Below are 57,671 nucleotides of genomic sequence, written 5' to 3'. Positions count from 1 at the left end.
CGAACACGTAATGGATGGTATAGGGACCGCACGCTTCGTTGGTGAGGCGGATCGAGCCCGGGCCGTTGAACATGATGATCTTGTTACGTGCTTTTGCGATCTCGCCGGCGGCAAGCGCGGTGGCGGAGGCCGCGACGTCGTAGATCATTTCGACGCCCTGATTGTCGAGCATGTCGCGGGCGATGTTGGCGGAGAGGTCCGCCTTGTTCTGATGGTCGGCCGCGAGCACCTGGATCTTGCGTCCCAGCACCTCGCCGCCAAAGTCTTCCACGGCCATCTTCGCCGCGGTCTCGCTGCCGGGGCCGGTGATGTCGGCATAAAGGCTCGACATGTCGAGGATGCCGCCGATCTTCAGCGGCGGCTTGTCCTGGGCCTGCGCGGCGGCACTCGCACTCAGGGCAAACGCTGCGGCAAAGATACCCGACAAGATGTGCTTCATCGAAAAAAACCTCCCTCGATCGCCTGTCTCTGATGGCGGCTTGGTTATTGGTGTTGCCGCAATCATGCCGCATGCGCGAGAGCGCAGCAAGCGTGGGTGCGTGACAGACATACGATTGCCGCGCATGTTTTCCGCAAAGCGGAATGGTGAGAAGACGAAAGACCTTCCGCGTCGTCATTGCGAGCGCAGCGAAGCAGTCCAGAATGCATCCGCGGAAAGATTCTGGATTGCTTCGTCGCAAGGGCTGCTCGCAATGACGGAGTATGACGAAACTTATTCGCGACCCACTACGCATGAGGTATAGTTGCTGCGTAATGCAACCTGTCCGGGTCACGTGACGCGACTGCTTCCCCTCATCGCCGCATTTCTTCTCGTCGCGAGTCACGCCGCGCTCGCGACACCGTGCCAATTCGAGTCCCAAGGCGAGGGCCGCGTTGCCGCAATCGTCGATGCACGCAGCGTACGTCTCGACGACGGGCGCGAGGTGCGCCTCACCGGCATCGAGACAACGTCAACGACGAAGCAGGCGTTGACCTCGCTGCTCGTCGGCCGCGACGTCATCCTGCGCGGCACCGACGACACGCCCGATCGCTATGGTCGCCAGGGCGCCCTGCTGTTCATCGGCGAAGGCGAAACCTCGGTGCAGGCCGTGCTGCTCGCCCAAGGTGATGCCCGGGTCTCCGCCGAAATCACCGACAAGGACTGCGCGGCAGCCCTGATGGCGGCGGAGGCCGTGGCGCGGCGCCAAAAAAAGGGCAACTGGGCTGACCCGTCGGCCATAAAAAACGCGGAAAGTCCGGACGATATTTTGGCGGGGATCGGGCGCTTTATGGTGGTCGAGGGCAAAGTCCTGTCGGTCCGGCAAGCTGGGGCAATGACCTACCTCAACTTCGGCCGGAACTGGACACGCGGCTTTGCCGTGACTATTTCAAAGCGCGCGCAAGCGGCGTTCGAAAGCGCCGGGATGGCCCTTAAGTCCTTGGAAAGTCGGCGTATTCGAGTTCGGGGCTGGGTCGAGGGGAGTACGGGGCCGCGGATCGATGTGCGCCTCGTGGGACAGGTCGAGTTGCTGGGCGCAAACGAGCCGACAGGGGTAAGGCCCTAAAATGGGGCCGGGCACAGGTTAAGCGACGTGAATGGGGTGCTAGAACAGCACTGGACGGGAGAAGGCCGCCGCCTTCGGGCTGCGCCGGCTGCGCTATGCCTGTTGCTGGGCGGGCTGCTGGCCGGCTGCGGCGACATGAACCGGTTCCAGACCGCGGCCGTTCCGCCGACCGTCGCGCTGCCGAAGCCCAAGCCGGCCGTCGCGCAGACCCCCGCCACCGAGAAGGAGCACGAGCGCATCCTGGCGAGCTATGGCGGCACCTACGACGACCCCCGCCTCGAATCGCTGGTCAGCAAGACTGTCGACCGGCTGGTTGCCGCCTCCGACCGCCCCGACCAGGGCTACAAGGTCACCATCCTCAATTCCGGCGCGGTGAACGCCTTCGCGCTGCCGAACGGCCAGCTCTATGTCACCCGCGGATTGCTGGCGCTCGCCAGCGACACCTCGGAATTGTCCTCCGTGCTGAGCCACGAGATGGCGCATGTGCTGTCCAAGCACGCCGCGATGCGCGAGGACCAGGCGCGCCAGGCCGCGATCGTCACCCGTGTCGTCACCGACATGAGCAACGATCCTGACCTCACCGCGCTGGCGCTCGCCAAGACCAAGCTCACCATGGCGAGTTTTTCGCGCAACCAGGAGTTCGAGGCTGACGGCATCGGCGTCGGCATCTCCGCCAAGGCGCATTTCGATCCCTATGGTGCGGCGCGCTTCCTCTCGGCGATGGAGCGCAATGCCGAGCTGAAAGCCGGCAAGAGCTCGCTCGATCCGCGCGCGCAGGATTTCACCTCGTCGCATCCGGCAACGCCCGAGCGCGTGCAGAACGCGCAAAACATCGCTCGGCAATATGCGGCCCCCGAAGGTGCCGAGCGCGACCGCGAGAGCTATCTCGCCGCGATCGACAACCTCGTCTACGGGGAAGACCCCAGCGAAGGTTTTGTCCGCGGCCGCCGATTCCTGCATCCGAAGCTCGGCTTCACCTTCCAGGCGCCAGATAATTTCACGCTCGACAACACCGCGCAGGCGGTGATCGGCGTGCGCGACGGCGGTTCGCAGGCGATGCGCTTCGACGTCGTGCGCGTGCCGGCCGAGCAGTCGCTCGGCGACTACCTCAATTCCGGCTGGATGGAGGGAGTCGAGAAGGCCTCGACCGAGGACATCACCATCAACGGCTTTCCGGCCGCGTCCGCCACCGCCAAGGGCGACCAGTGGCAGTTCAAGGTCTATGCGCTGCGCTTCGGCAGCGACGTCTATCGCTTCATCTTCGCCGCCCGGCAGAAGTCGACCGAGAGCGAGCGCAATGCGCGCGAGACCGTCAACTCGTTCCGCCGCCTGACGCTCGACGAGATCCAGGCCGCGCGGCCGCTCCGCATCAAGGTCATCACCGTGCAGCCCGGCGACACCGTGGAATCGCTCTCGCACCGCATGGCCGGCGTCGATCATCCCGCCGAACGCTTTCGCGTGCTGAACGGCCTCGACCGCACCGCGCAGGTGAAGGTGCGGGATCGCGTGAAGATCGTGGCGGATTGAGGCTGCCGCAGCCCAGTAAACTTCGCTGTCGTCCCGGACAAGTGCCGTAGGGTGGGCAAAGCGAAGCGTGCCCACGCATCTTTTGCGATCGAGAGAGGCGGTGGGCACGGCGCGTTGCGCCTTTGCCCACCCTACGACACCTGCGATGCGGCGACTGATCGAGCCTAACCGCCCGCGTCCATGTCGCCGGCTTCCCGCTGGCCACTGAGCCAGAGCGCGAGCAGGGTCCAGAACGCGCCGGAGAGCAGATAGGCACCCGACGCGATGACGCCGAGATTGGTCGCGAGCAGCAGCGCGACTAGCGGCGCAAAGCCCGCGCCGAACAGCCAGGCCATGTCGGAGGTCAAAGCCGAAGCCGTATAGCGATAGGCCTGCCGGAAGTTCGAGGCGATCGCGCCCGAGGACTGGCCGAACGAGAGGCCGAGCAGGATGAAACCGATCACCATGTAGATGGTCTCGCCGAACGCGCCGGCGTCAAGCAGCTGCGGAGCAAAACCGCTGTAGATCGCGATCGCGATGGCCGATCCCATCAGCAGCGACTTGCGGCCGACGCGGTCGGCGATGATGCCGGAGGCCACGATCGCGGCGACGCCGAACACGGCGGCGACGATCTCGATGACGAGGAAGCGCACCGGGCTCTCGCGGGTGAACAGGAACACCCAGGACAGCGGAAACACGGTGACCATGTGGAACAGCGCGAAGCTTGCCAGCGGCGCGAACGCGCCCAGCATGATGTTCTGGCCTTCGCGCGCGACGGTCTCGGAGATGCGCGCCGGCTGCAATTCGCGGGTCTCGAACAGCGTGGCATATTCCTCCGTCGTCACCATGCGCAGCCGGGCGAACAGCGCCACGACGTTGATGGCGAACGCCACGAAGAACGGGTAGCGCCAGCCCCAGTCGAAGAAATCGTCGGCCGAGAGGTTACCGGCGAAATAGGCGAACAGCGCGCTTGCCACGATCAGCCCGAGCGGAGCGCCGAGCTGCGGCACCATCGCGTACCAGCCGCGCTGCGAGGCCGGCGCGTTCAGCGCCAACAGCGAGGCCATGCCGTCCCACGCGCCGCCCCAGGCCAGACCCTGCGCAATACGCGCCAGCGCCAGGAGCCAGATCGCGGCGCTGCCGATCTCGGAATAGCCGGGCAGGAACGCCAGCGCCACCGTAGCGGTGCCGAGCAGGAACAGCGCCGAGACCAGCTTGGCCGTCTTGCCGTATTCCCGATCGACCGTCATGAAAATGACGGTTCCGATCGGCCGGGCCATGAAGGCCAGCGCGAAGATCATGAAGGAATAGAGGGTGCCGGTGAGCTCGCTGGTGAACGGGAACACCAGGCGCGGGAACACGATCACCGAGGCGATCGCGTAGACGAAAAAGTCGAAGAATTCCGAGGTACGGCCGATGATGACGCCGATGGCGATTTCGCCGGGGCTGGCCTGATCATGGCCGTGCTCGCCCGAGTGGAGGTCTGCCATTGCGGGGGTCTGTGCCGTCGCCATGCGTTGCGCCCTTAACGTCTTGTAAACCAAAGCCGACCGCCCGGCGGAGGGCCGGGCAATCCGGCCCTGTCTGGCGCAACATTCCGCAGTGCAACATTGGACAAATTGTCCAATGTCCGGATTGCTGCGCCGCAGCTACCCGTTGCCCCCGCAAAGGAAACTCATTCTCATAAGGCTCGGCCCGTGTCCCGTCTCAAGATCCTGGCGCTGCTACCCCTGGCAGTTGCGCTCAGCGGCTGCAACTATGTCGTGCTGGCACCCGCCGGCGATATCGCGGCGCAACAGCGCGACCTCGTCATCATCTCCACCGTCCTGATGCTCCTGATCGTCCTCCCCGTGATGGCGCTGACGGTGGTGTTCGCCTGGCGCTACCGCCAGTCCAACACCTCGGCCCGCTACGAGCCGGAATGGGATCACTCGACCAAGCTCGAGCTGGTGATCTGGTCGGCGCCGCTGCTGATCATCATTTGCCTGGGCGCGCTGACCTGGATGGGCACACATCTGCTCGACCCCTATCGCACGCTTGGCCGCATCAAGGCCGAGCAGGCCCTGGACCATTCCAAGGCCCCGCTCGAGGTCGACGTCGTCGCGCTCGACTGGAAGTGGCTCTTCATCTATCCGGATTACGGCATCGCCACGGTCAACGATCTGGCAGCGCCGGTCGATCGTCCGATCAACTTCCGCATCACCGCCTCCTCGGTGATGAACTCGTTCTACATCCCCGCGCTTGCCGGCCAGATCTACGCGATGCCGGGCATGGAGACGAAGCTCCACGCGGTGGTGAACCATCCCGGCATCTACAAGGGCTTCTCGGCGAACTACAGCGGCGCCGGGTTCTCCGGCATGCACTTCAACTTCCAGGGCCTCGACGACAAGGGCTTTGACGCCTGGATCGCGCAGGCCAAGTCCACCGGCGGCTCGCTCGGCCGCGCCGAATATCTCCAGCTCGAAAAGCCCAGCCAGAACGAGCCGGTTCGCCGCTGGGGCACGATCGATTCCGATCTCTACCGCCTGATCCTCAACATGTGCGTCGAGACCGGCAAGATGTGCCAGAGCGAGATGATGGCGATCGACGCCAAGGGGGGTCGCGGTCATGAGGGCGCGAACAACACCCTGCCGCTCTCCTACGACAAGTACGCCCGCCGCGGCACCGTGCTCGGGCCGGAGCCGACCTTCGTTGCCGGCACCTGCACGCCCGATGCACCGCAGGGCAAGACCACCGCCTCGATCACGGCACCCGTCGACACCGCGCCGCTTCTCGGCGCCGGCCTGAAGCGGCCGACCTTCACGCCGCTGAAGTCCTCGTCCTTCTTCCTGGGACAGCGTCCCAAGTCCGATTCCTGAAGTCAGACTCCTAAAGAGATCCCGCAATGTCTCCTGATCTTCTCAAGCTCATCTTCGGCCGGCTCGACTTCGAGTCGCTGCCCCTGCACGAGCCGATCGTCGTCGGCACCTTCGTGGTGGTGGCGCTCGGCGGCGCCACGCTGCTCGCGGGCCTCACCTATTTCCGCCTCTGGGGCTACCTCTGGCGTGAATGGTTCACCACGGTGGACCACAAGCGCATCGGCATCATGTACATGATCCTCGGCATCGTGATGCTGCTGCGTGGCTTCGCGGACGCGCTGATGATGCGCGGCCAGCAGATGCTCGCCTTTGGCGGCTCCGAAGGCTATCTCAACGCCCATCACTACGACCAGGTCTTCACCGCCCACGGCGTGATCATGATCTTCTTCGTGGCGATGCCGCTGGTCACCGGCCTGATGAACTACGTCGTGCCGCTGCAGATCGGCGCCCGCGACGTGTCTTTTCCCTTCCTGAACAATTTCAGCTTCTGGATGACGGTCGGCGGCGCGGTGCTGGTGATGGCTTCGCTGTTCATCGGCGAATTCGCCCGCACCGGCTGGCTGGCCTATCCGCCGCTCTCGAACATCGGCTACAGTCCCGATGTCGGCGTCGACTATTACATCTGGGCGCTGCAGGTCGCAGGCGTCGGAACGACCCTGTCCGGCATCAACCTGATCTGCACCATCGTCAAGCTGCGCTGCCCCGGCATGACCATGATGAGGATGCCGGTGTTCACCTGGACCTCGCTCTGCACCAACATCCTGATCGTCGCCTCGTTCCCCGTCTTGACCGTCGTGCTCGCGCTGCTTTCGCTCGACCGCTACGTCGGCACCAACTTCTTCACGAACGATTTCGGCGGCAGCCCGATGATGTACGTGAACCTGATCTGGATCTGGGGCCACCCCGAAGTCTACATCCTGGTTCTCCCGGCCTTCGGCATCTTCTCGGAAGTCACCTCGACCTTCTCCGGCAAGCGCCTGTTCGGCTACACCTCGATGGTCTATGCCACGGTGGTCATCACCATCCTGTCGTACCTGGTCTGGCTGCACCACTTCTTCACGATGGGCTCGGGCGCCAGCGTCAACTCGTTCTTCGGCATCACCACGATGATCATCTCGATCCCGACGGGCGCGAAGATGTTCAACTGGCTGTTCACGATGTATCGCGGCCGCATCCGCTACGAGCTGCCGATGATGTGGACGATCGCCTTCATGCTGACCTTCGTGATCGGCGGCATGACCGGCGTGCTGCTCGCAGTGCCGCCGGCCGACTTCGTGCTGCACAACAGCCTGTTCCTGATCGCGCACTTCCATAACGTGATCATCGGCGGCGTGGTGTTCGGCGCGTTCGCCGGCATCAACTACTGGTTCCCGAAGGCATTCGGCTTCAAGCTCGATGTGTTCTGGGGCAAGATGTCGTTCTGGTTCTGGGTGGTCGGCTTCTACCTCGCCTTCATGCCGCTCTATGTGCTCGGCCTGATGGGCGTGACCCGCCGCCTGCGCGTGTTCGACGATCCGTCCCTGCAGATCTGGTTCATCATCGCCGCGATCGGTGCCCTCTTCGTCTTCATCGGCATCCTGTCCATGCTGATGCAGTTCGCGGTCAGCCTGCTCAAGCGCGAGCAGCTCAAGGACGTCACGGGCGATCCCTGGAACGCGCGCACGCTGGAATGGGCGACGTCCTCGCCGCCGCCGGACTACAACTTCGCCTTCACCCCCGTCGTGCACGACAATGACGCGTGGTGGGACATGAAGAAGCGCGGCTACCAGCGTCCGCTCACCGGGTTCAAGCCGATCCACATGCCCAGCAGCACCGGCACCGGTGTCATTCTCGCGGGCTTCGCGACCGCGATGGGTTTCGGCCTGATCTGGTACATCTGGTGGCTGGCGGCTGCGAGCTTCATCGCGATGCTCGTCGTCGGGATCGGCCACACCTTCAACTATCACCGCGACTTCGACATTCCGGCTGAAGACGTTATCCGGACCGAGGACGCGCGCACCAAACTGCTCGCCGGAGCCAAGTAAATGACTGTCGCTGTCAATCCCTCGACGACCGGCGAGCCGGTCTTCTACGTCGCCGACGAACATCCGCATCCGGAAGGCTACAGCACCTCGCTCGGCTTCTGGATCTACCTGATGAGCGACTGCCTCATCTTCGCGATGCTGTTCGCCGCCTTCGGCGTGCTCGGCGCCAACTACGCCGCAGGGCCCGCGCCAAAGGATCTGTTCGACCTCGACCTCGTCGCGGTGAACACCTCGATGCTGCTGCTGTCCTCGATCACCTACGGTTTTGCGATGCTGACGATGCAGCAGAACAAGGTCGGACAGACGCAGATGTGGCTGGCGATCACCGGCCTGTTCGGTCTCGCCTTCATCAGCATCGAGCTCACCGAGTTCGCCCACATGATCCATGAGGGCGCGACGCCCCAGCGCAGCGCCTTCCTGTCGGCCTTCTTCACCCTGGTCGGCACCCACGGCCTGCACGTCTCCTGCGGCCTGATCTGGCTGGTGACACTGATGGTGCAGGTCGGCAAGTTCGGCCTGATCGAAGCCAACCGCCGCCGCCTGATGTGCCTGTCGATGTTCTGGCATTTCCTCGACGTGGTCTGGATCGGTGTCTTCACCTTCGTCTATCTCCTGGGAGTTCTGCGATGAACACCGATACCCACGCCGCGCACGCGGGCGACCATCACCACGACGACGGCCACGCCCACAGCACGTTCTCGGGCTACATGCTCGGCTTCGTGCTCTCGGTCGTGCTCACCGCGATCCCGTTCTGGCTGGTGATGGGCGGCGCACTGCCGAGCAAGCAGATCACCGCGCTCGTCATCATGGCCTTCGCGGTCGTGCAGATCGTGGTGCACATGATCTACTTCCTGCACATGAGTCCCAAGTCCGAGAACGGCTGGACCATGATGGCGCTGATCTTCACCATCGTCATGGTGGTGATCGCGCTGTCCGGTTCGCTGTGGGTGATGAACCACCTCAACAGCAACATGATGCCGATGCACGAGATGACGGGAATGAAGTGAGCGATATCCGGACCGTGACAAGCGAGGCAAAGGACCCGAGCCGCACGGCTCCGCGCCCACGCCTGTGGCTCACGGTCCTCTCGCTTACCGCCTTTGCTGTTCTGATGGCGCTCGGAATCTGGCAGGTCGAGCGCCGGACCTGGAAGCTGGCGCTGATCGATCGCGTCGAGCAGCGCGTCCATGCGCCAGCCCAGCCGATCCCCTCGCCCGCTTCATGGGCCGCGGTCTCTGCCGCGAATGACGAATACAGGCACGTCACCGTCAGCGGGCGCTTCCTGCATGACCGCGAGACGCTGGTTCAGGCCGTCACCGAGGAAGGCCCCGGCTATTGGGTGCTGACGCCACTTCAGCGCGACGACGGCACGCAGGTCCTGATCAACCGCGGCTTCGTGCCGTCCGAGCGGCGCGACGCATCGACGCGCCAGGGCGGTAATCCCGACGGCAAGGTCGAGATATCAGGCCTTTTGCGCATCACCGAGCCGAAGGGCGGGTTCCTTCGCAACAACGTCCCCCAGCACAACCGCTGGTACTCGCGCGATGTCGCTGCGATCGCCGCAGCGCGCGGCCTCGACCTTGTCGCGCCGTTTTTCGTCGATGCGGACGCCGGATCACAAAGCGCCGGCGGTCCCATCGGCGGATTGACCGTGATCCGCTTTCCCAATAACCACCTGATTTACGCGCTGACGTGGTTTGCCCTGGCTTTCATGCTGGCCGGCAGGCTTTTCGTCACATTCGGCGGCGGGCTGTTCCGCCGCAAGCGCTTCGTCCACGAACCGGCCGGCGATGCCGCCCGCAGGACGGGATCAGATGCTGGAACGATCGTCGAACAGGCCTGACGACGGAAGAACGCCGCCCCGACCGCTCGGCGAGCTGGCCGTCACGCTGCAATCGCAGGCGGACGCGCGCAGCGAGCTGATCGGCGCTGCGCCGACGGACGACGAGACCAACCGCAAGAACATGGCGCTGTTGATCCAGCTGCGCTGGACCGCCGTGGTCGGCCAGATCGTGACCATCGGCGGCGTGCATTTCTGGCTCGGCATCCCGCTGCCGCTGGAGCGGATGGGCGCCGTGATCGGCGCGCTGGTGCTGCTCAACGTCTCGAGCCTGGTCTGGGTGCGCCATCGCGCCGCCGTCTCGAGCAATGAGCTGCTGGTCGCCCTGATGCTCGATGTCGCCGCGCTGACCGCGCAGCTCTACCTCAGCGGCGGCGCCACCAATCCCTTCACCTCGCTGTTCCTGCTCCAGGTCACGCTGGCGGCCGTGCTGCTCGACGCCCGCTCGACCTGGTCGCTGGTGGCGCTGACCTGCGCATGCTTCGTCTGGCTGACGCTGGCCTATCGGCCGCTCGACCTGCCGCCGAATCCGCTCAGCGAGACCTATACGCTCACCGTCGCCGGCATGCTGCTCGGCTTCGCCCTCAACGCCGTGCTGCTGGTCGTGTTCGTCACCCGCATCAACAGGAATTTGCGCGAACGCGATGCGCACCTCGCAGCACTGCGCCAGCATGCCGCCGAGCAGGACCACATCGTCCGCATGGGCCTGCTCGCCTCCGGTGCCGCCCATGAGCTCGGCACGCCGCTGGCCTCGCTCTCGGTGATCCTCAGCGACTGGCGCCGCATGCCGGATCTTGCGGCCGACCAGGAGCTTGCCGAGGATCTGTCGGAGATGGAGACCTCGCTGCAACGCTGCAAATCGATCGTGACGGGAATCCTGGTGTCGGCAGGCGAAGCGCGCGGCGAAGGTTCCTCGCCGACGACGGTGACGGCCTTCGTCACAGACCTGGTCGACGAATGGCGCAACGCCCGCTCGGCGCGCACGCTCTACTTCGTCAACACCTTTGGCGAGGACGTCGCGATCGTCTCCGACATCGCGCTGAAGCAGGTCATCTTCAACGTGCTCGACAACGCCTATGAGGTCTCGCGCGACTGGGTCGAGCTTCTGGCCGAACGCGAGGGCGACAATCTCGTGCTGTCCATCAGCGACCGCGGCCCGGGCTTTGCGCCGGAGATGCTGACACAGCTCGGAAAACCCTATCAGTCGAGCAAGGGCCGCGCCGGCGGCGGGCTCGGCCTGTTCCTGGTGGTCAACGTCGTGCGCAAGCTCGGGGGCAGCGTCACGGCCGAGAACCACAGGAAGCGCGGCGCCACGGTGCGCCTGACGCTGCCGCTCGCAACGCTCGCGATCGGAGGCAGCTTTGACGCCTGACCGTTCGCTCATCGTCGTCGAGGACGACGAGGGTTTTGCGCGCACGCTGAAACGCTCGTTCGAGCGCCGTGGCTACGAGGTCGTGCTCGCCGCCTCGATCGAGGAGGTGCGGAAGGTGCTGGAGGAGCGCTCCTTCGGCCATGCCGTGGTCGACCTCAAGCTCGGCGGCGCCTCGGGGCTCGCCTGCGTCGAGCTGCTGCACACCCACGACGAAGACATGCTGATCGTGGTGCTGACCGGCTTTGCCAGCATCTCCACCGCCGTCGAAGCGATCAAGCTGGGCGCCTGCCACTACCTCGCAAAGCCGTCGAACACCGATGACATCGAGGCCGCCTTCCACAAGGCCGAAGGCAACGCCGACGTCGCGCTCGACGCACGACCGACCTCGATCAAGACGCTGGAATGGGAACGCATCCACCAGACGCTGATCGAGACCGATTTCAACATCTCGGAAGCGGCGCGGCGGCTCGGCATGCACCGGCGCACGCTGGCGCGGAAGCTCGAGAAGCGGCCGGTGAAGTAGGCCGCCGCGCGGCACGTTCAGTAGCTCGGATCAGCAAGGCGGCATTGGGACCTCCGCATCGGCGGGTGGACCGCTCCCGGTATTGCTTCGCTCATCCGAGCGAGCTGGCCTACTTCTTCATCTCGCCCCAAGACGTGATCGTGACGTCAACACCCTGCTGATCGAAGCGCGCATTGACGTCGAAGCGACAGAGCATATCGCCCCTGCACGCCGTCCGCCAATTCGTCAGGTCGCTGTAACTGTCGGCGATGGCGAAGATGTCGTTCGGCTTCGAGAGCAGCGTCGCATCGAGATAGTAGGACACGCGCGCCGGAAGGGACGCGGCCATGTCGAGGCTCAGGCGACTGGCGCCGTCGGGATAATCCTGGGTCCAGCGCCGCTTCCAGCTGATGCTGCATGCACCGTCGGGAAGCTTTGCGCTCGGAAGCATGAAGTCGATGATGGGATAGCCCCCGGCGACATCGCCGTCCTCATCGCCGGTCTTCGACAGGATGGCGGTATCCGGAAACGATCCGTCCTCCTTGCCCCACATGTGGACGGCACGGGTGACGATCCGGTAGCCATCGGGGACCAGCCGGGCCGGCAGGCCCGACGTCACGGGCTCGGCGAGGCACGCGGCGCGGAAGGCCGTCAGCACATTGACGAGGCCGCGCAGATCGGCGGCGTTTTCGTATTTGAACACGATACGTTCGGCCGAGGCGCCAGGAGCCGCTATGCAACACAGAAGAAGGGAAGACTGAAGGACGCGGGAGATCGACCTGGCCATATCTGTGAAAGCTGCCATGTCTGCGAAGCTACCTGGTCTGCGCACCGGTCTCCATCAGTGCCCGCAAACCCGCTCCCGGTTCACTCGATCACAAATCGCGACCCCGCATGAAAAAGCCCGGCCGAACGGCCGGGCTTCTGATCTGTTGCAATCGATGCGAGAGGCGCTTACGCGGCCTCGTCGGCGACCGTGGTGTCGTCGCCATCGGTATCGTCGGTATCGCCCTCGGCATCAGCCTCGCCCTCGGCGGCTTCCGCCTTGGCGTTGCGGCGCGGGCTCTTGGCGAGCTGGGCCTCGATTTCCTTGACCGCTTCGGTCTCGGTCGAGTGCTGCACCACCGCGATCTCGCGGGAGAGACGATCGAGCGCCGCTTCATAGAGCTGGCGTTCAGAGTAGGACTGCTCCGGCTGCGACTCCGAGCGATAGAGGTCGCGCACGACTTCCGCGATCGCGACGATGTCGCCCGAATTGATCTTCGCTTCGTATTCCTGGGCGCGGCGCGACCACATGGTGCGCTTGACGCGAGCGCGGCCCTTCAGCGTCTCGAGCGCCTTCTTGACGAGGGCGGGCTCGGACAGCTTGCGCATGCCGACATTGGCGACCTTGGCGGTCGGCACGCGCAGCGTCATCTTGTCCTTGATGAAGTTGATGACGAACAGTTCGAGCTTCGCACCGGCGATCTCCTGCTCTTCGATGGCCAGGATCTGGCCGACGCCGTGAGCGGGATAGACGACGAATTCGTTGGCCTTGAAGCCCTGACGCTGGGTCACGACCTTCTTTTCCTCGACCTTCGGCGCAGCAGCCGCCGGCTTCACAGCGGGCTTGGCGGCAGCGACAGGAGCCTTGGCAGGAGCAGCAGCAACGGGGGCCTTCGGCGCGGCGGGCTTGGCAGCAGGAGCTTTGGCGGCAGCAGGCTTGGCAACGGTCGCTTTCGCGGCCGGTTTGGCAGTCTTGTTAGGCATTGCGCTTCTTTTGTTCTTCGAGGACTTTGCAGCCGGCGCCTTCGTCGCGGTCCGACCCTTGGATGCGCTACGGCTGGCCGCGGCGACTTTTTTGGCCTCCTTATGGGAAGCCCTCGCTGAAGTACTCTTTTTACGCGTTTTCTGTGACACAGCCTGCGCGCGGAAACTGCCACGCCCCTGTTCGACATTTGGTTTCACGGGAACCCAACGGGGCCAACTGGGCTGACGGGGGTTCGGCTTAATGTGCCCAATATAGCACATTTCCCGCAAAAATCAATGATTTAGGGGTCGTAAGGGCTGGTTTTCCGCGCCGACGAAGGTATTAGGGTTAAGTTTGCGCCGGAATTTAGTCACCTGAGCCGGGATTCGGGGAGAAATATTTCTCGAACTTGCCTTCCTGACCGTCGAATTCCTTCGCGTCGGGGGGTGATTCTTTCTTCTGGGTGATGTTCGGCCAGCTCTTGGCGTAGTCGGCGTTGACCTGGAGCCACTTTTCGAGGCCCGGCTCGGTATCCGGCTTGATGGCGTCGGCGGGGCATTCCGGCTCGCACACGCCGCAATCGATGCACTCGTCAGGATGGATGACGAGCATGTTGTCGCCCTCGTAGAAACAGTCGACCGGGCAGACCTCGACGCAGTCGGTGTACTTGCACTTGATGCAGTTTTCAGTGACGACGTAAGTCATCCAACGCTCCGAAAAGCTCTTTTAAAAGTCGCGGCTTGCCTAGCGCGGATGGACCTGCGCTGCAAGGTCGGGAAGCCCCGATCATGACGGCTTTGTGTGATTGATCGACCAAGAAATGAATTCAAAGCGCAATTAATTGCGATTTGCTTCATTCAGCTCCTCGTAGAGCACGCGCGCCGAGGCTGCATCGCCGCGGCGCTCGTTGAAGCCGATGACTTTCAGCACGCGCACGGTGCGATCGAGCGCGACGGTGATGACGTCGCCGAGCTTGATCGCATGGCCCGGCGACTTTTCGCGCGCGCCGTTGACGCGAACGTGCCCGGACTCGACAAGCTCCGCGGCAGAGGTGCGCGCCTTCACGACCCGCGCGTGCCACAGCCATTTGTCGATGCGCTGCCGCTCCGTCGTTGGATTACTCCTTGCGACCGGCGAGCTGCTCCTTCAGCGCGGCGAGCTTTGCGAAGGGCGAGTTGGGATCGGCGGGCCGATCGCGCTCGCGCGAGTTCGCGCTCGAGGCGTAGGGGCGGAGCGAGGGGCCACCCTGACGATCGCGGCTCTTGTCGCGGTCGCGGCCGCGATTGTCGCGGCCCTTGTCGCGATCACCGCCGAACTTCTTGTTGTCGCGGTTGCGATCGCGATCCTTGTCGCGGTCCTTGCCTTGCTCTCTACCTTGGAAGCTGCGATTGCGGTCGTCGCGACGCTCACTGCCCTCGCCGCCTTCGCGCGGCTTGCGAAAGCCTCGGCCGCCATCACGTCCGCCATCGCGGCGATGACCACCGTGGCGATGACGCTCACCCGGCTTCGCGCCTTCGGCAGCTTCGCCCTCGGCGGGCGCGCTGCCAGCCTCAGCACCGGCCTGCGGGCGCTGGTTGTTGTGACGCTGGTGACGGTGGCGCTCGTGGCGCGGCTTGCGATCCTCGTGACGGCCGCCAGGACGCCAGACTTCGACCAACTCGGGCTCGGCGGGCGCAGCCGCAGCGGCTTCGACCGGCGCAGCAGCGTCGGGCGATGCGGCGGCTTCCGTTGCGGCGGTCTCGGCGGGAGCGGTCTCGGCAGCAGCGTCAGCGGGCGCGGCAGCTTCTTCAGCGGGCGGCGCGATGCCGGGGGCATCTTCCGGCGTGACGGGGGCTTCAGGCGACGCTTCCTGCACAGGCTCTTCCTGCGCGGGCTCGTCGTGCTGCTCCATCGCGGGCGCGTCTTCGACGGTGACCGGCTCTGCGGCGGCTTCGGTCGCAGTCTCTGCGGAGGCCGCGGCCTCTTCGGCCGCAGGCGTCTCGGTGGGAGCTTCAGCAGCCGCTTCAGCGGCAGCAGGCGCCGCGGGCTTCACCGGCAGCGGCGGGCGCTTCTCCATGCGATAGCCGAGTGCGCGCAGCACGGACGCAAAATCCTCGCCGGCGGAGCCCGTGAGCGAGGTCATCGCCTGCGTCACCACGAAGCTGCGGCCGTCGAATGCGCCGGCGGGCTTTTCGCCGGGCGAATTGTCGCGCCAGGCCAGCGCCGGGCGGATCAGGTCGGCAAGGCGCTCCAGGATGTCGACGCGCACGGCGCGCTCGCCGGCCTGCTTGTAGCCGAGCACGCGATAGGCATCGCGCGGCAGCGCCTTGTCGACCGGGAATGAGGTGCGCCCCGAGGAGGCCAGATGCTGCGCGCCCGAGAGCGAGGACAGATCGACATTGTCCTGCTTCAGCGCCCAGAGCAGCGCGGCGAGTGCACGCGCGGCGGGCTTGAGCAGGCCGGGGAAATAGATGTGATAGGCGCCGAAGCGGACGCCGTACTTGCGCAGCGTCGCGCGCGAGGGCTGATCGAGATCCTTCAGCTCATTGGCGATCTTCGGGCGCTCGAGCACTCCGAGCGCCTCGACCAGCTGATAGGCGATGCCGCGGGCGATGCCCGTGACGTCCTCGGCCTTCGACAGCTCGAACATCGGCCCGAGCAGCTTTTCGATATGCGTCTTGAGCCAGAGGTCGAGCCGGGCCTGCACCTTCTCGCGGGGGGCGCCGGTGAGGCGCTCATCGGAGATGATGCGGATGCGCGGATGCAGCGCCTCCTCTGCGGCGGTCAGTCGCGCCACGGCATCGCCGGTCCAGCGGATGATGCCTTCGGACGTCAGCACGAACTGATCGTCCGGCGCATTGCCCAGTTTTTCGGCGCGCGTGTTGATCTCGCCGGCGAGCACCGCTTGCGCGGCAGCCTGCAAGGCTTTCGCATCGGAGCCGGCTTCCGCCGCATCCGGTGCAAAGGTGAAGCCGTCGAGGCGGCCGATGACATGGCCTTCGACGATGACTTCGCCGGTCTTGCCGATTTCCGTATTCAAGCTCGTGTTCTCCCGCAGGCGGCGCATCAATACACTGGTCCGGCGATCAACGAAACGCTCAGTCAAGCGTTCATGGAGCGCATCCGATAATTTATTTTCGACCTCCCGCGTAATCCCCTGCCAGCGTTCGGGGCCTTTCAGCCAGTCCGGGCGGTTGGCGACGAAGGTCCAGGTACGGATCTGCGCGATCCGGGCCGACAGCGTGTCAATGTCGCCATCGATGCGGTCGGCCTGGTCGACCTGGGCCGCGAACCAGGAATCGGGGATGCAGCCCTTCTGCATCAGGAAGCCGTACAGCGTCGTCACGAGCTCGGCATGGGCGGCCGGCGACAGTTTCCGGTAGTCGGGGACCTGGCAGGCCTCCCAGAGCCGCTCGACGGCCTCCTTGCCATGCGCGATATCGCGCACCTCGCCATCGCGGGCGGCGTGGTCGAGCACGCGCATGTCCTCGGCGACAGGCGCGCGCGTCAGCGCCTCATGGCCGGGCGACTGGTTCAGCGACACCTGGAGCGCGCCGAGCGAGGAGAAATCCAGCTTCGCATTGCGCCATTGCAGCATCTTAACATTGTCGAAGGTGTGGTTCTGCAGCGCGTTGACGAGCTCGGGCTCGAACGGCGCGCAGCGGCCCGTGGTGCCGAAGGTGCCGTTGCGGGTGGCACGGCCGGCGCGGCCGGCGATCTGCGCGAATTCGGCCGGGGTGAGCCTGCGGAACTGGTAGCCGTCGAACTTGCGGTCAGAGGCGAAGGCGACGTGGTCGACGTCGAGATTGAGGCCCATGCCGACGGCGTCGGTCGCGACGAGATAGTCGACATCGCCGTTCTGGAACATCTCCACCTGCGCATTGCGCGTGCGCGGCGAGAGCGAGCCCAGCACCACGGCGGCGCCGCCATGCTGGCGCTTGATCAGCTCGGCGATGGCGTAGACCTCGTCGGCGGAGAAGGCGACGATGGCGGTGCGCCGCGGCTGGCGGGTGATCTTGCGGTCGCCGGCGAATTCCAGCTGCGACAAGCGCGGCCGCGTGATCATGGACACGCCGGGCAACAGCCGCTCGATGATGGGCCGCATGGTCGCAGCGCCGAGCAGCAGCGTCTCGTCGCGGCCGCGGCGGTTGAGGATGCGGTCGGTGAAGACGTGGCCGCGTTCGAGATCGGAGGCGATCTGGACCTCGTCGACGGCGAGGAACGACAGGTCGAGGTCGCGCGGCATCGCCTCGACGGTGGAGACCCAGTAGCGCGGATTTCGCGGCTTGATCTTCTCTTCGCCCGTCACCAGCGCGACGGCCTCGCTGCCGACCCGGGCAGTGATCTTGTTGTAGACCTCGCGCGCGAGCAGGCGCAGCGGCAGGCCGATCATGCCGGAGGGATGCGCGAGCATCCGCTCGATGGCGAGATGGGTCTTGCCGGTGTTGGTCGGCCCGAGCACCGCAGTGACGCCGGCGCCGGGAAGCCGCTCGGAAGCGAAGGGGGAGGAGGAGAAGGGCATCTGGGTGATTAGGTAGTGCCGATTTGGGCGAATGTCAGTGCTGACAGGGGCGCGAGGGGGGCTGCGATGTGTCGGCTATGTCTCCGAACGCCGTGCGCCAGCCAAGCACACCGCCGTCATGCCCCGGCTTGACCGGGGCATCCAGTACGCAGCGGCCTGTCCGCTCAACCCCAGCCGCCGCGGCGTACTGGATCGCCCGGTCAAGCGGGGCGATGACACTGAGTTTGTAGGAGCGCCCTCTCCAAAGATCCCGCGCAACTGTCTCACTTTGCGACGCTTTTCCCGTTGGCCTTAAGCTTCGGAACGACTCCGGAACGAATCGCGGCCGAATCGCTGACTCCCTGGTGAGTCCTGTTCCGTTCACGCAACATGTCGCGGGACTCTTGTTCGGTGCGACTAGATGGAGTTTTGCGCGGCCGCACAAGCGGCGATTTGGTGACGGAAAGCCTTAAGTTGGGGACGGCGTCGAGTCGAATCAGAATCGGGGAGGAGTCAAATGGATTCCCGGATCGGGGGCGCTCAAGACGAAATTTCGAAACAACCCCATGCACAGTAGGCAAGTCATTGAAATCACTTGCACCGTCATCCTGAGGTGCGAGTGGCGCGATGCGACAGCATCGTGCCGGGAGCCTCGAAGGATGGACGGCCCGGATCGGGCGGCAAATGCTGGTATCCCCGAGGGAACAGCCGGGCCGTCGCCCTTCGAGGGCTGCCGAAGAGGCGGCCACCTCAGGCTGACGGTTGCAGAGAAGGCGATGCGGAAACAGCCCTACTGCGTCTTCGCCACGCGCGGGGGCTGGGCCGAGGTGATGAAGCTGGTCGCTTCCAGCATCGCAGGCCCCAGTGGGGTCGGAACCTTCAGCCAGAACGGGACCAGGATGCGCGTGCCGGCCACCGGCGCGAACGCGATCTCGATGTTGCGCTGGGCGGCGAGGTATTTGATCACGGGGCGGTCGGGGATGTAGCCGGCGACGGGCACGAAATAGAGTGCGCAGACCACGACCGGGCCTTTGTACCCCTTCTCCGCCTTCACTGTCTCCATGCGCTTGAAATCGAGCTTGAGGTCGTAGCGCATGCGGCCGTCGAACACGGGCGCGGCGTTGTGGCAGGCCTCGGGCGTGACGGGATCGCCACTGCCGGGCACGCGGAGCAGCGAGGCCGTCATCGGATCCCACACGCCGCGGCGATGCGCGTCGGTGACGACGATGCGATCAGGGTCGACCGGCGGCTCCGGCACGATGCCGAATTCCTTCACATTGCCCTTGTCGAGGGTGATGTGGATCTCTTCGGTCTTCTTCGAGGTGGTGGTGGAGGCCTGGTAGCCGGTCGCCACCAGCGCGCCGTTGACGACGCGGCCCTGCGAGGCGCCGGTGCCGGACCCGCCCGCGAAGGATTTTAAAAGCCCCGTTGTGCCGCCACTGGCCGCGGCCGCGAACACGTCATCGCCGATGTCGATGTTCCAGGCGCCCTTGCCGACGGGAATGCCGGCCAGCGAAGCTTCATACTGCGCCTCGAGCTTGCCCTGCGCCGCCGCCGGTCTTGCGCCCCACGCCAAGGCGAGCCCGCAAAGGACCACGAAGGCCAGCCGGCCGGCGTTCAGCCGGGGCCAAATTTGAGGGCGTGTGAGCACGAAACAGTCCAATCGGGGCGCGAACGGTTGTTACTTAAGCCAAAACCCGCGGCAGACAATGTGTCCGGGCATGCTTTGCCGGGAACTCCACCTGTATTTCGGCGGTGAATACGCCCTTTATGTGATGGTAAGGCGCGACAAACATTGCCGTTTTGGTGATCGAGGGTAGCCAGGGGCGCGCACCTCGCCCCCACCCATTCCGCTGTCATGCCCCGGCTTGACCGGGGCATCCAGTACGCCGCGGCCCCTCTGGTCAGCCGCACCGCCTCGGCGTACTGGATCGCCCGGTCAAGCCGGGCGATGACACCTGGTGTGGGGCATGACGCGCGCATGAAACCCCGCCCAAAACCTTGACGTCCCGCCCCTTCCCCCCTATACGTCCGCCCGCTCCCTGCAAGGACACAGAATTTGCCCCCGTGGCGCCCCGAATGGCGGCCGCAACTCATTGGGGGTTTTAGAGCGAAGGATTATGCCATGTCTCGCCGCTGCGAACTGACGGCCAAGGGCCCCCTCGTCGGCCACAAGGTCAGCCACTCCAACATCAAGACCAAGCGCCGCTTCCTGCCGAACCTCGTCAACGTGACGTTCCAGTCGGAAGCCCTGGAGCGCAACGTGCGCCTGCGCGTCTCGACCAACGCGGTGAAGAGCGTCGACCACAATGGCGGCCTCGACGCCTTCCTGCTCAAGGCCAATTCCGACGCCCTGTCGCCGCGCGCCCTCGAGCTGAAGCGCGCCATCCAGAAGAAGGTCGGCGACGCGCCGGCCAAGAAGGCCAGCTAAGATTTTCGAATCGGGCGGGGGCTAGGTTGCGTCGCGTGGCGTAGGCTTAGCCGAGTAGAGTTTGCGTTGCGGCCGGATCGGAAGATCCGGCCGTTTTTGTATTCAAATCGCTCGTCTTATTGGAAACGCCACCGTAAGCTCACCGTGGTTGCTCAGGCTCGTTAAGGAACCCTTTCCCGGCATGTGTCACTTATAAGGTGGACTCCGCTGGAAGTAGCATGCTTCAAATACTCAATCCCCACGATCTGACCACGAGGCGCAATATCGGCGCCTATTACACCTCAGGCAGCATTGCTTCCGTCTTGGCGAATTGGGCAATCCGCACCTCCGGCTCCCGCGTGTTGGAACCAAGTTTTGGGGGAGGTTCGCTCGTAGTGGCCGCGCTGTTAAGGCTCTCCGAGCTCGGCGCCACGACCAACCCTGATCAAGTCGTAGGATACGACATCGATCGAAAGGCAAGCGCACTCCTGCGCAGCGCCTTATCGACTTCTCTCCAATCAGAACTGATCACGTCTGATTTTCTCGCCGTATCGCCGCCCTCTCCTGAGCGCAAATTTCATTGTATTATCGCCAACCCTCCCTTCATACGGCATCACCGCAACAAGGATGATCTCTTCAAAGCCCGATGTGAGCAGCTTGGTCTGCCGAAGAACTCTGACCTATCCTGCTTGTTCGTCATGCACGCCCTCACCTTCCTGCGTAAAGGCGGACGGATGGCCTTCGTGCTTCCAGCATCATTCTTGTTTGCCGACTACGCAAGACCTGTTCGCGATGCCCTGCGGCGCAACTTCGAAAAAGTCAAAGTCATTCGTTTGGCGTTCCGAGCTTTCGCCGAGGACGGAGCCGAGGAGAAGGGGATTTTGGTTCTCGCCGATTGTTTTGGCTCGTCTTGTCCCGGCTCTTGGGCTCAGACAGTTGCGTTGACTGAAGAGACCCTCCCTAAACTCGTCGACGATGCACATCTAACAAACAGCTCACCCACGGAAGATTTTGCAAGGATTCTGCACACCGCCGATGTTGTTCGATTTGACGAACTGGCTCAACTCCAGATCGGAGTAGTAACCGGAGCCAACAAGTACTTTGTCATCGACGAAAGTATGAGAGCCAAGCACCGCCTCTCCAAGGACACCCTGATCCCAATTGCTGCTCGGAGCGCGCAGATCACCGGGTTAAAATTCGGAATGGCGGAACATACCATCCAGGCTGCAACCAACAAACGGGTCTGGCTTCTTTCGCCAAGCAAGCTGGGCCGAAAAAACAGCTCTGTTCGCAAATACCTTGAATCGATACCCCAGAAGATTCGGGAGGAAACCCTCTGGTTTAAAAAAAGACCTGACTGGTTCAGACCAGAGCCGATTTTTGCAGACGCAATCCTTACGTATATGAATCATCGCGCGCCAAGACTCGCTCTCCTTTCACCCCAAATTACAGCCACGAATACCTTCCACCTAGTCACATTTAAGAACCGGAAGGACCTCGTTGGGAAACAACGAGTCGCGCTTGCTTTGCTCACGTCCCTCGCTCAGGCCTCCGCCGAAATGGAAGGACGCGCATATGGGGGCGGCCTACTTAAGCTCGAGCCAGCCGGCGCACGAAGGATTCTCCTACCGAAATTCAGCCCTGCGCCGGAGATTATTCGCTCCGCATTTTCCGAGGCAGACGCCAACCTTCGAGCAGGAGACGAGGCTGCCGCTAGAGACATTGCAGATCGCACACTCCTCTTTCCTTCAATTCGGACCGATCCGGAATCTGTGACTACTGCTCTGCGCCGCAGCATCGAATACAGCCGACGAATCCGAACGAGCGTCTCAAATCATACTTCTGTATGAGCAAGTGAAAGCTGAGCTCCTATGGCACGAGCTACATTTACGGTAGACACACAGCTATTTCGCGAGTTGGGAGAGCTTCTCGTCGGCGAGGATGCCACAGCTCTAACAGAGCTCGTTAAGAATTCCTATGATGCTGATTCTCGGGTCGTTTCTATAGCAGGCCGATCGCTGGGAAAGCCTGAGAATTCATTGATAACCATCGCCGACGACGGCGTCGGAATGAACGGGGAGCAATTCAATCACGGGTTCCTAACTGTCGCGGGTAGAGAGAAGACTACCGGCGACAGAAGGAGCAAAATCTACCGGCGCATCTATACGGGCGAAAAAGGCGTTGGGAGATTGGCAGCACGAAAACTTGCCAAGCGACTAGAAGTCGAATCATGGCCTTGGTCTGGCAAACTCGACGTCCAAGGCCGCTTGATCTCGCAGCCCACCGGTATACGTGCAACGATCGATTGGGACAAAATCGATCGTTGCCGAACGTTTGATGATATTCCGAAGTCCGGCGCCGTTAGGGTCGAAACGATACCAGCAAACGGGTTTCGACTGGCTGGAACAACTCTTACCTTGCGCCGTCTCCGGAAATCATGGACCAAAAAGGACATCGAGAAATTCCAAAGAAGGGCCCTCACCTTTCGCCCACCGCAGGTGTTTACTGGCCAGATTCCCGAGACATTCGTAGCTCGTCCATTGCTCCTAAAGAGCTTGTTCAGCCAACCAGCCGCCTCCAATAGTGAGGAACCGTTCCGTATCGATATGCTCGGTGCATTCGACATCGTGGAACCTCCGGGTGTGTCAGATGCGGCAGCGGCACAGTGGGTTCTGGAAATCCTAAGCGAACCCAAGCGCGGCCAAGTTACTTACACAATGGCACCGTCGCAGAAATTTCAACGCAAGTATCCGAAAGCGCAGGTCGAGCGAGCCGTTATCAAAGTGAAGCGCGCTCAAAATCCGATCCCCTTTCGGGGCCGGATCTATAACTTGCTCAATCGGTCATGGGATGGATCGATTGCTGGTGTCCGGGTCTACATGAACGGGTTTAGAGTTTTGCCCTATGGCGAAGCAAAGAACGATTGGCTCGGTCTAGATGATGACACTACCAGCCGGGCAAGAGACCTGCTTCGCAATCTGAAAGGGCTGGCCGGGGATATTCCACGTTCTGCCGACTCTGAAGAAGAAACTAAGATGCAGAGGAATTCTGCCTATTGGGGGCTATCGCGCTGAACCGAGAAGAGGCCCCACAGCTTGAAATGCTCGTTAATCGAGAGGGGTTCGCACCCGGGCCGCAGCTAGATTTCCTATCGAAGTATGTTCGTATCGGAGTTGATCTGCTGACACGCGTTCGCGTTTCGGCTTCTATTGAACTCAAGCGAGCTCGCATCGGACTTACCCGTCAGCAGCGGAGAGCAGCGGAAGAGGACATTGAAACTCCTGCAACCGTCCTGACCATGAGGAACGACTCCAACAAGGTCGTAGAGGCTGCACGAGATGCTAGAGCAGCGATCGCCCGCGGCGACGTCGTGAAAGCATCCGAGGTCATCAGCACAACCATCGAGCCTCTGGCTCAGTCCATTGAAGCGATTTCGCGTGAAATGGGGACTGAACAAGCGATTTTTCGCGTCTTAGCGTCAATTGGCGCTCAGCAAGTTGCTTTTAGCCACGAAATAAATGGACTCGTATCGATCTCTGCGGCCATTTTGGCCGCAATGGACAAAATCTTCGAGTTGGATTTGACAGACCAAGTGCGACGACGCTTGGCTCCTTTGCGAAAGAATATGCGTGATCTCCATGCCAGCCTGGAACGGCAAGCATTTTTCCTTACAGACATTGCTGGGCTCGAGTCTCGCCGAAGACGGTCGCGGCAAATATTGGCAGACCGGTTCGATGCGGCAAAGCGGCTGCTCGAGCGGTCGATCGAAGACCGTCAAATTGGCTTGTCGGTGGAATTGGGCGAGGATCTGAAATCGCCGCCCATGTTTCCAGCCGAAGTGGTCGCCCTCTTCACAAATTTGCTCTCGAATGCCGTCAAATTCGCCGGCAAAGGGGGCAAGATTCGCGTGCGCGGGAAATCTAGTGACAAACAACTCAAGGTTATAATAGAAAATACGGGGACTGCTGTCGACCTCAAAGCTGCTGAGCGTTGGTTCGAACCATTTCAAAGTACGACGACGGATGTCGATGCCACTCTGGGACAGGGGATGGGGCTGGGCCTAACCATCACCCGCAGCTTACTTGATGAATATGGAGCTTCGATCGAATTCGTTCGCCCGTCGAACGGCTACGCCACTGCGATTGAAGTCGCATTTCCTCGATAGACGAGAAGCAAATGAGATTTGTCTATATTGACGACGAACCTGATCCAGCGGTGGCGGAAGCACTAGGGCGAAATAATGTCAGCGTATTCCAATTTGCCGGTAACTTAGACGACCAAATGGATGACCTAATCGCAAAGATTCGCGATTGTTCAGTTGTAATCGTTGACTTGAAGTTGGCGGAGCACAGAGTTGATGATGAATTTCCTAGTGCTCTATATCCTCAAGATGGACTTGCCCTGAAAGAAATTCTCACTTCGATTCTCACAGAGCGCGCAAGTCAATTGGAAAGCGGTGTCGATGCAACCGCTATTGATGTGGAACCCAAAACCACCGCGTTCGTGCTCTATTCCGGCGAGTTAGACTTGTTGGGCGATGGTGTACCCGCACGGGGACGGGAGCACGTTATAGCGAGAAAGGTACGTGGCGAATGGGCCATGTCTAAAAATCCGAGAGCTCGTCCGACAAGTCAGATAGACCTTCGAGTTTTGCAGGAGCTGGCGGACGGCGTTGATGCTGTGTCTCAAAAGCCGTGGGGGGAGGCTTTAGAACGCGAGGATGCCTTAAAGGCAATTACCGAATTGCTGGATTTGGATCGCAAATCGGATTGGGCAGCTACTGCGGAACGACAGATCTTTGAGAACAGGCCACCACTTCAGAGCCTTGCCAACAGAGACGGAATATCTTTGCTGCGGTGGATGCTTCATATTGCTCTGCCTTACCCTTCTTTTCTTCTCGACTCTGTGGAAGTCTCATTACTTTGCAGACTTCAACCAGAGTGGGGCGTCAACGCTCTCGAATCAAAAGGCTTTCTTGCAGACCTATTCAGTGATTCTCTCTATCGTGGCTTGTTATCTAACTTCCTTGGAGCTCGCTGGTGGCGCGCGGGCGTGGTCGCGAAATTGAGACAGATAACTGGCGGAGTACCGCATAGTATCGATCGCCTGCGAAGTTATTTTGATCAGATGCACGGCAAAGCCGTACCAATGTTAAACGTTGCCACTCCCGTACGTACTGTCGATGAGGAATTTCGCCTCACAAACGAAATCGTTGACGTAGATGAAGCAGTCCGCTTGGAGCCGGAGGAATGGCCTCTCGAGCTTGCACCCCCCTGGATTGCTCTGAGCAAAGTTGCCAAGAGCCCTCGCCTACGTCGCTACGTTCTCGAACGTGACATTGATCGAGTACAATCATTTTTGACGGCAACGCGTGATGACCAGAAGTGACTACGTAGCTCCTCATCTATCTTTCGAGGCCGTATGCGAACAATTGGAAGGCATCGTTCGCTTAGGCGGAAGCTATTTCGAACCAGACGCTGAATCGATCGTCGCGCAGGCATGCGACGATCTTCGCGCCATCAAGGACGGACAAAACGAAGGGCAAATCATTTGGAGCGTGCCTCAAGACAGGCCAATAAGGACAATAGCAACTAACTCATATCAGCGAGGCAACAAGGGGGGCCTTGCCGCGCAGGCATGCCTATCTTTTATTTGGGAGGTCAAGAAGGTCGCCAGAAAGCGCGATGAGTTTGCTATTGTTGGCCTGTGCTCAACAAAGATCACTTTGCACGATACTTCAGATAGGCTGAATGGCGTGGTCAACCCACTCACATGGACATTTGAGATGGGCAGCCACGATTCGCCAGGCTGTCATTTCCATTCGCAGATTGATTGGAAGGCACCGATCAAAGCTGTTTACAAAGAAGAGGAGATGCAAGCGTGGCCATCGCTCGACGTTCCCCGCTTGCCAAGCCTCTTAGTAACTCCTGGAGATTGTCTTGACTACATCCTAGGAGAACTCTTTCAGGAAGCTTGGCCTAAAAAATACGAGGAAACGGAAATTGCCCATATCGGTAGATGGCTAAGCACGTCGAGGCAACGAATCGCAGCAGTCCTACGGAGTTCATTGCAAGCGGCTGAGGAGGGCACATCGACCTCTCCGTGGATCGCTATTAAGCAATGGTATCCGCGAAGTGAGAAAATGCTACTGACATAGGCGCCCTAAGCTCATCTATTTTTAGGTTGCGCTTCGCTTCTCCGCTATACTCGCCTTGGTAGCATCACCCGGAGGGGCATACCGTGGAGCAGGCGCACAATACCGAGCACAGACCCGAACCCAAAAACCTCGTCATCTGCTGTGACGGCACCGGCAACGAGATCTCGGAAAACATCTCCAACGTCCTGAAGCTGTATCGCTGCCTGCGCAAGACCGACAGGACACAGCCGCGGCAGATGGTGTTCTACGATCCCGGCGTCGGCACGGTGACGGAGCCGACGACGTGGCACCGCATCAAGGCCGACGTCAATCTGGTGCTGGGGCTCGCCACCGGCTACGGGCTCGATGACAACGTGCTCTCGGCCTATTGCTTCCTGGTCGAGCATTATGCGCCCGGCGACAGGATCTTCCTGTTCGGGTTTTCGCGCGGGGCCTACACGGTGCGGGTGCTGGCGGGGCTGATTCACAAGATCGGCCTGATCTCGCCGGAGCAGGCGAACCTCGCAGGCTCCGGCATGGTCGCCTACAAGCAATATTCCGGCACCGGGCGCGGCAACGACATCGACGACCTCAGGGATGTCGCGGTGGACGAGCAGGGGCCGCTGCCGCAAGGCAAGTTCGACCTCGCCGCGCAGTTCGCGCGCATCACCTCGACGCGCTGGGTGACCATCCACTTCATCGGCGTGTGGGACACGGTGGCGAGCGTGATCGTGCCGCGGCGCGACAATTTCTTCTTCGTGTTCAGCCTGGAGGAGCTCGCCTTCACGCGGCGCAACCCCAGCGTCGCCATCTTCCGGCAGGCGATCGCGATCGACGAGCGGCGGCGCATGTTCCGCCTCAACAGATACTCCGAGCCGCAGGACTTCTGGAGCCACCGCTACGTGCCCGACGAGAAGAAGGTACCGCAGGACATCATGCAGGTGTGGTTCGCCGGCGTGCATTGCGACGTCGGCGGCGGCTATCCGGAGGCCGAGAGCGGGGAATCGAAATATCCGCTGATCTGGATGATCGAGGAGGCCGAGAAGGCCGGCGTGAGGTTCAACAAGCGCACCGTGAACCAGCTCGCCTGGGGCATCCAGCGCAAGAACTCGCCGTTCAAATACGTGCCGCCGGCATACACCGGCGAGGTCGGCGAGCTGCACAATTCGATGAATGCGGCCTGGCGCGTGCTGGAGGTGATCCCGAAAAGCGCCAAGTACCGGGAATGGCCGGAGCGGAAGGTGTTTCTCGGCCTCTACATCCCCTGCGGCGAGCCGCGCCTGATCCCCGACGGCGCCTTTGTGCATGAGAGCGTGGTGAAGCGGATGGCGGCGGAGCCGGGATACAAGCCGGTGAACCTGCCGGCGCGGTATCAGACGGTGCCGATGCCGGTGCCGCCGGTGGTGGGGGCGGATGAGGGGGTGACGGGGTGATGGGGGCGCGGTCTCTGCTCTCGTCATTGCTAGCGCAGCGAAGCAATCCAGAATCCCTCCGCGGAAGCAGCCTGGATTGCTTCCGCCTTCGCCAAAGGCTTCGGCGGACAAGTCGTCGCAAGAGCTCCTCGCAATGACGGAGTTTGAGGTGGCGGCGGCGCACCCCACTACCGCTGCTTTCCGCATTCGCCGCCACTTTTCATTAAAATTCTTCCGCCCGGCTTAGCCGGATCGCATCATCTGCATTCCATCATCGCGCCAACACCCACCGCGCGATTTTTGTTTGGCATGATCCGCTCGGAAAACCGCTTCGCACTTTTCCGGATCATGCCGTCGCGGAATTGGAGGAGAGTGCCAATGCATCCGCGACGACATGCCCGCGTGAAGCCCGCGGGCCTCGTGTCCCGCCAGGCCAAGATCATCACCGACCCGCGCGCGCCGGTAATTCCCTGCACGCTGATCGACTATTCGCCGGGCGGGGCCTGCGTCGATCTCGGCGGCCAGGTGAAGATCCCCGACCGCTTCGAGCTGCTGCACGTCAATACCAAGAAGCGCTGCCGCATCGCCTGGAAGCGCGGCACGCGGGTGGGCGTGGTGTTTTAGAGGGCTAAGCGCTACACGGGTGGTGCGCTCCCTCCCCCGGGCTTGTCGCGCAGAAGCCCGCCTTCGGGCGAAGGCGGATGCGGGGGATGGTTGGGGAGAGGGTATCTCCACAGAGGGACTCCCCCAGAGGAGAAAGCCCCCACCCGGCGCGCGGGACGATGCTTCGCATCGCCCGGGCGCGCCGACCTCCCCCGCAAGCGGGAGAGGTTGCACCGAGCGCGCTGTCCGACCTTCGCTAATCAACAATCACTGCTACTTCCGCATCCTGGCCTTGGCGCCGCCGACGATCTGCATGGCGACGCCGGCGATCCAGCCGAACAGGACGAGCCAGGCGATGCCGATATGCGGCTCGAGGCGGAGCACGATGACGGCGACCGAGGCGAGCGCGGTCAGCGTCGCGCAGAGCGTGCCGGCGGCGCTGAGCAATTCGGCGGCATCGATGGTGCTGTGGGCGTCGTCGAACGGCAGCTGCGGCGTGTCGATGCCGAGATAGAAGCCGACGATGCCGAGCCCCATCATCAGCAGCAGGAAACCCTGCGTGGTGAGCGGGGCGATCGCCGATCCCACATAGGCGCCGACGAACAGCCCGCACGCGGCGCCCGCCATGGCGAGGCCCAGGCGCTCGAACACATGGGCAGTCTTGCGAACACGAAACCGCATGGCCGGCCTCCGCGAGGCGTTGAACAAGCGGAGGTTAGGCCGGTTTTGTGGCGGGTGGAAGGTAAGGGGAGTTACGGATGCGTGAGGAGGGAAGTCGACTCCCTCTCCCCGTTCTTACGGGGCCGCGACGAGCTTCGCTCGCGCTGAAAGGGTTGGGGTGAGGGGCCTCTCTCCACACCTGAGACTGTGGCCGCACCTGTACCCCCTCACCCGAATTCGATCTGCGATCGAATTCGACCTCTCCCCGCAAGCGGGGAGAGGTGAAGCTCCTACCTCGCCCCGAACGTCGTTTTCCCGAACAGCGCCTTTTGCGTGGACGGCTGCGAGCGCCAGTATTGCGGCGGGGCTTCGACTTCGCCGCCGACTTCCGCGGCGGCGTGCCAGCCCCAGCGGGGGTCGTAGAGCATGCCGCGGGCGAGCGCGACCATGTCGGCCTTGCCGGACGCGACGATCTCCTCGGCGTGCTTCGGCTCCGTGATCAGGCCGACGGCAATCGTCGGAAGTCCGGTCTCGCGCTTGATCGCGTCTGCGAACTGCACCTGATAGCCGGGGCCGAGCGTGATCTTCTGCAACGGCGAGACACCGCCGGAGGAGGCATCGATCCAGTCGACGCCGCGCGCCTTCAACGCCTTGGCGAATTCGATGGTCTGCGCCAGATCCCAGCCGCCCTCGACCCAGTCGGTCGACGACACGCGCATGCCGACCGGCTTGTCGTGCGGGAACGCGGCGCGGACCGCATCGTAGACTTCCAGCGGGAAGCGCATGCGGTTCTCGAGCGAGCCGCCATATTCGTCGGTGCGCTTGTTGGAGATCGGCGACAGGAACTGATGCAGGAGGTAGCCGTGCGCGCCGTGCAGCTCGATCGCGTCGATGCCGATGCGTTCGGCGCGCTTGGCGCTGTCGACGAAGGCCTCGCGGATGCGCTTCAGGCCGCTGCTATCCAACGCGAGCGGCGCGGCCTCGCCCTCCTTGTGCGGCACGGCCGACGGCGCCACCGTCTGCCACCCCCCGTCGCTGACCGGAATCAGTTGACCGCCGTCCCAGGGCCGCGCGCTACTGGCCTTGCGGCCGGCATGGGCGAGCTGCATCGCGATCGCGGTCGAGGAATGCTTGCGCACGGAAGCGAGGATCTGCTTCAGCGCGGCTTCGGAGGCATCGCTGTAGAGCCCGAGACAGCCGGGCGTGATGCGGCCGATCGCCTCGACATGGGTCGCCTCGATGCAGAACATCGCCGCGCCCGACAGGCTGAGATTGTTGATGTGGGTGAAGTGCCAGTCGGTGGGCACGCCGTCCTCGGCCGAATACTGGCACATCGGCGACACCACGAGGCGGTTCTTCAAGGTCAGGCCGCGCAGGGTGATCGGGGAAAACAGGGCGCTCATGCGGGGATCCGGAATGCGAGGGATGGAAGCAACTGCATGAAGTGTAGTCGCGAACGCACGGATTACGAGTTGCGCGAGAGGCATGGCAGCGGGCGGCGCCATGCATTGCGCTGGCGATGCGCCCCCTATGGCTTGATACCAGCCGCCTTGATCAGCTCCTGATTGGCCACGAGCTCGCGCTTGACGAGCTCGTCCATCTCGCCAGGCTTCATCGGCTTCGGTTCGAGCCCGAGCTTGGCCAGGCTCGCCTGCATCGCCGGCGTGGCCAGCACTTTTTCGGCCGCCGCGTGCAACTTGTCGACGATCCCGCGCGGCGTCTTCGCCGGCACGAACACGCCGAACCAGATCTCGCTGTCGGCATCCTTCAAGCCGATCTCGCCCGCCGCCGGCACGTCGGGCAGCTCGGCGACGCGCTTGGGCGTCGAGACCACCAGCGCGCGGACCTGGCCCTCGCGGATCAGCGGCAGCGCGGTCGCCAGCGGACAGAAATACAGATCGATGCGCCCGCCGAGAATATCGGCGATCACTTCCGGGCCGGCGCGATAAGGCACATGCGTGGCTTCGATGCCGGCGGCGTAGCGGAATTTTTCGCTCGAGATGTGCACGGCGCTGCCGATGCCGACCGAGCCGAACGAGATCGAGCCGGGCTTTGCCTTGGCGTCGGCGATGAAGTCCTGGATGGTTGTCCAGGGCCGCTCCTTCGGCACGATCATCACGTTGGCACCGGATCCGATCATGAACACCGAGGCGAGATCGCGGCTGGGGTCGAAGCTCGCATTGGGGAAGATCAAGGGCGCCACGGACAGCGCCGACGACTGGGCGAGCAGGCTGTAACCGTCGGGATCGGCCTTCGCCACCGCCGCCGAGCCGACCACTCCGCCGCCGCCGGCGCGGTTCTCGACCACGATGGGCTGGCCGAGCTCGGCGGAGAGACGCTCGAACACCAGCCGCGGCACCACGTCCGCCGCGCTGCCCGGACCGAACGGAATGGTCGCCTTGATCAGCCGCGCAGGCCAGTCTTGTGCCTGGACTTGCGCCGCAGCGGCGATCCAGACGCCGGCACAAAGACACAACACGCGAAGGAACCTGGTCATCGACATCTCCGGTCTGGGCACGCAATTGTCGCAAGCAATCTTTGCAAGAACCATTCCGGCGAGCTTCTATTCCACCAGCGTGAACTGCAGCAGCAGCGTGCGCTGGAGGAACGAGAAATTGTCGTCCGACACCATGGTCAGCACGGTCTCGCCATCAGGCGTGACGTGGGCGTCGATGCCTTCCATGTTGTCGATCTCGTGGCCGAGATCGGCGGCGAACAATTCGGGGCCGTCGACCAGCGCACCCGGCGCGATTGACTTCAGCGGGATGGCGCGGATGCGGATGTTGACGCCGGTGAACCAGGAGAATTTGCGTTCGAGGATCAACAGCTCGCCGGAGGGCAGCAGCACGGCATCACTGATGTCGAATTTCTCGGTGCGGCGCACGCTGAACTGGCCGGGCGATGGGCCGCCGATCAGGAAGGCCGTGAGGTTGCCGTCGGCGTCCAGCCCGCGCTCGGAGAACGCGATCAGCGTGCCGGCGAGCGGCTGGCCCTTGTCCCTGGGCACGAAGACCATCGCCTCCAGCCCCTTGTTGGACGGCAGCTTGCGGATCGCCGGCGGCGTCGGGACCACCTCGCCGCGCGCCTGCGTGCCGCCCTTGGCGAGATCGAAGCGCATGATCTGGTTGACGCGCTCGAGCCCGACATAGACGACCTTGCCGTCGCGCGCGAGCGACTCGGTGTCGTACCAGTAGCGCTTCTCCGTGATCGGCCGCCCCTCGGCATTGAGCATCGGCGCCGCCTCGACGTCGTCGAGGCCGGCCATCTTGCCGCCGGCATAGCGGATGTTGCCGGTGAACCAGGTGCCTTGATCCGACAGCGCGAGGAAACGCTCGCCCTTGTTGTCGAGGAAGCGCAGGCCGGACAGGCCGCCGAAGCCGCGATGCGGCGAGGTCAGGACGAGACCGCTGCGATATTGCAGTGAGCCGAAACGCACGCGCGCGCGGTCCCGCGGCTCGAAATTCGGAATCGGCCGCGCATTCACCTCGATGCTGACCGGCGCGGTGACGGCGTGCTCGATTTGCGCCGGCCGCGGCGGCGGCTCGGTCGTCGTGGCTTGCGCGTGCGCGAGGCGGGAGAGCGCGAGAGTGGAGAATCCCGCCGCCGCGTGGCCAAGAAAGCTGCGGCGGGATCGATGCGTGCTCACGAATGCAATTTGCGTCGCGGGCGAGCGGGTGCTTGCGTTGGCGCCGTGTTGGTCTCGCTGAAGAGTTCGGCGAGCTTCTCGGTGATGGCGCCGCCGAGCTCTTCGGCGTCCACGATCGTCACGGCGCGGCGATAGTAGCGCGTCACGTCATGGCCGATGCCGATCGCGATCAGCTCGACCGGCGAGCGGGTCTCGATCTCCTCGATGATGTGACGCAGATGCCGCTCGAGATAATTGCCGGGATTGACCGACAGCGTGGAATCGTCGACCGGCGCACCGTCCGAGATCATCATCAGGATCTTGCGCTGCTCGGGCCGGCCGAGCAGGCGCTTGTGCGCCCAGTCCAGCGCCTCGCCGTCGATGTTCTCTTTCAGCAGACCCTCGCGCATCATCAGGCCGAGATTCTTTCGCGCACGGCGCCAGGGAGCGTCGGCGGACTTGTAGATGATGTGACGGAGATCGTTGAGACGGCCGGGATTGGCCGGCTTGCCGGCGGCCAGCCACGCCTCGCGCGATTGCCCGCCCTTCCAGGCGCGCGTGGTGAAGCCGAGGATTTCGACCTTGACGCCGCAACGCTCCAGCGTGCGCGCGAGAATGTCGGCGCAGGTGGCGGCGACGGTGATCGGCCGTCCGCGCATCGAGCCGGAATTGTCGAGCAGCAGCGTCACGACGGTGTCGCGGAAGGTCGCCTCCTTCTCGTGCATGAAGGACAGCGGGTGATAGGGATCGGTGACGACGCGCGACAGCCGCGCGGGATCGAGGATCCCCTCTTCGAGATCGAACTCCCAGGCGCGGTTCTGCTGCGCCATCAGGCGGCGCTGCAGCCGGTTGGCGAGGCGCGCAACGATGCCCTGCAGATGCGCGAGCTGCTTGTCGAGATAGGCGCGCAGGCGCTCCAGCTCGTCATGGTCGCAGAGATCCTCGGCGGCGATCACCTCGTCGAATTTCGGCGCGAAGGCGTGGTATTCCGGCCCGCGCGGCTCGTTCTTGCCGTGCGAATTCGGACGCGTCGCCTCGCCCGGCGTCTCGTCGTCGCCGAGCTCGCCGTCGTCGAACGTATCGGACGTCGAGGCCTGCGCGCTTTCCATCGCGCTGTCGCTCATCTCTTCCGACGAGGCTTGCGCCTGGTCGGCGCTCATCTCCTGCGCGGCATCGGAATCGGGCGAGCCTTCCGCACCGGACTGATCGTTGTCGCCGTCCTGGTTCTCGTCGTTATCTTCGTTGTCCTCACTGTCGGCGCTGCGCTCGTCGCCGAGCTCGAGCGCGGTCAGGAGGTCATGCACGGCATCGCCGAACTTGGTCTGGTCCTCGACCACGCCGTCGAGCCGGTCGAGCCGCTTGCCGATCTTGTCTTCGAGGATCGGACGCCAGAGATCGACCATCTTCTTCGCAGCCGCGGGCGGCGCCAAACCAGTGAGGCGCTCGCGCACCAGCATCGCCAGCGCATCGGCCAGCGGCGCATCGGCGCGGTCGGTGATCTCGTCGAACTTGCCGCGATGGAAATGATCGTCGAGCATCGCGGTGAGGTTCTTGGCAACGCCCGCCATGCGGCGCGCGCCGATCGCCTCGACCCGCGCCTGCTCCACCGCCTCGAACACGCCGCGCGCTTGCGGATTGCCCGGCATCAGCTTGCGATGCAGTTTTGCGTCGTGACAGGCGATCTTGAGCGCAATGGAATCGGCGTGGCCGCGCACGATGGCGGCGTCGCGCTTTGTCATCTTGCGCGCCGGCTCGGGCAAGCGAGCTTTACCCGGCGCAAGGCCCGGGCGCTCGGCCGCGAAGCTCACATCGAGCTCGGGCGATTTCGCGATCGCCTTCAGACAGGAAGCGACCGAGCGCTTGAACGGCTCGGTCGGCGCTTCCTTGGTGTTACGGAATTTGGAATTGGATGACGTGCTCATATCGCCTTAATCCGTCGTCCCGGCGAAGGCCGGGACGACATGCCGCGAAGAGATCAGCTGAGCGCCACGTTGACCGCCGATTCCGGCAGCTCCGCGTTGAAGCAGCGCTGATAGAACTCGGCGACCAGGGGACGCTCGAGCTCGTCGCACTTGTTGAGGAAGGTGACGCGGAACGCAAAGCCGATATCGCCGAAGATGTCGGCGTTTTCCGCCCAGGTGATCACCGTGCGCGGGCTCATCACCGTCGACAGATCGCCGTTGGCGAAGGCGTTACGGGTCAGGTCCGCAAGGCGCACCATCTTGTTGACGATGTCGCGGCCCTCCTGGGTGCGATAGTGCTTGGCCTTGGCCAGCACGATCTCCACTTCCTCGTCGTGGCTGAGATAGTTCAGCGTGGTGACGATCGACCAGCGGTCCATCTGGCCCTGGTTGATCTGCTGCGTGCCGTGATAGAGGCCGGAGGTGTCGCCGAGGCCGACCGTATTCGCGGTCGCAAACAGGCGGAACGCCGGGTGCGGCTTGATCACCTTGTTCTGGTCGAGCAGCGTCAGGCGGCCCGAGACTTCGAGCACGCGCTGGATCACGAACATCACGTCCGGGCGGCCGGCGTCGTATTCGTCGAACACCAGTGCGACGTTGTTCTGCAGCGCCCAGGGCAGGATGCCGTCACGGAATTCGGTGACCTGCTTGCCGTCGCGGACCACGATGGAGTCCTTGCCGACGAGATCGATACGGCTGATGTGGCTGTCGAGGTTGACGCGCACGCAGGGCCAGTTCAGGCGGGCGGCGACCTGCTCGATATGGGTGGATTTGCCGGTGCCGTGATAGCCGGTGACCATCACGCGGCGGTTGCGGGCGAAGCCGGCGAGAATGGCGAGCGTGGTGGCGCGGTCGAAACGATAGTCGGAATCGACTTCGGGCACATGAGGATCGACTGCGGAATAGGCCGGCACTTCGAGATCGCTGTCGATCCCGAACACCTGGCGGACCGACACCTTCATGTCGGGCAGACCGGAAACTTCCTCAACTTTTGACATGGCGGCGGTCGTCATCAATCCTCCGAGGCCCCGGGCGATCCCGAGACCAGTTATTGCACGTTGGCTGCGGCTGGGTGCGCTTGCGAACCTATCAGAGACAACGTGCCGGCAGAAGCCCGCGCCTCAATCAAAGTTCCGTTGTCTTTTCATTTAGATAGGTCAGGAACGCAGTTTTTGGAGGGCTGCCTTGCGAATCACGCCCGAATTTCGGGCGGGGTAACCCCCTGCCCACGCGAATGGCACTTTCCGTGGCCAACCTTACTTATGTAGGGTCTGCCCCCTTCTGAACCCCTCAGCCCGCCGCCGACACGAAAGACGTCGTGACAACCTTCCTTGATCCCCTCATCTCCTTCGTCTCAGTCCATGCGTGGCTGGCCTATCTGACCCTGTTCCTGGCGGCACTGCTGGAGGCCGTGCCTGTCGTGGGCTCGGTGATCCCCGGCTCGACCATCATCCTGGCCCTGAGCGCACTGGTTCCGGGCGGCGAATTGATGCTGCAATGGGTGCTGCTGGCCGCCGCGACCGGCGCCGTGCTGGGCGACGGCTCGGCCTACTGGATCGGACACCGGCAGCAGCGCAAAATCCTCAACACTTGGCCGCTGACCAATTACCCGCGCGTGGTCGAGCAGAGCGAGGCGTTCTTCCACCGCTTCGGCACCTGGGCGGTGTTCTTCGCCCGCTTCGTGCCACCGATCCGCGCCTTCGTGCCGGTGACGGCCGGCGCGCTGGGGATGGCGCCCGCGAAATTCTACGCGGTGAACATCCCGGCGATCCTGGTCTGGGCCCCCGCCCATGTGCTGCCCGGCGTGCTGGCGGTGTCGGCCCTGCATGAATATGCCGGACTGCCGCATCACGGGCACCTGTTCAAGCATATGTGGATCTTGACGGTGACCGCGGTGGCAATCGTGGTCGGCGCGGCGGCGTGGATCTATCGGCGGCGGAATGGCGGCGGTGTCGCGGAAGCGAAGCCGCGAGCTTAGAGGCGGCGACGCTATTTGCTCTTCGGCGCATTGAGTAACACCCATAGCCGCGCGATCTTGCCGCCTTCAATTTCGGCCACGTCCACCCCCGTCACCGCGACCGGCCCGTCCTCGGGCCCCGCCTGCCAAGCCAGATGCGCCAGGCCATGATGACCGACGGCGACGCCATCAGGCACGAAGCGGAACGTGGGCCCAAACTGCGTCAAAAGATTCCCGGCGACGAGCGATATCTCTGCACGTCCCCTGACGACGTTGGTTGGCTCGTACATGACGGGCCCCTCAACGAACAGCTCGGCGATCGCGATTCGACGTTTGTCGTCGTCCCGCTCGTTGAAGACGCGCTCCAGATTAGAGCGCAGCAGATGGTCGAAATCGATATTGTCGGTCGTCATCTCGCAGCCTTTCGTACTTTCATCTTGTTGGGGACAGCGTTGCGGAAACAAAGCCGCGGGCACAGGGGCAGTCAGACCAGACGCGCGCCGCCATCGACGTGCAGCGTCTCGCCATTCATGAATTGGTTGCTCATCAGGAAAACCACGGCATTCCCGGCTTCCTGCGCAGTGCCGACACGGTGCAGCGGAAGCTTTTCCTTGAGCGCCACCACGTAGTCATCACGGCCCTCGCCAAGCGTACGTGCGAGGAGCGGGGTGTCGATCGTCCCCGGCGACAAGGTATTCACGCGGCGTGGTGCCAGCTCCAGGGCAAGGCCGCGGGCAAAGGCCTCCATTGCAGCGGAGGCGGCCGCGAGCACGGACGTCCCATATGCGTTGGGTCGATCGGCCAAGGCTCCGGAAATGAACGTGACGGATCCGTTGGCAGCGAGCCGGTCCCCAAGGCTACGCAACACATGCACGGCCGCCCAGATTCGCTCATCGAAGGCGCGGCGCAGATAGGCGACATCTGCCTCCAACACTTTGCCTGCGACGAAGCTGCCCGCAAGCAGAACGAGATGGTCGACTTGCGCGATGTCGGCGAGGGCTACGGCAATGGTCTCGGGCTTGGTCACGTCCGCAGCCCGCCAGCCGGCGAATCCGTTCTCCGCGGCAACTCGCTCGGCTCCGACGGGGTCGAAACCAATAACGATAACTTCGGCGCCCGCCGCTTTGGCCTGCTGCGCGGCAGCCAGGCCGATGCCGGATGTGCCGCCGAAAATGACGACGTTGCGATCTCTAAGGGTCTGAGGGGCTGGGTCGGTCACGGGAGTCGGTCCTTTCAAGAGCGGTCGCGCAACGCGCCGCCGATGAATGGAAACCTAGGCTGATGAGTTTTACTTGAAAATTGAGCCAATCTTCGCTTTTGTTATGCCATCATGGCACAAATCGCCCTTGATCGATTGACCGGTCTCATCGCGTTTGCCCGGTCCGGCTCCCTTGGCAGCTACTCAGCCGCCGCGCGTGCACTTGGGGTCTCGCCATCTGCGATCAGCAAGAGCGTGCAACGGCTGGAGCAGCATCTCGGGCTGCGCCTGTTCAGCCGGACGACGCGCTCGCTCACTCTGACGCCGGAGGGGCGGGACCTGCACGAGCGGACGCTGCGGCTTTTGCGCGAGGCGGACGCAATCGAGCAAGCGGCGGCGGCGGCGCGTTCCGAACCTGCGGGCACGCTGAGGATCGCCGCACCGCTACCCATCGGGGTGAATATTCTCTCGCCGGCCCTGTCCCGCTTTCGACAGCGCTATCCAAAGCTCATGATCGAGTTGCGGATCGGCGACCGCTACGTCGATCTGATCGAAGAGGGCATCGATGTCGCGATCCGCGTCGGCGATCTCGCCGACTCCCGGCTGATCTCGCGTCAGCTCGCGCCGCACCGCATCTGCGCTTTCGCCTCCCCCGACTATCTGGCCCGGCGCGGCACGCCGGTCCATCCCGACGAACTGGTCAACCATGACTGTGTGAACTTTCGCTTCCAGAGTTCGGGCCAGGCATTCCGCTGGCCGTTCCTGATCGGCGATCGCCTGGTCGAGATCATGCCCGACGCGGCCATCACCACCGATGTCAGTGAGGCTGTGGCCAGTATCATTGCGTCGGGCGCGGGCATCGGTATTAGCCCGACTTTCGTCGCAGCTCCTTATGTCAGACGCAAAGAGCTCGTGCCCGTCCTGCAGGATTTCGTCGTCCCCAGAACCAACATCACCGCGTTATGGCCGGAAAGCCGTCGAGGCAATCCGAACGTGAAGGCCTTCGTCGCGTTCCTGGGTGAGGTTTTTCCCCCGGATCCGCCGTGGGACGACATATTTGCCAAGACTCCCAGATCGAAGCCCTGAGACGGCCGAAGCCCTAGCGACGGCATGAGCTCGCGTGTCGGCCCACTTGCGAAGGTTGGCCGGGGCGCAGCAGAAGGACAGCCAAGGGCCACGAGTCGACAGTCGCGCTGACGCTGAAGAGTAGAGGTTGAGACAATCAGACCATGGCATGCGTTTGTCCACGCCAGGCCAGCTCGGCCAAGCGTGGACGAGTCCCTTTGATCAGACGGTCGGAATAGTGCCGCCGTCGATGACAAACTCGGAGCCGTGGATCGAGGCGGCGCGATCCGAGGCCAGGTAGGCGATGACGTCGGCGACTTCATAAGGTTCGGCCGCACGCCCGATGGAAATCCCGCCCAGACTGTCGAGGACGAGTTGCCGCGCCTGCTCGATCGTGCCGCCATTGGCGGCCTGCAGACGTTTCAAAAGGTCGACGGAGGACTCGGTCATGATCCAGCCGGGCGAGACGACGTTGACCCGTACGCCCTTCGGCCCCAGCTCCTTGGAGATCGACTTGCTGTAGGTTCTAAGCGCGGCCTTGGCGGCGGCGTAGGCCGTGGTCGCCTCGGGCAGAGGCAGGACCGACTGGATGGAGGTGACGTGCACCACCGCGCCCGCGCCCCGCTCGATCATCTGCGGAACCAGGAGACGATCAAGCCGGACGGTGGCTAGCAGGTTCAGGTTCAGCTCGGAGAGCCAGTGCTCGTCCGTCAGGGCGACAAAACCGCCGCCTGGCGTGGACGACCCGCCGATGACGTGGGCCAGGATGTCTACACCGCCCATCCGCTCGAGCGCCGCCTTGGCCAGTGCTTTCCCACCCTCGGGAGTTGTCAGGTCCGCCTGGACGAACTCGACACCGTCGACAGTCTCCATCGCTCCGCGGGCGGCGGTGATCACCCGGGCGCCGCCGGCGAGGAAGCGGTCGACGGTGGCGCGGCCCAGACCTTTGGTGCCACCGCTGATGAGCACGCGCTTGCCCGCGAACTCGGTCGGATCAGCCTTGATGGTCATGCCGTGATCTCCAGCGCCTTGATGGCGTCGTCTTCCAGCGTGAAGCGGTAGGTGAAGCGGATCGGGCTCCCCTTGAAGTCACCATGGCCGGGGCCTTCGACGACGACCTGGCCGTCTTCGTGCCGGACGGTGTCCGGCGTGAAGATCGCCTTTGCCGCGACTACCGCTTCCTCAAGCAAACGCCCGATCTCAGCGCGTCCCTGAAAGACGGTGCCGTTGTCGAGAAGGACGGCGTCGGCGGCAAAGGGTGTCAGCATGCCATCGGTGTCGAGGCAGGCGTTCGCAGCTACATACGCTGCGATCGGGGGAGGTAGTTGGAGCGACATTGTCTTGTCCTGCTTGCTGCGGTCGCAGCCGGGAGTGGCTGCAAACGCCTGCCAGCCAAATAGCGTTGGACATCTGGCGCGATAATCAGGACAATTCGGGATGCGTCATCACGAAAATCGGGACAATCTTGCCAAGCAGCTTGGACGAATTGGATGCCGTTCTCATGGTCGCCCGCCGGGGCAAGTTTCGCACGGCTGCGCTTGAGCTCGGGGTTTCAACCACCGCGCTCAGCAACGCGGTCGGAAAGCTGGAGCGCACGCTCGGCGTCCGGCTTTTCAACCGGACGACGCGAAGCGTCTCCTTGACAGAGGCAGGTCAGCGGTTCGTCGCACAAGTCGCTCCTGCCGTGCAGGACATTCATGAGGCGATGGAGGTTGCGCGCTCTCAACAAGCCACGCCTTCGGGCACCCTGCGCATCAATGCGTTTCCGACAGCGGCGCGGGAAATCTTCTCGTGGCTTGTCCTGCCGTTTCTCCGAGCGCACCCTCAGGTTCACATCGACATCGTCACAGAGGGGCGCCTGGTGGACATTGTCGCGGGCGGCTTCGACCTCGGCGTCCGTAGCTCAGATCTCGTGCCGGTCGACATGATCGCACTCCCATTGAGGGGCGCGCGGCGCAATGTTGTGGTGGGAACACCGAGCTATTTGAAAGCGCACGGGACGCCCCTCATCCCTCAGGATCTCGCCGAGCATGCCTGTCTCCGCGTCCGGCTTCCCGATGGTGCAATCTACCGCTGGCCGTTCGAGAAGGACGGACAATCGGTCCATATCGACGTTGAGGGTCCCATCACCCTCGACGAAGTGAGCCTCGCGCGCACCGCGGCCCTCGCTTCCGTCGGTCTCACCCTGGCAATGGAATCCGACGTGCGAGACGACATCGAGGCAGGCCGCCTTGTGCGCGTGCTCGAGGATTGGACGCCCATTCGGTCGCCGTTGAGCCTCTACTATCCGAGCCGGCGCAACCCGACCGCCGCGTTCAAGGCGTTCGTCGACTTCGCCCGGCGCGGAGCCATTGCCGGAGACTAGGTGGCCGTCGCCGCCCTCCGCCCCGGCGCAGGCCCCACATACCTCGCCCGCGGCCTGATCAGCTTGCCGAACTGCAATTGCTCGCTGGCATGCGCGATCCAGCCGACGCTGCGCGCCATCGCGAACAACGCCAGCTCGCTGCCGGCCGGCAAGCGCAGCGCGTGCACGAGCACGGCGAGCGCGTAGTCGATGTTCACCAGCTCGCCAGTCGCCTCGATAATCCTTTCCGGCACTTCGCGCGTGAATTTGCGCGGCGCACCGGCGCGAGTGAGCGCATTCAGCAGCGATTGCGCACGGGGATCGCCGCGCTTGTAGACGCCGTGGCCGAAGCCGGCGAAGCGTTCGCCGAGCGCGACGCGCTCGCGCACCATCGGCGCGACGTCGCGGTCGATCAGCGTTTTCACGAGCTGCGAAGCCAGCACGCCGGCGCCGCCGTGTTTTGGGCCCTTCAGCGCGGCGAGGCCGGCGATGACGGAATCGTAGAGGTTGAGGCCGGTCGAGGCGGCGCAGCGCGCGGTGAAGGTCGAGGCATTCAATTCGTGGTCGGCGAGCAGCACGAGCGCGCGGCGAATGAGATCGGGGGCATGCTTGTTGTCGGGCGCCCAGGCTCTTGCGATCTGCTGATGCAGCGGCTCGGGCGACGGCTCGGCGTTGAGCATGGTCGCAACCAGCAGCCGGACGATGCGTCCGCCGACCATGGCGCGGCCATCGGGCGCGCGGGTGAAGGCGCGCGCGTCCGCGCTGGAAGCAAGCGCGAGTACGGCGATGGCCCGGTCGATCGGTGCGGCCCGGCGCGCGGCCTCCGCAATGGCGCGCATCTCGTCGGAGATTTCCGGCTGATTGTCCGGGTCAAAGGGATCGACCTCGGAGACATCCCACAGCAGCGTCGCCGTGTGCTCCAGCGTGTCGTTCTCGGCGAGATCGACGCAATTGACGCCGCGGTAGATCGCGCCGTCCTCGGTGATGGTCGAGATCTCCGTGTCCATCACGGGCAGATCGGCATCGAAGCTGCGCAGGCCGCGCGGCTCGGGCGATGGCACGCGGCGCTCCTTGAGGGCACGGACGTCCTCGGCGCGGTAGCGGTTCTTGCGCGAGTCCGGCGTCGGCTCGGAGCGGATCAGCCCACGGCTGACATAGGCGTAGAGGGTGGCCGGCGAAATCGCGAGCTCGGCGGCGGCCTCCCGGGCGGACAGGTAGAGCCCATCGGAATTTTTCATATTGATTTATGTAATCAAGATTGATCAATCTGTCGAGAGGTCCGATTTTCCCGCCGTGCAGTGCAAAAGGGAGATTGGGCCATGAACATCCACCTCACCAAAAGCCAGATCGGGCTGGACGGCGTTCCCGCGGCCGAGACCGTGCTGAGCCATGTCGATGGCGAGCGCGGCGAATTGATCATCGCCGGCGAGCATGTCGGCCGGCTCGCGGCCGACTCGAGCTTCGAGGGCGTGACCGCCCGGCTCTGGAACGGCGCCAGCAAGACCACGCTGAGCGAGGCCAATGTGCGCTCGCAGCTGGGCGTGGCGCGCGAGCGCGCCTACGCGCGGCTGGACGAGCTTTTGCCGGCGACGCGCGGCATGGGCATCGTCGACGGCTTTCGTGCGGCGGTCGCCGGGCTTCGCGCCGAGCACGGGCTCGAACACGAGGCGACCATCGTCGGTGCGTTCCCGGTGATCGCGGGCGCGCTGGTCCGGCGCGCCAAGGGGCTCGATCCGATCGCGCCCGATCCTGACGTCAGCCATGCTGCCGACACGCTGCGCATGCTGCACGGGCGTGCGCCGGCGGCGCGCGAGGTGACCGCGCTCGATGCCTATCTCGTCACCGCCAGCGACCACGGCATGAACGCCTCGACCTTCACCGCGCGCGTGGTGGCCTCGACGCAGGCCGATCTGTTCGCCGCTGTGACCGCGGGTTATTGCGCGCTCACCGGCCCGCTGCATGGCGGCGCGCCGGAGCCGGTGCTGGAGATGCTCGATGCGATCGGCTCGCGCGAGCGCATCCAGCCGTGGGTCGATGCGGCGCTGGCGCGCGGCGAGCGGATGATGGGTTTTGGCCACCGCGTCTATCGCGTGCGCGATCCGCGCGCCGACGTGCTCAAGACCGCGGTCGAGGCGCTCGCCTCCAACGGCACCGATCTGCCGTTTGCCGGCGAGGTCGAGGCGTATATCCGCAGCGCACTGCGGAAGAAGAATCCGGAGCGGCCGCTGGAGACCAATGTCGAGTTCTTCACCGCCATCCTGCTCGATGCGCTGGCGATCCCGCGGCAGGCGTTCACGCCGATCTTCGCGGTGGCGCGTAGCGCAGGCTGGACCGCGCATGCGCGCGAGCAGCAGCGCACGGGGCGGCTGATCCGGCCGAGCTCGTCATATGTGGGGGCGATGCCGGAGAGGTGATGAAGTAGCCCGGATGGAGCGAAGCGCAATCCGGGAAAGCTTATCGTTGTGTGAGAAAGCCCCGGATTACGCTTGCGCTCCATCCGGGCTACGACGTGGCGAGACTCAGGCCTCCCGCACCACCGTCTTCAGATAGTTATACGCCTTGATGATCTCGATCAGGCGGTCCTCGGTGGAGCGGTCGCCGCCGTTGGCGTCGGGGTGGTGCTGCTTGACCAGCGCCTTGTACTTGCTCTTGACGTCGGCGAGCGTGGAATTCGGACCCAAGCCCATGACCTGGAGCGCCTTGCGCTCGGCGTTCATGACCTTGCGGGTCTCGGCCTTGGGCTCGGCCTCCGGGCCCTTGCGCCAGCTGGCGCGGCCGTTGATCTCGGAGAACATGCTGAACGGATCGGACGCCATGTCGATGTCGGCTTCCGTCCCCTTCTTGCCGCCATTGGCGCCCATCTTCCAGGTCGGACGATGGCCGGTCAGCGCATCCTTCTGGTAGCGCGCGACCGCGTCGGCGTTCATGCCGGAGAAGAAATTGTAGTTCTGGTTGTACTCGCGCACGTGGTCGAGGCAGAAGTGCCAGTACTCGCGCTGGTTCTCGCGACCCTTCGGCGCGCGGTGCGCGCCCTTGTTCTGGCACCCGGCCCACTCGCAGCCCACGACGGTGTCGCGCGGCTTCACCTCGGGCTGCTTGCCCCGCGGCTTCACCCGAATGGAGTCGAAGAATTTTGATGAATCGATCGGCATGGCTGACTTTGACTACGCAATGCAAAAACCTTCAAGTCTTGACATTGCAATTAGCGGCAAACCCGGCAAATAACGGATGCGATCTCTGCACCCGAATGGCACAACATGGTTATGCGAGACACTATCAGCAACAAGTTGCAGGAAGCTTTCACGCCGGAAAGCCTGCAAGTCGTTGACGAGTCACATTTGCATGAGGGCCATGCCGGCCATCGGCCGAGCGGCGAGACGCACTTCCGTGTGTATATCGTATCGCAGGCCTTCAAAGGGAAGAGCCGGGTCGACCGCCACCGCATGATAAATGCGGCGCTGGCCGCGGAACTCTCCGGCAGCGTGCACGCGCTGGCGATCCATGCGCAGGTGCCGGGGGAAGGCGGGAGCTAATCTCAGCCGTCATGCCCCGCGCAGGCGGGGCATCCAGTACGCCGCGGCGAGGGTGGTGAGAGCGAGCTCTCCAACGTTCGCCTCTGGGATACTGGATCGCCCGCTTTCGCGGGCGATGACACCGGTGTTGGCGGCTAAAACGACGTGCCGGCCCGTCTCGGCTTCGCCTCTTCCATCTCGGCATCCCGCGGCACCGGCGAAATACGGAGCGCGGTGATGCGGTTGCGTTCGCGGCGGAGGACGCGGAAGCGGAAGCCGTGGAACGTAAAGCTCTGGCCGCGATCGGGGATCGAGCGCGCCTCGTGAATGACGAGGCCGGCGACCGTGGTTGCCTCTTCATCGGGCAGATGCCAGTCCATGGCGCGGTTGAGATCGCGGATCGGCACCGAACCGTCGACCACGACCGACCCATCAGGCTGGGCGCGCACGCCGGCGACCACAACGTCGTGCTCGTCGGAGATGTCGCCGACGATTTCTTCCAAAATGTCTTCCAGCGTCACGAGACCTTCGACTTCGCCGTACTCGTCGACCACGAGCGCGAAATGGGTCTTGCGGCGGCGGAACGCCTTGAGCTGCTCGGCGAGGGGCCGCATCTCCGGCACGAACCAGGGCGGCAGCGCGATGGTGGAGACGTCGATGCGCGAGGTGTCGCCGTCGGCGGCGCGGATCGCGCGCAACAAATCCTTGGCGTGAAGCACGCCGATGATGTTCTCCGGCTTCTCGCGCCAGAGCGGAATGCGGGTGTATTCGGTCGCCAGCACCTCGCGCACCAGATCGTCCGGCGGCATGTCGGCATTGATCATCATCATCTCGGTGCGATGGATCATGACGTCGGAGACCTGGAGTTCGCGCAGGTCGAGGAGGCCGCCGAGCATGTCGCGGTCCTGTTTCTCGACCTTGCCCTCGTGGTGCAGCAGGTCGACCGCACCACGCAGGCGTTCGGTCGGCGACAGGATCGCCTGGTGCTCGCCGGCAAGGCCAAAGCCGCGCATCAGCAGACGCACGATGACCTCGACGACGCGCAGCAGCGGACCCAGCACATACATGGTCAGCCGCATCGGGCGCGCCACCGCGAGCGCCATGCGATCCGGCGCGTTGATCGCGATGGTTTTCGGCAGCACCTCGGCAAAGATCACCACCAAAGCGGTCATCACGCCGGTGGCATAGAGCACGCCGACATCGCCGAACCAGGCGGTGAAGATGGCGGTCGCAAGCGCGGATGCACTGATGTTGGCGATGTTGTTGCCGAGCAGCAGCGCGCCGATCAAGCGCTCGCGCATGTCGAGCAGCTGCGAGACGACGTCGGCGTCGCGATTACCCTGCTTGGAGAGCCGCAGCATGCTGGCGCGCGAGGCGCCCGTCAGCGCGGTCTCGCTCGCGGCGAAAAAGCCCGAGACGAGCAGGCAGATAATGACGATGGTGAAGCCGAGCCAGTCCATGCAGCACTCGAAAAAACGTTCAGCCGCGCATCAAGCCTTCTGCGCGAGCTTGTCCTTCAGGAAATCGCGCACCGGGGCCGGCTCGACATCCTTTGCGATGACGGCGCGTCCCACCGCCTCCAGCAGGATGAAGGTGAGCTTGCCGCGCTTGACCTTCTTGTCCTGTGCCATCAGCGTCATCAGCGCGTCGGCGTCGGCAAGGCCTTCCTGCGCGAAGCCCGCGATGTCCTGCAGGCGCGTCGGCAGGCCGGCTTCGATCAGGTGACGCTCGACGCGCGTGGCATCGGCTTCGCCGATCATGCCGAGCTTCGCGGAAAACTGCGCCGCCAGCGTCATGCCGATCGACACGCCCTCGCCGTGAAACAGGCGATCGGAGAAGCCGGTCGCGGCTTCCAGCGCGTGGCCGAAGGTGTGGCCGAGATTGAGCAGCGCGCGCTCGCCGGTCTCGCGCTCGTCGCGCGAGACCACGCCGGCCTTGGCCCGGCAGGAGGTTGCGATCGCGTGCTCGCGGGCCGAGCCGCCCTTGAAGATATCGGAATGGTTCTTCTCCAGCCAGGCGAAGAAGGCCTCGTCGCCGAGCACGCCATATTTGGCCACCTCGGCGTAGCCGGCGCGGAACTGGCGCGGCGACAGCGTGTCGAGCACGGCGGTGTCGGCGATGACGAGCACCGGCTGGTGGAAGGCGCCGAGCAGATTCTTGCCCTGCGGCGAGTTGATGCCGGTCTTGCCGCCAACGGAGGAATCGACCTGCGCCAGCAGCGAGGTCGGCACCTGCACGAAATCGACGCCGCGGCGCAGGATAGCCGCCGCAAAGCCGGCGAGATCGCCGACCACGCCGCCGCCGAGCGCGATGACGAGATCGTTGCGCTCGATCTTTGCGGCGATCAGGGCCTCGCTGACCTTTTCAAGGCCCGCATAGGTCTTGGAGATCTCGCCTTCCTCGACGATAATGCGCGATGTCGGGATGCCGCTCGCTGCGAGCGTCGCCTCGGTCGGCTCGAGCCAGTATTTGGCGACGGTGCGATCCGTCACGATCGCGGTGCGGACGCCGGGACGCAAGTTCGCGACGCGTTCGCCGAGCGAAGCCAGTACGCCGCGGCCGATCACGATGTCATAGGCGCGGTCGCCGAGCGCGACGTCGACATTGACGGGGTCGGAATGTTTCAAAGGCGCGGTCATTGGACGGCACTCGCGACGTCGGCAGGGGTTTCGGATGCGGCGGCCTGGCCGCAGAGATGGGCGTGCAGCGTCTCGATGCATTCGTCGACAATTCTGTCGTGCGGTACGTCGCGCGAGGCGATGGTGAGGTCGGCCTTGCCGTAGATCGGCTCGCGCTCGGTGAGCAGGCGCGTCACGGTTCCTTCGGGATCGGCGGTCTGGAGCAGCGGGCGGTCGGCGCGGCGGCGGACGCGGCGCATGATGACGTCGTGGTCCGCCCGGAGCCAGATCGAGACCGCCTTGGACGCGATACGATTGCGCGTCTCCTCGCGCATGAAGGCGCCGCCGCCGGTCGCCAGCACCGCCGGGCCGCCGTCGAGCAGACGGGCGATGACGCGGGCCTCGCCGTCGCGAAAATGCTGCTCGCCGTGACGCTCGAAAATCTCCGGTATGGTCATGCCGGCCGCCGCCTCGATCTCGGTGTCGGCATCGACGAAGGGCAGCTTGAGCCTGATAGCCATACGGCGCCCGATGGTGGATTTGCCCACCCCCATCATGCCGACGAGCACGATCGAGCGCGCCCCGAGCGCCGACACGATGTCGGCCTCAGGAGACACTTGTGCTGGCGACGCGGCGTCGGACATATCCCTCGCTCGATCTGCCGCCAAATGCGGCATCTGGGCCACCTATACGACCCCCAAGGGGCCCTCGCCAGAGGACTCTTGCCACGAAAGGGCGAACATGTTGGATGATTTCATTGGTTAATTTGCCACGCCTCGAGACCCTGCCCGATGCCCAGCCTGTTCCGCTTCCTGACGGTCGTCGCCGTGATCGCCGGCATCGTCTACGGTGTGGTGTTCGCGCTGGCGAACTTCGTCAGCCCGAAGTCGCGGGAAATGACGGTGACGATTCCGCCGGATAAATTTCTCAAGAAATAGGAGCTAGCCTGACGGGCATGCCTGCCAGACCTGCTGCCAACAAGCCCTCAGACACCAAGCTCACCGGCCTGTTCCTCGACATGCTCGCGGCGGAACAAGGCGCCGGCCCCAACACGCTCGACGCCTATCGCCGCGACCTCACCGATTTCTCGGAGTTTCTCGGCCGGGTCGGCCATAGCTTTGCGGACGCGGAAACGCAGACGCTGCGCGATTATCTCGCCGATCTCGACAGCCGCGGCTTCAAATCCACCAGCGTCGCGCGGCGGCTGTCGGCGATGCGGCATCTCTACCGCTTCCTACTGAGCGAGCGGATCCGCGGCGACGATCCCGCCGCGATCCTGTCCGGCCCCAAGCGCGGCCGCGGCCTGCCAAAGGTGCTGTCGATATCAGATGTCGACCGCATGCTCCGCCGCGCCAAGGAATTGAGCGAGGCGCAAGATGCCTCTCCCTCGAAACGGCTGCGCGCGCTGCGGCTGTATTGCCTGCTGGAAGTGCTCTACGCCACGGGCCTGCGCGTCTCCGAGCTGGTGGCGCTGCCGCGCTCGGCGGCCAAGCGCGATGCCCGCATGATCGTAGTGCGCGGCAAGGGCAACAAGGAGCGCCTGGTACCGCTGAACGAGGCCTCGCGGCAGGCGATGGCGGATTACCTTGCCGCGACGGAAGCCGCGAACGGCGAGAAGAAGAAAGACAGCCTTGCTGCGTCGAAATGGCTGTTTCCCTCGTTCGGCGAGAGCGGACACCTGACGCGGCAACATTTTGCCCGCGACTTGAAGGAGCTCGCGGTCGCTTCGGGCTTGCAGGCCCGGCTGGTCTCCCCGCACGTGCTGCGCCACGCCTTCGCCAGCCATCTGCTGCACAATGGCGCGGACTTGCGCATCGTGCAGACGCTGCTCGGCCACACCGATATCTCGACGACGCAGATCTATACCCACGTGGTGGAGGAGCGGCTGAAAAGCCTGGTGCGCGACCTGCATCCCCTGGCGGAGAAGTAAAGAAGTAAACAGGTCTCGTGCCCCGGACGCGGCGCAGCGTTCCCGGCGATGCGAAGCATCGTCCGGGTACGGTGCGACGCAGAGCCGGGGCCCATGCCGCTCGCTGGGCCCCGGCTCTGCGCAGCAGCGCCAAGAAGCGCTGCAGCGCGTCCGGGACACGAGACCGCCGACCGGACGCCAAACTCCGCCTTGACTTCGGCCACATCTCCGCAGAAAGAGCCGTGGCCTTATCCTTGATTTGCGGCGCTCCCGGGAGCACACAAGTCAACCCTTTGAAGAAGCTACACTTCTTGTCCAGAAGCCAACCTGCTTCGCTTCCCACGCCCTGTCCCCCTATATTGAGTTGATGCCAGATCAGATGCGCAGCTATCTCGACTTCGAAAAGCCCGTCGCCGAGCTCGACTCCAAGGTCGACGAATTGCGCACGCTTGCGGCCTCCGGCACCGACATCACCGATGAGATCGGCCGGATCGAGGACAAGGCGGCGCAGGCGCTGGCCGACCTCTATCTGAACCTGACGCCGTGGCAGAAGACGCTGGTGGCGCGGCATCCGCAGCGGCCGCATTTCAACGATTTCATCAAGGGCCTGATCACCGAATTCACCCCGCTCGCCGGCGACCGCAAGTTCGGCGAGGACGAGGCGCTGGTGGCCGGCTTCGGCCGCTTCCGTGGCGAGCCGATCTGCGTGATGGGCCAGGAAAAGGGCGATTCCACCGAGAGCCGCATCAAGCACAATTTTGGCATGGCGCGGCCTGAGGGTTACCGCAAATGCGTGCGGCTGATGGAGATGGCCGAGCGGTTCGGCCTGCCGGTGCTGTCGCTGGCCGATTCCGCCGGCGCCTATCCCGGCATCGGCGCCGAGGAGCGGGGACAAGCCGAAGCCATCGCGCGCTCGACCGATGCCTGCATGGCGCTGACCGTGCCGAACGTTGCCATCATCACCGGCGAGGGCATGTCCGGCGGCGCCATTGCCATCACCACCGCAAACAAGGTGTTGATGCTGGAGCACGCGATCTACAGCGTGATCTCGCCGGAAGCCGCCTCCTCCATCCTCTGGCGCGACGGCTCCAAGGCGCAGGAAGCCGCCAACAACATGAAGATCACCGCCCAGGACATGCTCCGCTTCGGGGTGATCGACGCGATCCTGAAGGAGCCGGTCGGCGGCGCCCACCGCGACCCCGCCGCCATGATCGCCACCACCGGCGATGCCATCGCCAAGGCGTTCGACGAGCTCCGCGGCCTCGACGGCGAGGCCATCCGCAGGCAGCGGCGGCAGAAATTCCTCGATATCGGCCGGAAACTGGGCTGATTCGCGACTTTCCCCGTGTCCCGGACCAGCGCAGCGAAGCGGAGCGCAGAGCCGGGACCCAGAAACTCCAGGATTCGCGTTGGGCATGGGCCCCGGCTCGACGTCGCACCGCTACGCGCTGCGCCGCGTCCGGGGCACGAGACCTTCCCCGGTAACCCCGCGTTAACCCTTTTTTTGCCCAAATCGGCGATCTCAGTGGGGTTTTGGGCGGTAAGTCCAAGTTACGGCCCAGTTTAAGTCTCTGTTGACCACAGCTTTGGGCCAACGGGCTCGTGATCCCCGCTCGGGTTGCGACCACATGACCCAGAGGTTAGAATTTTAATCAATGGCTTCAGGGCATAAGCGCTGAAGCGTGGTCTCGAAAAAGCCCGTCATGGCGGGTCCGGATGTCCGGTCGGATCATGCTTCGGGATCGGGGTTCGCGCTCTCTGCCCGGCACGGTGTGGGGTCCATCTTGATTTCTCGTTCGCTTGCTCGCGCGCTCTTGGCTTCGGTTGCGCTGATGACGGCCAGTGTCCTGCTGGCCGGCTGCGATACCGACCAGGTGTCGCTCGCGACCAACGCCAAGGCCAACCAGCCGGTGCCGCCGAAGCTGGTCGCAGCCATGGCCGAGAAGGACATGGACCTGCAATCGCCGATCCTGGTGCGCCTGTTCAAGCAGGAGGCCGAGCTCGAGGTCTGGAAGCAGACCCGCAGCGGCCAGTTCGCGCTGCTCAAGACCTATCCGATCTGCCGCTGGTCGGGCGATCTGGGTCCGAAGGTGCGCGAAGGCGACCGCCAGGCGCCGGAGGGATTCTACTCGATCAATCCGAGCCAGATGAATCCGCAGTCGGCCTATTACCTCTCGTTCAACACCGGCTTCCCCAACGCCTTCGACAAGGCGCTCGGCCGCACCGGCTCGCAGCTGATGGTGCATGGCGATTGCTCTTCGCGCGGCTGCTACGCCATGACCGACGAGCAGATCGCGGAGATCTATTCGCTCGGTCGCGAATCCTTCTTCGGCGGCCAGAAGGCGTTCCAGCTGCAGGCCTATCCGTTCAAGATGACGCCGGTGAACATGGCCAAACACCGGAACAACCCGAACATGCCGTTCTGGAAGATGATCAAGGAAGGCTATGATCATTTCGAGGTGACGCGGCAGGAGCCGAAGGTCGATTTCTGCGAGAAGAGATACGTCTTCGACGCGGCGAAGTCGGCGGATGCCAAGCGCGACCCGGTGTTCGACGCCTCGGCCAAGTGCCCGGCCTATGTGATCCCCGAGGACATCGCCAGCGCCGTGCGCGAGAAGCAGGCGAAGGACGAAGCCGAATACGCCAAGCTCGTCGCCAAGGGCACGCCGATGGCGCGCATGAACACCGGCATCGACGGCGGCATGAACAAGATCTTTGCCGCCAAGATTCCGGAAGGCTCGACCGGCCTGTCGGAAGAGGCCGAGGGCTCGACGCTCCAGTTGCTGGCGATGTCGAAGGCCCCGGGCACGATCCCCGGACACGTCAATCCGCCGAAGCCGAATCTCGATGCGGTCGCCGCCGCTCCGGCCCAGGAGCCGGCCGTCGCCGTCAGCGCGCCCGTGGCGAACACCCGCGTCGCCTCGGCCCAGCCGGCCGAAAAGCCCCAAGAGAAATCTCAAGAGAAATCTGAAGGCGGCGGCTTCTTCTCGGGTCTCGGCCGCAAGATGGGCTTCAGCACCGCCGACACGACGGCAACCACGCCGCCGCCACAGGCGGCCGCAGCTGCTGCCCCGGCCACGACCACCACCACGCCTTCGAGCGCAGCATCGCGGCTGAAGGCCGCCGTGACGCGGTTCGTGCCCGGCCACGACAAATCGAAAGATGCAGCGAAGGACGCGCCGAAGCCAGCCGTTGCGGCGGCCAAGCCGGCCGAGCCGCCGAAGCCGCAGCAGCCCGATACTCGCTTGGCCCAGACCCGGCCGGCGCTGAAGCCGTCGGTGTCGGATGGCGCCAGCGACAGCACCCAGATGGCCGGCGCGGCGCCGGTGGTGTCCTCGAATTCGTTCGAGAGCCGGTTTGGGGCGGTGAAGTAGGAGCGGAGCTCTTTCAAACGAGGTGGAACGAAGAGCTACTCTTGGCACTTTGAGTTCGAATGGACGCCCAAAGTTCCTCTCGATTGTCACGAGGGAGAGTCGATTTCATTTATTGTTTATTGATTGGTCGATTTTCTGAAGTTGCTGCTGATCGAACTTCAGCAAATCCTTCCCGAAGTCTTTGACTTGCTGCGCTGTGTTGCGCAGCGACTGCCCCCCCTCTGTGACGTTCTGCTTGACGCCATCAATGCCTTTCGCGACAAATTCTTTGCCTTGATCCCACACCGACTGATCCTCGGGATTGGTCGGTCGCGGTCCCATCAAGGTTTTTGCTGCTGCTTCGGTCGTAGCCTCAGTTGCGGCTCCAGACACCTTTTCTTTGGCGAAACCGACAGGATCCTTCCTCAGCGAACTGGCATCAGACCAGCCATCGGACAAATTCTCAGGAGTTATTTTAGACTCGGCCTGATTCTTGAGATCGACCAACTTATTCTTTAACTCAGTAGCCTTTTCCGAGAGCGTCTGATTGCGCGGCGCTGAATCCGTATTGGAATTTGCATCGTTCGACGCGCCATTCGATGCGGAGACTTGCGGCGAGGTCTCGTCACTTCCCGAAACGCCGATATCCTTCAGACGATCGGGAGAGGTGGGCGAGTTCGCGTCGCAATCTCCAGAGCATAAAAAGTCGTCTTGCTTCTGGTTACCCGAAGCTTGCTGAGTTGACTGACCAGAACTTGCATTTCCCTCATCAGCCATCTGCGCGGAATCAGCTGACGGCGCCGATCCCTGCCCAAGATTGTTAAAGGTTTGAATCTTGGGCGGGTCGCTCCAGGTATCGTCGGAATAGGTCTTCACCGTAACATTGTCGGTCAGGATTTTTGAACCGTCCGAATCCAGTGTGACAAATCCTCCTTCCTTCCGAGGCACGTATGTTTGCGTCCGTTCAAACTCCTGATTTCCGACCGTCCATGTATCTGTCTGAGTGACTGTACCGTTCCGGTTCTGATGGATATTTGTAAAGACGTCTGCCGATTTCGGCGGTACGAACCCAGCCGAGCCGCGAGCAGCCGGCGCTCCGCCTAATATGGCAGCACCGGAGAGCCCCGCCCGTCCAGGCACGCTCATGCCGGCGGTTGTTCCGGCGTTTGGACCGACGAGAACGGTACAGTTCGAATATCCGCACGTGACCACAGGCGTATTCCCGACCGATACGGTGCTCACACCGTTCGCCCTCGTTTCGGATACTTGCTGGCCGTTGATGTTGCCGCTCAGGGTCGTCGGGCCGCCACCGTTCACCGTGTAGGTCTGTCCATTGACGGTGACGGTCGTCGTCTGCTGGGCAGATCCTGCGCCTGTCACGGTGGCGGTGATGCCGTTGGCGGTGGTCGTCATCGCAGTCGGCGTCACCGCGCCCGTCCCGGAGATGACGACGTCGGCTCCGGCATACGCGCCGTTGCTTGCCCGATAGGTCTGTCCAGCCTGGCACGGTGCCGGACTACAGGTCGGCGTATTTCCTCCAGACCCGAAACTGACCGTTCCCGCCGGCGCCGTGGACTGGACCTTCATGGCCGCAGACGACGTCGTCGCGGCAGCGGGGGTCATCCCGTTGCCGGGCGATGCAGACGCAGAGGCTTTGGCAACCGGCCCTGCGGAGTTCGGCGAGCCTGGCGCGCCGAGCGCCTGCTTGGACGAGATTGGAGCCGGACGCGATGCGCCACTTGCATTGACCGGACCGGATACGGAGGCATTCGATAAACTCGTTGGACTTGCCGGCGATGCAGCCCCGCCGACACCGGCGTTCGCGGGCGATGCCGCGCTGACCGCGCCCGAACTCGCTGCATTTGCTGGCGCGGGCATTTCGACCTTCGCACCGCTCGTAACGGATGCGCCGACCTTTGCTGCCGAAGGTTCGGATTGCTTGAGATTGCCTGGAAGCGGCGTCACGGAGACAACGCCATTTGCGGGCGGCCCCCCCTTCGCCGTCGTCTCGATCGGCGGCGACACCACAGGGCCGACACTCCTGGGCGCATCGAGCCCACTTGCCGGATTTTTCGGATTCCCAAGAGGCGGAAGGTCTGTTGGAACGACCGGACCGATCACTTTGATCGGGTGAGCCTCGTTCTTGGCCACGGGCAACCCTGACGCCGCGGGAGGAGATACAACGGGCCCAACGACCTTGGGGGGAGCAACCAGGGCGGGCTTGCCGGCGATCTTCGGAACATCGGCAACCGGCTTCGGCACGTCAACCCTGGGTGCGGCGACCACCGCCTTCGGCACATCGACCTTGGGAGCCTGCACCACAGGCTTCGGCGCATCCACCTTCGGCACGTTCACCACGGCCTTCGGCACGTCCACGCGCGGCGCTGCCGGTCTGGGCACGTCGACCTTGGGTACGCTGACGGTGACGTTCGGCTTCGGCACGACGACCGTTACGGCGGGCCGCGGAACGGGCACGTTCGGGCGCGGCACGGTGACCGCTGGAATGACCGGCCTGATGACGGGCTTCGGAATTTCAACGGCGCCGGCGGCCGTGGCAAACCCATCGAACAGAATGATTGCCGCCGGAAGACCGACGATGAAGCGCTTTGCAGTCGGCACGGCTTCCCCCATCGACGAGAAAACAAGATCAAAAGCAATGATTTAAGATAGCTGCCGTGCCTGATATTGTCTTCACCCGTATGGGTGAACGCGATGCCGCTCCCCGGCTTGCTAGACCTGGTTGAGGAACGTCGACAGCACGGCAATGAGCTCGGCCTGGCGATGGACGCCAAGTTTGGCGAAGATATTCTTGAGCTGTGTTCGCGATGTCTCCTTGGAGATTCCCAGCCGATTTGCGGCCTGCTCGAGCGGCTCGCCGGTCGAGAGCTGAACGCTCAACCGGGCCTCGGCATCGCTCAATCCGTAGACGGCACGAAGAGTCGATTCGGGCGGGCTCTTGCGAGCCTCGGGGTCGACCATCACGATGATCGCCTGGCAGTTCGAAAACGCGCTGATGGTCGCATCGGGAGGTCGCCCGAGATAGGCCAAGAGGGGCCCGCGACCCTTTCGCGGCAGCGGGACGGGCGGATGCAGCGTCGCGCCCCTGCCATTCAGAACACGCGACAGCGCCAGTTCGAGATCCGCGAACAGGCTGGCTCCAGCGGAGACGAGCTTCCCTGCCTTGATCCGGATATCGCCCCCCAACAATCGCTCCGCCGATTGATTGGCTTCGAAGATCTTGCCATGACGATTGACGAGAGCCGCGGCCGTCCCGCTGAGCGCGAACGCCTGTAATGCACCGGATGCCGCAGCTCCCCCGACGGTCCGTGCGAGGGCAGCAGCCGTCGAGAGCGAATTGGAGAGCGTCGCCAGCTCTCGCTTCTCGGCCGGCGAGAAGGGATCCTGATCCACTCTTCTCTGGATCGAGAGACACCAGACGTCATCGTCGAAGAAGATCCCGACCCCGCCGAACCAGCGCAAACGGTGGGGCGCCAGGAACTCCTGATAATACGGATGCGAGCCGATGGCCTCGGCGCTGAAAATGTCGAGATCATCGACCACACCGTTTTTTCGCATCAACGGCAAGCCACGATTCCGCTCATCGCGCAAGTGCCAGCCGTCGCGCAAATAAGTCTCAAACGGAGCCATCATCGCTTCCGTGAATGGCAGGGTTCGGAGAGTGCCCCCCGTCACGGGAAGAAGTACGGCACCGTGGCTCTCGGTGATCGATGTGACGATCTCCAACGCCTTCGTCCAGCCCTGAACGTCAAGCACCGCTTCGCCGAACGCGCGCTCGACGGCGCGCAAATTCCAATTGCCCATGATAATGAAAAATCAAAAAGTGTCCCCGACGGGATGATAATTTCGCACGCGAGAAGATGTCCAGACCGACTCAACCTGAGATCGACCAAAATTTGGGCTTCGACACCGCGTACTACTACGGATGTTCGATCAATCTTCCGCAGAAGTGTTGCTCAATCGCCTCAGCGCGTGGATTTCACGGCGCCGACAATCCGGCGATACCCCAATCGGGTGAAGACACCAAAAACACAATGCCCTTAGTTTGCTGCGTGCGTTTGCGAACGCTCGCTCGGCAACGAGCAGGTTTCCAGGGGGCTGATTTGAAAACTCTTAGATTCGGACTGGCGTCTTCTTCAATAGCTTTGGGCTTGTTGTGCGTTTCCATCGGTTCTGCACAGGCACAATCCGTGCAGCAATTGGTGGTCAACAATGTCATCGAGAACATCCTGCAGAATGTCAGGGATCAGATCCAGGGGCGCAAGCTGGCGCGCCCCCCGGGCGTGATGCGCTTCTCTGCGGAGGTCGACGAGTTCGACAACCACAACCCGTTCGGCAGCAGGGAGAGCGACGACCCTTTCCATGCCCTCGGATACGCAAAGTCTCCGATCTACACCAAGGCCGCCGCGGCGCCGGCCATTCCGGCGTGGATCTACGGCATCAACGTGATCGGATCTTACGACCGTTCGAATTCGACCGTCGGCTCGATTGACACGTATACGGCAGTGGGCGCCTTCGACGTCACGAAGATCGGCATCTTTACCGCGACCGACGCACTTACCTTCGTCGCGACCGGGACCCACTCCTGGTCGCATTACTTCGGCACCGACATCACGACCCCGTCGGGCTCGGGTACACTCGCGTACACGAATGGCGGCTTTTCAGCCGACTTCACCGCGAGCGCGAGCTGGTCGCGGGTGTCGTCGATCGGGATCGTGGCGCCAGGCGGCTCGGATAGCAGCTCGATGAGCTACACCGGCAACGCGCAGTACAAGTTCGACTTCCCATACACCGTGTTCTTCGAGCCGACAGTCGGCGTGACCTACACTGAAAACTACACTGCCAATTTCGGCGCGAAGACCAGTGACAGTACGGAAGTCCATGGCGGCGCACGCATGGGCTTCGAAACCAAGTGGATCGGCTACACGATCCAGCCGTCCTGGAGCGTCGTGGCGATGAAGATCGTCGACCAGAGCGGGGTGGGTGCCGTGGGCGGCATCGGTCTCGTCCCTGGAGCAGGCGGCATACCGGTTCC

General features: G+C 63.5%; 52 protein-coding genes (2 of these 52 only partly in view). 27 read left to right on the top strand and 25 right to left on the bottom strand.

The window, feature by feature from the left end; all coding sequences use genetic code 11:
- Window positions 1–439, bottom strand: partial view of an ABC transporter substrate-binding protein gene (locus HYH08_RS20785; RefSeq protein WP_220011672.1) — the 5' portion only. 770 nt of this gene lie to the left of the window's left edge; 439 of the gene's 1,209 nt are visible here — the first part of the coding sequence; the start codon lies at window positions 437–439; its stop codon lies off the left edge, out of view.
- A 304-nt stretch (window positions 440–743) separates the two neighbouring features.
- Here HYH08_RS20785 and HYH08_RS20780 point away from each other — a divergent pair, with 304 nt between their 5' ends.
- Window positions 744–1,544 (top strand): thermonuclease family protein, encoded by an 801-nt coding sequence (locus HYH08_RS20780; RefSeq protein WP_220011671.1) that lies wholly within the window; start codon window positions 744–746, stop codon window positions 1,542–1,544.
- A gap of 27 nt (window positions 1,545–1,571) precedes the next feature.
- The gene (locus tag HYH08_RS20775) at window positions 1,572–3,071 is read left to right on the top strand and encodes a M48 family metalloprotease (protein WP_502788443.1); all 1,500 of its coding nucleotides are present in this window, start codon (window positions 1,572–1,574) and stop codon (window positions 3,069–3,071) included.
- A 164-nt stretch (window positions 3,072–3,235) separates the two neighbouring features.
- On the opposite strand, the gene HYH08_RS20770 is transcribed toward HYH08_RS20775, so the two are convergent.
- Complete coding sequence (locus tag HYH08_RS20770; RefSeq protein WP_220011670.1) at window positions 3,236–4,564, bottom strand: MFS transporter; 1,329 nt, start codon at window positions 4,562–4,564, stop codon at window positions 3,236–3,238.
- Window positions 4,565–4,747: 183 nt separating this feature from the next.
- Between HYH08_RS20770 and cyoA the strand changes: the two genes are divergently transcribed.
- Genes cyoA through HYH08_RS20735 form a run of 7 tightly spaced genes read left to right on the top strand, consistent with a single transcriptional unit; the run spans window position 4,748 to window position 11,667 of the window.
- Entirely contained in the window at window positions 4,748–5,908 is a 1,161-nt protein-coding gene (gene cyoA / locus HYH08_RS20765; protein ID WP_220011669.1) for a ubiquinol oxidase subunit II, read from the top strand.
- A 26-nt stretch (window positions 5,909–5,934) separates the two neighbouring features.
- Entirely contained in the window at window positions 5,935–7,932 is a 1,998-nt protein-coding gene (gene cyoB / locus HYH08_RS20760; protein WP_220011668.1) for a cytochrome o ubiquinol oxidase subunit I, read from the top strand.
- Entirely contained in the window at window positions 7,933–8,562 is a 630-nt protein-coding gene (cyoC, locus tag HYH08_RS20755) for a cytochrome o ubiquinol oxidase subunit III (protein WP_220011667.1), read from the top strand.
- A complete protein-coding gene (gene cyoD, locus HYH08_RS20750) occupies window positions 8,559–8,939 on the top strand; it encodes a cytochrome o ubiquinol oxidase subunit IV (protein WP_220011666.1) in 381 nt (126 codons plus the stop codon). The genes cyoC and cyoD overlap by 4 nt, the downstream gene beginning before the upstream one ends.
- Complete coding sequence (locus tag HYH08_RS20745; RefSeq protein WP_220011665.1) at window positions 8,936–9,775, top strand: SURF1 family protein; 840 nt, start codon at window positions 8,936–8,938, stop codon at window positions 9,773–9,775. Before cyoD ends, HYH08_RS20745 begins: the two co-directional genes overlap by 4 nt.
- Complete coding sequence (locus HYH08_RS20740; RefSeq protein ID WP_220011664.1) at window positions 9,747–11,144, top strand: ATP-binding protein; 1,398 nt, start codon at window positions 9,747–9,749, stop codon at window positions 11,142–11,144. The genes HYH08_RS20745 and HYH08_RS20740 overlap by 29 nt, the downstream gene beginning before the upstream one ends.
- Window positions 11,134–11,667, top strand: a complete 534-nt coding sequence (locus HYH08_RS20735) for a response regulator transcription factor (RefSeq protein ID WP_220011663.1) — start codon at window positions 11,134–11,136, stop codon at window positions 11,665–11,667. Before HYH08_RS20740 ends, HYH08_RS20735 begins: the two co-directional genes overlap by 11 nt.
- Window positions 11,668–11,776: 109 nt before the next feature.
- On the opposite strand, the gene HYH08_RS20730 is transcribed toward HYH08_RS20735, so the two are convergent.
- The 6 genes from HYH08_RS20730 to HYH08_RS20705 form a co-directional block, all read right to left on the bottom strand.
- Complete coding sequence (locus HYH08_RS20730; protein ID WP_220011662.1) at window positions 11,777–12,349, bottom strand: hypothetical protein; 573 nt, start codon at window positions 12,347–12,349, stop codon at window positions 11,777–11,779.
- A 251-nt stretch (window positions 12,350–12,600) separates the two neighbouring features.
- The gene (locus HYH08_RS20725; RefSeq protein WP_220011661.1) at window positions 12,601–13,395 is read right to left on the bottom strand and encodes a CarD family transcriptional regulator; all 795 of its coding nucleotides are present in this window, start codon (window positions 13,393–13,395) and stop codon (window positions 12,601–12,603) included.
- A 346-nt stretch (window positions 13,396–13,741) separates the two neighbouring features.
- Window positions 13,742–14,080, bottom strand: a complete 339-nt coding sequence (fdxA, locus tag HYH08_RS20720) for a ferredoxin FdxA (protein WP_014490375.1) — start codon at window positions 14,078–14,080, stop codon at window positions 13,742–13,744.
- A gap of 132 nt (window positions 14,081–14,212) precedes the next feature.
- Complete coding sequence (locus HYH08_RS20715; RefSeq protein ID WP_220011762.1) at window positions 14,213–14,470, bottom strand: RNA-binding S4 domain-containing protein; 258 nt, start codon at window positions 14,468–14,470, stop codon at window positions 14,213–14,215.
- Between the two features lie 22 nt (window positions 14,471–14,492).
- The gene (locus HYH08_RS20710) at window positions 14,493–17,876 is read right to left on the bottom strand and encodes a helicase-related protein (protein ID WP_220011660.1); all 3,384 of its coding nucleotides are present in this window, start codon (window positions 17,874–17,876) and stop codon (window positions 14,493–14,495) included.
- Window positions 17,877–18,645: 769 nt separating this feature from the next.
- The gene (locus HYH08_RS20705) at window positions 18,646–19,506 is read right to left on the bottom strand and encodes a DUF3108 domain-containing protein (RefSeq protein WP_502788437.1); all 861 of its coding nucleotides are present in this window, start codon (window positions 19,504–19,506) and stop codon (window positions 18,646–18,648) included.
- A 474-nt stretch (window positions 19,507–19,980) separates the two neighbouring features.
- Here HYH08_RS20705 and rpmB point away from each other — a divergent pair, with 474 nt between their 5' ends.
- From rpmB to HYH08_RS20665, 8 genes are all read left to right on the top strand, one after another.
- Window positions 19,981–20,286: a 50S ribosomal protein L28 gene (rpmB, locus tag HYH08_RS20700; RefSeq protein ID WP_220011659.1), complete on the top strand. Its 306-nt coding sequence runs from the start codon at window positions 19,981–19,983 to the stop codon at window positions 20,284–20,286.
- 218 nt (window positions 20,287–20,504) lie between these two features.
- Window positions 20,505–22,115 (top strand): HsdM family class I SAM-dependent methyltransferase, encoded by a 1,611-nt coding sequence (locus HYH08_RS20695; protein ID WP_220011658.1) that lies wholly within the window; start codon window positions 20,505–20,507, stop codon window positions 22,113–22,115.
- A gap of 21 nt (window positions 22,116–22,136) precedes the next feature.
- Window positions 22,137–23,339 (top strand): ATP-binding protein, encoded by a 1,203-nt coding sequence (locus tag HYH08_RS20690; RefSeq protein WP_220011657.1) that lies wholly within the window; start codon window positions 22,137–22,139, stop codon window positions 23,337–23,339.
- Window positions 23,321–24,430 carry a sensor histidine kinase gene (locus HYH08_RS20685; protein WP_220011656.1) on the top strand — a complete coding sequence of 370 codons (1,110 nt, stop codon included), beginning with the start codon at window positions 23,321–23,323 and terminating at the stop codon, window positions 24,428–24,430. Before HYH08_RS20690 ends, HYH08_RS20685 begins: the two co-directional genes overlap by 19 nt.
- An 11-nt stretch (window positions 24,431–24,441) precedes the next feature.
- Window positions 24,442–25,653, top strand: coding sequence for a hypothetical protein (locus HYH08_RS20680; protein WP_220011655.1), 1,212 nt, complete (start codon window positions 24,442–24,444; stop codon window positions 25,651–25,653).
- Window positions 25,640–26,422, top strand: a complete 783-nt coding sequence (locus tag HYH08_RS20675; RefSeq protein ID WP_220011654.1) for a hypothetical protein — start codon at window positions 25,640–25,642, stop codon at window positions 26,420–26,422. Before HYH08_RS20680 ends, HYH08_RS20675 begins: the two co-directional genes overlap by 14 nt.
- 83 nt (window positions 26,423–26,505) lie before the next feature.
- Window positions 26,506–27,834, top strand: coding sequence for a T6SS phospholipase effector Tle1-like catalytic domain-containing protein (locus HYH08_RS20670; protein ID WP_220011653.1), 1,329 nt, complete (start codon window positions 26,506–26,508; stop codon window positions 27,832–27,834).
- Window positions 27,835–28,191: 357 nt separating this feature from the next.
- Window positions 28,192–28,437: a PilZ domain-containing protein gene (locus HYH08_RS20665; RefSeq protein WP_187436442.1), complete on the top strand. Its 246-nt coding sequence runs from the start codon at window positions 28,192–28,194 to the stop codon at window positions 28,435–28,437.
- Between the two features lie 252 nt (window positions 28,438–28,689).
- Here HYH08_RS20665 and HYH08_RS20660 read toward each other — a convergent pair whose 3' ends face one another.
- From HYH08_RS20660 to cobS, 6 genes are all read right to left on the bottom strand, one after another.
- On the bottom strand, window positions 28,690–29,097 hold the full coding sequence (locus HYH08_RS20660; protein WP_220011652.1) for a hypothetical protein: 408 nt from the start codon (window positions 29,095–29,097) through the stop codon (window positions 28,690–28,692).
- A 269-nt stretch (window positions 29,098–29,366) separates the two neighbouring features.
- Entirely contained in the window at window positions 29,367–30,479 is a 1,113-nt protein-coding gene (locus HYH08_RS20655) for an NADH:flavin oxidoreductase/NADH oxidase (protein WP_220011651.1), read from the bottom strand.
- Between the two features lie 125 nt (window positions 30,480–30,604).
- A complete protein-coding gene (locus tag HYH08_RS20650) occupies window positions 30,605–31,573 on the bottom strand; it encodes a Bug family tripartite tricarboxylate transporter substrate binding protein (protein WP_220011650.1) in 969 nt (322 codons plus the stop codon).
- Between the two features lie 66 nt (window positions 31,574–31,639).
- Window positions 31,640–32,722: an esterase-like activity of phytase family protein gene (locus HYH08_RS20645; protein WP_220011649.1), complete on the bottom strand. Its 1,083-nt coding sequence runs from the start codon at window positions 32,720–32,722 to the stop codon at window positions 31,640–31,642.
- Complete coding sequence (gene cobT / locus HYH08_RS20640; RefSeq protein ID WP_220011648.1) at window positions 32,719–34,623, bottom strand: cobaltochelatase subunit CobT; 1,905 nt, start codon at window positions 34,621–34,623, stop codon at window positions 32,719–32,721. Before cobT ends, HYH08_RS20645 begins: the two co-directional genes overlap by 4 nt.
- A gap of 53 nt (window positions 34,624–34,676) precedes the next feature.
- Window positions 34,677–35,675: a cobaltochelatase subunit CobS gene (gene cobS / locus HYH08_RS20635; protein WP_220011647.1), complete on the bottom strand. Its 999-nt coding sequence runs from the start codon at window positions 35,673–35,675 to the stop codon at window positions 34,677–34,679.
- Between the two features lie 305 nt (window positions 35,676–35,980).
- Here cobS and HYH08_RS20630 point away from each other — a divergent pair, with 305 nt between their 5' ends.
- Window positions 35,981–36,640, top strand: coding sequence for a DedA family protein (locus HYH08_RS20630; RefSeq protein WP_220011646.1), 660 nt, complete (start codon window positions 35,981–35,983; stop codon window positions 36,638–36,640).
- An 11-nt stretch (window positions 36,641–36,651) separates the two neighbouring features.
- On the opposite strand, the gene HYH08_RS20625 is transcribed toward HYH08_RS20630, so the two are convergent.
- Window positions 36,652–37,032: a nuclear transport factor 2 family protein gene (locus HYH08_RS20625; RefSeq protein WP_220011645.1), complete on the bottom strand. Its 381-nt coding sequence runs from the start codon at window positions 37,030–37,032 to the stop codon at window positions 36,652–36,654.
- A gap of 71 nt (window positions 37,033–37,103) precedes the next feature.
- Window positions 37,104–37,838 carry an SDR family oxidoreductase gene (locus HYH08_RS20620; RefSeq protein WP_220011644.1) on the bottom strand — a complete coding sequence of 245 codons (735 nt, stop codon included), beginning with the start codon at window positions 37,836–37,838 and terminating at the stop codon, window positions 37,104–37,106.
- Between the two features lie 111 nt (window positions 37,839–37,949).
- On the opposite strand from HYH08_RS20620, the gene HYH08_RS20615 reads away from it, so the two are divergent.
- Window positions 37,950–38,903 carry a LysR family transcriptional regulator gene (locus HYH08_RS20615; protein ID WP_220011643.1) on the top strand — a complete coding sequence of 318 codons (954 nt, stop codon included), beginning with the start codon at window positions 37,950–37,952 and terminating at the stop codon, window positions 38,901–38,903.
- A 201-nt stretch (window positions 38,904–39,104) separates the two neighbouring features.
- Here HYH08_RS20615 and HYH08_RS20610 read toward each other — a convergent pair whose 3' ends face one another.
- Window positions 39,105–39,893, bottom strand: coding sequence for an SDR family oxidoreductase (locus tag HYH08_RS20610; protein ID WP_220011642.1), 789 nt, complete (start codon window positions 39,891–39,893; stop codon window positions 39,105–39,107).
- Window positions 39,890–40,219 (bottom strand): nuclear transport factor 2 family protein, encoded by a 330-nt coding sequence (locus HYH08_RS20605; protein ID WP_220011641.1) that lies wholly within the window; start codon window positions 40,217–40,219, stop codon window positions 39,890–39,892. The genes HYH08_RS20610 and HYH08_RS20605 overlap by 4 nt, the downstream gene beginning before the upstream one ends.
- Before the next feature lie 164 nt (window positions 40,220–40,383).
- Between HYH08_RS20605 and HYH08_RS20600 the strand changes: the two genes are divergently transcribed.
- Window positions 40,384–41,247, top strand: a complete 864-nt coding sequence (locus tag HYH08_RS20600; RefSeq protein WP_249782284.1) for a LysR family transcriptional regulator — start codon at window positions 40,384–40,386, stop codon at window positions 41,245–41,247.
- Here the strand turns inward: HYH08_RS20600 and HYH08_RS20595 are convergent.
- The gene (locus tag HYH08_RS20595) at window positions 41,244–42,464 is read right to left on the bottom strand and encodes a citrate/2-methylcitrate synthase (protein WP_220011640.1); all 1,221 of its coding nucleotides are present in this window, start codon (window positions 42,462–42,464) and stop codon (window positions 41,244–41,246) included. The two genes, HYH08_RS20600 and HYH08_RS20595, sit on opposite strands and share 4 nt — an antisense overlap.
- Before the next feature lie 81 nt (window positions 42,465–42,545).
- On the opposite strand from HYH08_RS20595, the gene HYH08_RS20590 reads away from it, so the two are divergent.
- Window positions 42,546–43,640: a citrate synthase/methylcitrate synthase gene (locus HYH08_RS20590; protein ID WP_220011639.1), complete on the top strand. Its 1,095-nt coding sequence runs from the start codon at window positions 42,546–42,548 to the stop codon at window positions 43,638–43,640.
- 105 nt (window positions 43,641–43,745) lie between these two features.
- Here HYH08_RS20590 and HYH08_RS20585 read toward each other — a convergent pair whose 3' ends face one another.
- Entirely contained in the window at window positions 43,746–44,378 is a 633-nt protein-coding gene (locus HYH08_RS20585; protein WP_220011638.1) for a J domain-containing protein, read from the bottom strand.
- 105 nt (window positions 44,379–44,483) lie between these two features.
- On the opposite strand from HYH08_RS20585, the gene HYH08_RS20580 reads away from it, so the two are divergent.
- A complete protein-coding gene (locus HYH08_RS20580) occupies window positions 44,484–44,759 on the top strand; it encodes a BolA family protein (RefSeq protein WP_220011637.1) in 276 nt (91 codons plus the stop codon).
- A 134-nt stretch (window positions 44,760–44,893) separates the two neighbouring features.
- Here HYH08_RS20580 and HYH08_RS20575 read toward each other — a convergent pair whose 3' ends face one another.
- From HYH08_RS20575 to HYH08_RS20565, 3 genes are read right to left on the bottom strand one after another with little or no spacing between them, the layout of a single operon-like run.
- Window positions 44,894–46,198: an HlyC/CorC family transporter gene (locus HYH08_RS20575; protein ID WP_220011636.1), complete on the bottom strand. Its 1,305-nt coding sequence runs from the start codon at window positions 46,196–46,198 to the stop codon at window positions 44,894–44,896.
- A gap of 30 nt (window positions 46,199–46,228) precedes the next feature.
- Window positions 46,229–47,377 carry a 3-dehydroquinate synthase gene (gene aroB / locus HYH08_RS20570; RefSeq protein ID WP_220011635.1) on the bottom strand — a complete coding sequence of 383 codons (1,149 nt, stop codon included), beginning with the start codon at window positions 47,375–47,377 and terminating at the stop codon, window positions 46,229–46,231.
- Window positions 47,374–48,000 carry a shikimate kinase gene (locus HYH08_RS20565; protein WP_220011634.1) on the bottom strand — a complete coding sequence of 209 codons (627 nt, stop codon included), beginning with the start codon at window positions 47,998–48,000 and terminating at the stop codon, window positions 47,374–47,376. Before HYH08_RS20565 ends, aroB begins: the two co-directional genes overlap by 4 nt.
- A gap of 147 nt (window positions 48,001–48,147) precedes the next feature.
- Here HYH08_RS20565 and HYH08_RS20560 point away from each other — a divergent pair, with 147 nt between their 5' ends.
- The 4 genes from HYH08_RS20560 to HYH08_RS20545 all read left to right on the top strand — a co-directional run bounded on the left by HYH08_RS20560 (window position 48,148) and on the right by HYH08_RS20545 (window position 52,639).
- A complete protein-coding gene (locus tag HYH08_RS20560) occupies window positions 48,148–48,294 on the top strand; it encodes a hypothetical protein (RefSeq protein ID WP_014439243.1) in 147 nt (48 codons plus the stop codon).
- Window positions 48,295–48,311: 17 nt separating this feature from the next.
- The gene (xerD, locus tag HYH08_RS20555; protein WP_220011633.1) at window positions 48,312–49,286 is read left to right on the top strand and encodes a site-specific tyrosine recombinase XerD; all 975 of its coding nucleotides are present in this window, start codon (window positions 48,312–48,314) and stop codon (window positions 49,284–49,286) included.
- 346 nt (window positions 49,287–49,632) lie between these two features.
- Window positions 49,633–50,595, top strand: coding sequence for an acetyl-CoA carboxylase carboxyltransferase subunit alpha (locus tag HYH08_RS20550; RefSeq protein WP_220011632.1), 963 nt, complete (start codon window positions 49,633–49,635; stop codon window positions 50,593–50,595).
- 502 nt (window positions 50,596–51,097) lie between these two features.
- Window positions 51,098–52,639: a L,D-transpeptidase family protein gene (locus HYH08_RS20545; protein WP_220011631.1), complete on the top strand. Its 1,542-nt coding sequence runs from the start codon at window positions 51,098–51,100 to the stop codon at window positions 52,637–52,639.
- 105 nt (window positions 52,640–52,744) lie between these two features.
- On the opposite strand, the gene HYH08_RS20540 is transcribed toward HYH08_RS20545, so the two are convergent.
- Together HYH08_RS20540 and HYH08_RS20535 are read right to left on the bottom strand one after the other, a co-directional pair.
- Window positions 52,745–55,237, bottom strand: a complete 2,493-nt coding sequence (locus HYH08_RS20540) for a hypothetical protein (protein ID WP_220011630.1) — start codon at window positions 55,235–55,237, stop codon at window positions 52,745–52,747.
- A gap of 111 nt (window positions 55,238–55,348) precedes the next feature.
- Window positions 55,349–56,425 carry a helix-turn-helix transcriptional regulator gene (locus tag HYH08_RS20535; RefSeq protein WP_220011629.1) on the bottom strand — a complete coding sequence of 359 codons (1,077 nt, stop codon included), beginning with the start codon at window positions 56,423–56,425 and terminating at the stop codon, window positions 55,349–55,351.
- Window positions 56,426–56,496: 71 nt separating this feature from the next.
- On the opposite strand from HYH08_RS20535, the gene HYH08_RS20530 reads away from it, so the two are divergent.
- Window positions 56,497–57,671, top strand: the 5' portion of a protein-coding gene (locus HYH08_RS20530) for an autotransporter outer membrane beta-barrel domain-containing protein (protein ID WP_220011628.1). Its footprint extends 157 nt past the window's final position; 1,175 of the gene's 1,332 nt are visible here — the first part of the coding sequence; its start codon is at window positions 56,497–56,499; its stop codon lies beyond the right edge, outside the window.

The sequence above is a fragment of the Bradyrhizobium sp. BR 10289 genome (genome assembly GCF_019455385.1).
Classification (GTDB): domain Bacteria; phylum Pseudomonadota; class Alphaproteobacteria; order Rhizobiales; family Xanthobacteraceae; genus Bradyrhizobium.
The sequence above is the reverse complement of the archived record's forward strand: the minus strand, read 5'-3'. Positions and strand labels throughout refer to the sequence as shown.

Coding starts and splice junctions, on each gene's coding strand:
- HYH08_RS20550 (WP_220011632.1), top strand. CDS start 49,633: ATGCCAGATCAGATGCGCAGCTATCTCGACTTCGAAAAGCCCGTCGCC.
- xerD (WP_220011633.1), top strand. CDS start 48,312: ATGCCTGCCAGACCTGCTGCCAACAAGCCCTCAGACACCAAGCTCACC.
- HYH08_RS20605 (WP_220011641.1), bottom strand. CDS start 40,219: ATGTCGCTCCAACTACCTCCCCCGATCGCAGCGTATGTAGCTGCGAAC.
- HYH08_RS20600 (WP_249782284.1), top strand. CDS start 40,384: ATGGTCGCCCGCCGGGGCAAGTTTCGCACGGCTGCGCTTGAGCTCGGG.
- HYH08_RS20710 (WP_220011660.1), bottom strand. CDS start 17,876: ATGCCCTTCTCCTCCTCCCCCTTCGCTTCCGAGCGGCTTCCCGGCGCC.
- HYH08_RS20585 (WP_220011638.1), bottom strand. CDS start 44,378: ATGCCGATCGATTCATCAAAATTCTTCGACTCCATTCGGGTGAAGCCG.
- HYH08_RS20655 (WP_220011651.1), bottom strand. CDS start 30,479: ATGAGCGCCCTGTTTTCCCCGATCACCCTGCGCGGCCTGACCTTGAAG.
- HYH08_RS20695 (WP_220011658.1), top strand. CDS start 20,505: ATGCTTCAAATACTCAATCCCCACGATCTGACCACGAGGCGCAATATC.
- HYH08_RS20580 (WP_220011637.1), top strand. CDS start 44,484: ATGGTTATGCGAGACACTATCAGCAACAAGTTGCAGGAAGCTTTCACG.
- cyoD (WP_220011666.1), top strand. CDS start 8,559: ATGAACACCGATACCCACGCCGCGCACGCGGGCGACCATCACCACGAC.
- rpmB (WP_220011659.1), top strand. CDS start 19,981: ATGTCTCGCCGCTGCGAACTGACGGCCAAGGGCCCCCTCGTCGGCCAC.
- HYH08_RS20690 (WP_220011657.1), top strand. CDS start 22,137: ATGGCACGAGCTACATTTACGGTAGACACACAGCTATTTCGCGAGTTG.
- HYH08_RS20665 (WP_187436442.1), top strand. CDS start 28,192: ATGCATCCGCGACGACATGCCCGCGTGAAGCCCGCGGGCCTCGTGTCC.
- HYH08_RS20610 (WP_220011642.1), bottom strand. CDS start 39,893: ATGACCATCAAGGCTGATCCGACCGAGTTCGCGGGCAAGCGCGTGCTC.
- HYH08_RS20575 (WP_220011636.1), bottom strand. CDS start 46,198: ATGGACTGGCTCGGCTTCACCATCGTCATTATCTGCCTGCTCGTCTCG.
- cobS (WP_220011647.1), bottom strand. CDS start 35,675: ATGACGACCGCCGCCATGTCAAAAGTTGAGGAAGTTTCCGGTCTGCCC.
- HYH08_RS20675 (WP_220011654.1), top strand. CDS start 25,640: ATGACCAGAAGTGACTACGTAGCTCCTCATCTATCTTTCGAGGCCGTA.
- HYH08_RS20625 (WP_220011645.1), bottom strand. CDS start 37,032: ATGACGACCGACAATATCGATTTCGACCATCTGCTGCGCTCTAATCTG.
- HYH08_RS20770 (WP_220011670.1), bottom strand. CDS start 4,564: ATGGCGACGGCACAGACCCCCGCAATGGCAGACCTCCACTCGGGCGAG.
- HYH08_RS20650 (WP_220011650.1), bottom strand. CDS start 31,573: ATGACCAGGTTCCTTCGCGTGTTGTGTCTTTGTGCCGGCGTCTGGATC.
- HYH08_RS20595 (WP_220011640.1), bottom strand. CDS start 42,464: ATGAAAAATTCCGATGGGCTCTACCTGTCCGCCCGGGAGGCCGCCGCC.
- HYH08_RS20680 (WP_220011655.1), top strand. CDS start 24,442: ATGAGATTTGTCTATATTGACGACGAACCTGATCCAGCGGTGGCGGAA.
- HYH08_RS20660 (WP_220011652.1), bottom strand. CDS start 29,097: ATGCGGTTTCGTGTTCGCAAGACTGCCCATGTGTTCGAGCGCCTGGGC.
- HYH08_RS20560 (WP_014439243.1), top strand. CDS start 48,148: ATGCCCAGCCTGTTCCGCTTCCTGACGGTCGTCGCCGTGATCGCCGGC.
- HYH08_RS20740 (WP_220011664.1), top strand. CDS start 9,747: ATGCTGGAACGATCGTCGAACAGGCCTGACGACGGAAGAACGCCGCCC.
- HYH08_RS20545 (WP_220011631.1), top strand. CDS start 51,098: ATGACGGCCAGTGTCCTGCTGGCCGGCTGCGATACCGACCAGGTGTCG.
- aroB (WP_220011635.1), bottom strand. CDS start 47,377: ATGACCGCGCCTTTGAAACATTCCGACCCCGTCAATGTCGACGTCGCG.
- fdxA (WP_014490375.1), bottom strand. CDS start 14,080: ATGACTTACGTCGTCACTGAAAACTGCATCAAGTGCAAGTACACCGAC.
- HYH08_RS20725 (WP_220011661.1), bottom strand. CDS start 13,395: ATGCCTAACAAGACTGCCAAACCGGCCGCGAAAGCGACCGTTGCCAAG.
- HYH08_RS20565 (WP_220011634.1), bottom strand. CDS start 48,000: ATGTCCGACGCCGCGTCGCCAGCACAAGTGTCTCCTGAGGCCGACATC.
- cobT (WP_220011648.1), bottom strand. CDS start 34,623: ATGAGCACGTCATCCAATTCCAAATTCCGTAACACCAAGGAAGCGCCG.
- cyoB (WP_220011668.1), top strand. CDS start 5,935: ATGTCTCCTGATCTTCTCAAGCTCATCTTCGGCCGGCTCGACTTCGAG.
- cyoC (WP_220011667.1), top strand. CDS start 7,933: ATGACTGTCGCTGTCAATCCCTCGACGACCGGCGAGCCGGTCTTCTAC.
- HYH08_RS20615 (WP_220011643.1), top strand. CDS start 37,950: ATGGCACAAATCGCCCTTGATCGATTGACCGGTCTCATCGCGTTTGCC.
- HYH08_RS20590 (WP_220011639.1), top strand. CDS start 42,546: ATGAACATCCACCTCACCAAAAGCCAGATCGGGCTGGACGGCGTTCCC.